General features: G+C 64.8%; 34 protein-coding genes (1 of these 34 running past the window's edge). 23 read left to right on the top strand and 11 right to left on the bottom strand.

Annotation, left to right across the window (positions count from 1 at the left end):
• Positions 1–42, top strand: partial view of an ATP-grasp domain-containing protein gene (locus tag GNK13_RS06990; RefSeq protein ID WP_164101793.1) — the end only. The gene continues 1,098 nt to the left of window position 1, outside the view; 42 of the gene's 1,140 nt are visible here — the last part of the coding sequence; its start codon lies beyond the left edge, outside the window; the stop codon is at positions 40–42.
• Positions 43–339: 297 nt separating this feature from the next.
• On the opposite strand, the gene GNK13_RS06985 is transcribed toward GNK13_RS06990, so the two are convergent.
• From GNK13_RS06985 to pilM, 3 genes are all read right to left on the bottom strand, one after another.
• Positions 340–2,556: a hypothetical protein gene (locus GNK13_RS06985; protein WP_164101792.1), complete on the bottom strand. Its 2,217-nt coding sequence runs from the start codon at positions 2,554–2,556 to the stop codon at positions 340–342.
• Positions 2,557–2,667: 111 nt separating this feature from the next.
• Positions 2,668–4,668: a hypothetical protein gene (locus GNK13_RS06980; protein WP_164101791.1), complete on the bottom strand. Its 2,001-nt coding sequence runs from the start codon at positions 4,666–4,668 to the stop codon at positions 2,668–2,670.
• Positions 4,669–4,797: 129 nt separating this feature from the next.
• Positions 4,798–7,047, bottom strand: a complete 2,250-nt coding sequence (pilM, locus tag GNK13_RS06975; RefSeq protein ID WP_164101790.1) for a type IV pilus assembly protein PilM — start codon at positions 7,045–7,047, stop codon at positions 4,798–4,800.
• Between the two features lie 334 nt (positions 7,048–7,381).
• Here pilM and GNK13_RS06970 point away from each other — a divergent pair, with 334 nt between their 5' ends.
• Positions 7,382–10,261, top strand: a complete 2,880-nt coding sequence (locus tag GNK13_RS06970) for a hypothetical protein (protein WP_164101789.1) — start codon at positions 7,382–7,384, stop codon at positions 10,259–10,261.
• Positions 10,262–10,708: 447 nt separating this feature from the next.
• Positions 10,709–12,109, top strand: coding sequence for a serine/threonine-protein kinase (locus GNK13_RS06965; RefSeq protein ID WP_164101788.1), 1,401 nt, complete (start codon positions 10,709–10,711; stop codon positions 12,107–12,109).
• On the opposite strand, the gene GNK13_RS06960 is transcribed toward GNK13_RS06965, so the two are convergent.
• Positions 12,099–13,031 carry a bile acid:sodium symporter family protein gene (locus tag GNK13_RS06960; RefSeq protein WP_164101787.1) on the bottom strand — a complete coding sequence of 311 codons (933 nt, stop codon included), beginning with the start codon at positions 13,029–13,031 and terminating at the stop codon, positions 12,099–12,101. The two genes, GNK13_RS06965 and GNK13_RS06960, sit on opposite strands and share 11 nt — an antisense overlap.
• Entirely contained in the window at positions 13,028–15,382 is a 2,355-nt protein-coding gene (locus GNK13_RS06955; protein WP_164101786.1) for an AMP-binding protein, read from the bottom strand. The genes GNK13_RS06960 and GNK13_RS06955 overlap by 4 nt, the downstream gene beginning before the upstream one ends.
• Positions 15,383–15,575: 193 nt before the next feature.
• Here GNK13_RS06955 and GNK13_RS06950 point away from each other — a divergent pair, with 193 nt between their 5' ends.
• A complete protein-coding gene (locus GNK13_RS06950) occupies positions 15,576–23,369 on the top strand; it encodes a type I polyketide synthase (RefSeq protein WP_164101785.1) in 7,794 nt (2,597 codons plus the stop codon).
• A gap of 24 nt (positions 23,370–23,393) precedes the next feature.
• Positions 23,394–25,076: a GH3 auxin-responsive promoter family protein gene (locus GNK13_RS06945; RefSeq protein ID WP_164101784.1), complete on the top strand. Its 1,683-nt coding sequence runs from the start codon at positions 23,394–23,396 to the stop codon at positions 25,074–25,076.
• Positions 25,077–25,206: 130 nt separating this feature from the next.
• Here the strand turns inward: GNK13_RS06945 and GNK13_RS06940 are convergent, their stop codons facing one another.
• Together GNK13_RS06940 and GNK13_RS06935 are read right to left on the bottom strand one after the other, a co-directional pair.
• Positions 25,207–26,052, bottom strand: coding sequence for an alpha/beta fold hydrolase (locus GNK13_RS06940; RefSeq protein ID WP_164101783.1), 846 nt, complete (start codon positions 26,050–26,052; stop codon positions 25,207–25,209).
• Positions 26,053–27,231 (bottom strand): enolase C-terminal domain-like protein, encoded by a 1,179-nt coding sequence (locus GNK13_RS06935; protein WP_164101782.1) that lies wholly within the window; start codon positions 27,229–27,231, stop codon positions 26,053–26,055.
• Positions 27,232–27,320: 89 nt separating this feature from the next.
• On the opposite strand from GNK13_RS06935, the gene GNK13_RS06930 reads away from it, so the two are divergent.
• Positions 27,321–29,645, top strand: a complete 2,325-nt coding sequence (locus GNK13_RS06930) for an efflux RND transporter permease subunit (RefSeq protein ID WP_164101781.1) — start codon at positions 27,321–27,323, stop codon at positions 29,643–29,645.
• A gap of 135 nt (positions 29,646–29,780) precedes the next feature.
• Here GNK13_RS06930 and leuB read toward each other — a convergent pair whose 3' ends face one another.
• Positions 29,781–30,854, bottom strand: coding sequence for a 3-isopropylmalate dehydrogenase (gene leuB / locus GNK13_RS06925; protein WP_164101780.1), 1,074 nt, complete (start codon positions 30,852–30,854; stop codon positions 29,781–29,783).
• Positions 30,855–31,130: 276 nt separating this feature from the next.
• Positions 31,131–32,207: a Gfo/Idh/MocA family protein gene (locus tag GNK13_RS06920; RefSeq protein WP_164101779.1), complete on the bottom strand. Its 1,077-nt coding sequence runs from the start codon at positions 32,205–32,207 to the stop codon at positions 31,131–31,133.
• 355 nt (positions 32,208–32,562) lie between these two features.
• On the opposite strand from GNK13_RS06920, the gene GNK13_RS06915 reads away from it, so the two are divergent.
• From GNK13_RS06915 to GNK13_RS06850, 14 genes are all read left to right on the top strand, one after another.
• Positions 32,563–33,555: an aldo/keto reductase gene (locus tag GNK13_RS06915; RefSeq protein WP_203328965.1), complete on the top strand. Its 993-nt coding sequence runs from the start codon at positions 32,563–32,565 to the stop codon at positions 33,553–33,555.
• A gap of 21 nt (positions 33,556–33,576) precedes the next feature.
• On the top strand, positions 33,577–34,629 hold the full coding sequence (locus GNK13_RS06910; RefSeq protein ID WP_164101778.1) for a TauD/TfdA family dioxygenase: 1,053 nt from the start codon (positions 33,577–33,579) through the stop codon (positions 34,627–34,629).
• A 2-nt stretch (positions 34,630–34,631) separates the two neighbouring features.
• Positions 34,632–35,939, top strand: coding sequence for an MFS transporter (locus GNK13_RS06905; RefSeq protein ID WP_164101777.1), 1,308 nt, complete (start codon positions 34,632–34,634; stop codon positions 35,937–35,939).
• 274 nt (positions 35,940–36,213) lie between these two features.
• Positions 36,214–37,779: an efflux RND transporter periplasmic adaptor subunit gene (locus GNK13_RS06900; RefSeq protein WP_164101776.1), complete on the top strand. Its 1,566-nt coding sequence runs from the start codon at positions 36,214–36,216 to the stop codon at positions 37,777–37,779.
• A gap of 14 nt (positions 37,780–37,793) precedes the next feature.
• Positions 37,794–39,095 carry an ABC transporter permease gene (locus GNK13_RS06895; protein WP_203328964.1) on the top strand — a complete coding sequence of 434 codons (1,302 nt, stop codon included), beginning with the start codon at positions 37,794–37,796 and terminating at the stop codon, positions 39,093–39,095.
• A 125-nt stretch (positions 39,096–39,220) separates the two neighbouring features.
• Entirely contained in the window at positions 39,221–42,205 is a 2,985-nt protein-coding gene (locus GNK13_RS06890) for a TolC family protein (RefSeq protein WP_164101775.1), read from the top strand.
• Between the two features lie 160 nt (positions 42,206–42,365).
• On the top strand, positions 42,366–43,133 hold the full coding sequence (locus GNK13_RS06885; RefSeq protein WP_164101774.1) for an alpha/beta hydrolase: 768 nt from the start codon (positions 42,366–42,368) through the stop codon (positions 43,131–43,133).
• Positions 43,130–45,883: an ATP-dependent RNA helicase gene (locus GNK13_RS06880; RefSeq protein WP_164101773.1), complete on the top strand. Its 2,754-nt coding sequence runs from the start codon at positions 43,130–43,132 to the stop codon at positions 45,881–45,883. The genes GNK13_RS06885 and GNK13_RS06880 overlap by 4 nt, the downstream gene beginning before the upstream one ends.
• Positions 45,884–45,994: 111 nt before the next feature.
• Entirely contained in the window at positions 45,995–46,729 is a 735-nt protein-coding gene (locus tag GNK13_RS06875; protein WP_164101772.1) for a zinc ribbon domain-containing protein, read from the top strand.
• A gap of 80 nt (positions 46,730–46,809) precedes the next feature.
• Complete coding sequence (coaE, locus tag GNK13_RS06870; protein ID WP_164101771.1) at positions 46,810–47,463, top strand: dephospho-CoA kinase; 654 nt, start codon at positions 46,810–46,812, stop codon at positions 47,461–47,463.
• 172 nt (positions 47,464–47,635) lie between these two features.
• Positions 47,636–49,114 (top strand): transcription termination factor Rho, encoded by a 1,479-nt coding sequence (rho, locus tag GNK13_RS06865; RefSeq protein ID WP_164101770.1) that lies wholly within the window; start codon positions 47,636–47,638, stop codon positions 49,112–49,114.
• A gap of 6 nt (positions 49,115–49,120) precedes the next feature.
• Positions 49,121–49,630 (top strand): 6,7-dimethyl-8-ribityllumazine synthase, encoded by a 510-nt coding sequence (gene ribH / locus GNK13_RS06860; protein WP_164101769.1) that lies wholly within the window; start codon positions 49,121–49,123, stop codon positions 49,628–49,630.
• 2 nt (positions 49,631–49,632) lie between these two features.
• Complete coding sequence (gene nusB, locus GNK13_RS06855) at positions 49,633–50,058, top strand: transcription antitermination factor NusB (protein ID WP_164101768.1); 426 nt, start codon at positions 49,633–49,635, stop codon at positions 50,056–50,058.
• Between the two features lie 239 nt (positions 50,059–50,297).
• A complete protein-coding gene (locus GNK13_RS06850; protein ID WP_164101767.1) occupies positions 50,298–51,698 on the top strand; it encodes an O-antigen ligase family protein in 1,401 nt (466 codons plus the stop codon).
• Here GNK13_RS06850 and GNK13_RS06845 read toward each other — a convergent pair.
• Together GNK13_RS06845 and GNK13_RS06840 are read right to left on the bottom strand one after the other, a co-directional pair.
• Positions 51,695–52,651 (bottom strand): putative 2-dehydropantoate 2-reductase, encoded by a 957-nt coding sequence (locus GNK13_RS06845; protein WP_164101766.1) that lies wholly within the window; start codon positions 52,649–52,651, stop codon positions 51,695–51,697. The genes GNK13_RS06850 and GNK13_RS06845 overlap by 4 nt on opposite strands.
• Positions 52,648–53,985: an outer membrane protein assembly factor BamB family protein gene (locus GNK13_RS06840; protein WP_164101765.1), complete on the bottom strand. Its 1,338-nt coding sequence runs from the start codon at positions 53,983–53,985 to the stop codon at positions 52,648–52,650. The genes GNK13_RS06845 and GNK13_RS06840 overlap by 4 nt, the downstream gene beginning before the upstream one ends.
• A 488-nt stretch (positions 53,986–54,473) precedes the next feature.
• Here GNK13_RS06840 and GNK13_RS06835 point away from each other — a divergent pair, with 488 nt between their 5' ends.
• The 3 genes from GNK13_RS06835 to GNK13_RS06825 all read left to right on the top strand — a co-directional run bounded on the left by GNK13_RS06835 (position 54,474) and on the right by GNK13_RS06825 (position 57,555).
• The gene (locus tag GNK13_RS06835) at positions 54,474–55,472 is read left to right on the top strand and encodes a DUF1559 domain-containing protein (protein WP_164101813.1); all 999 of its coding nucleotides are present in this window, start codon (positions 54,474–54,476) and stop codon (positions 55,470–55,472) included.
• A gap of 495 nt (positions 55,473–55,967) precedes the next feature.
• The gene (locus GNK13_RS06830) at positions 55,968–56,660 is read left to right on the top strand and encodes a leucine-rich repeat domain-containing protein (protein WP_164101764.1); all 693 of its coding nucleotides are present in this window, start codon (positions 55,968–55,970) and stop codon (positions 56,658–56,660) included.
• Between the two features lie 250 nt (positions 56,661–56,910).
• On the top strand, positions 56,911–57,555 hold the full coding sequence (locus tag GNK13_RS06825) for a DUF2293 domain-containing protein (RefSeq protein WP_203328963.1): 645 nt from the start codon (positions 56,911–56,913) through the stop codon (positions 57,553–57,555).
• The last annotated feature ends 116 nt before the right edge of the window (positions 57,556–57,671 follow it).

Genomic DNA, 57,671 nt, shown 5'->3' with positions numbered 1-57,671 from the left:
GAAGTGGAGTCCAGGCTCCATAAAAAATGCCAGCCCACGTAGTCGGGCCGGCATGGAGAGAACCTCAATGACACCCTCCCTTTAGGCGAGGGTCTCTACACAAGTCGCACGACCTGTCGTCACCCTCCCCCCGGGAGGGTCGTGAGGAACGACCGGGGAGGGCAAATGTGCGGCGGGAGAAACTCGCTGGAAGACCCTCCCCGGGCCTAAGAGCCCGACCCTCCCGGGGGGAGGGTGATGGCTGTGCCTTTTCTAGCCCTTGGATTTATGGAAAGGCCGACGCCCCGGGGGGAGGGTGTTGGGGGTCGTCGGCTTTGGACAGCCGCTCGCTGCGGTGCGTTACGGTGCGCCGCGGCCTCCTCGGCCTCGGCCCCGTCCGCCTGCCCCTGGCTCTTCCATCATCATCATGGCGGGGTCGTTCCCCATCGACTCCTGATTGGCTCTCGCATCGGCAGCCGCTTCCGCCTGCTCGCGCTCGTCGGCGAAACTGTAGAGACGGTACTCGCCGAGATGATCGAGTTCGTCGAGGACTTCTAAGGTGCCGTTCTCGTCGAACATGAGCACCACGCCCGGTTCGGTAATCGCCGGATCGCCAGCCAAGGCGAGCTCACGACCGCCGTACATATCGAGAACGACGGCCGACGTGTCGACCTGCCGCTCTTCGGTTTTGCGGATCGACAGGTCGATCGGGTCGATGACCGTTGCCACGCCCGTCTTGGTCAGCACCGATCCGGGCTGAGCCTGGAAGGGGAGGATCAGATCGGTCGCGAGCTTCATGTCCCACTTCAGCGCGACCAACTCAGCCTGCGGCGGGCTCCGCTGATACTCCACCGTCCGCGGCCGCCGCGCCTCGGCCATGTTGGCCGGTGCGACCGGCCCGGCGTAGACGCGGACCAGGTCGGGCAGCGACACCGGATCGCTCGGCTCACTCCAATCGGTCCACAGCCGCGGGTCGCGGACGCCTTTGTTGGCTTCTGCTTCACGCAGCTTCTGACTCACGCGGGCGTACGCCTCGGCCGTCAGGTAACGCAGTTCGGGCTGCATCTGAGCCATTCGCGGAAAGTTCGGGTCTTCGACCGCGACGTGCACGCGATAGACGTATTTGCGGCCCATCTTGGGCGAGTTCGCATTCTTGGGATCAGCAAAGTCGTAGAAGCGGATGAGCTTGTATTTGGGCGGGCCCATCATCGAGCGGCTGCCGTAGCCCCCCCTTCCCATGCCCATGCCCATCTCCATGCCCATGCCCATTTCCACGTCCATTCCAGGCATCATCCCCGGCATCATGCCTTGGCCGCCGAAGCCGCGCGGGCCTCCTCCGAAGCTCGGGGGCTGAACCATGCCGCCGGGGGTCTCTTCCTCGGTTTCGGCTTCCTCGACCTCTTCCTCTCCAGGCTCGGCCGGGACCGGCCCAAAGGCGCCCTGCCGGTTCATGGCCAGATCTTCCTCGAGGGGCAGATCGGGATGGACCGCGATGCGATTGATGTCGCGGAGCATCAGCGGCGGAAGGGGGAGTGTAAGCTGGCCGTCGGTGTACTTTTTCGGTGTGATGTCGGCAGCGGCCCCGGCCCACCGTTTGAATCGCTTTTCGAATTCGCTGAACGTGAAGACCGTCTTCCAGTCGGCATCGGTCAGCTGATCTGCGGGTTTATCGGTGACATCGGCCCGCTGGACTTCGAACTCCCAGTAGACGGGAACGTCTCGCATCGGGTTGCCGCCTTTGGCATTCTCGAAAGCCAGCTCATAGGCTTTGACCATCTGCTCGTGCGGAATGAGTGCGGTACCCGCGATGAAATGGGCGGTTTCCGGAGTGATCCGCGAGGAGGCTCCCATGGCCCCCATTCCGGAGAGCTTGCTGACGTCGAACCCCAAGTTGTATTTGGAGGCGAGACGACGGGCCGAGAGATTGCCTGTTCCGGGCATGCCCGGTCCTGCCATTCCAACCCCCGGATACCCTTCCATACTGGGATAGCCTCCGGCCATTGCCGGATCCATCATCGCGGCGTCTTCGGGCGTCATCGCCATTTCGCCCATCATTCCCTCGGGCCCCATCGCGTTGTTGCGACGGTTCCGCGTCCGGCGACGGGGTCTCCGCTCTTCGACCTCAATCGGATCGGCGTCTTCGAGATCGGCGAGCGGATAGCTTCGCTCGGTCGCGTGCTGGATGGCGATCGCTCCGAGCACCCCTTCCATGTGCGGCTTGCCGGGAGCCACCAAAACCGGATCGTCGCGGCGACCGATTTGGGCTTTCCCCTTCCATTCCCACGGGGTGTTCGTGGCGTAGGGAGCGGCGGGAATCGGCTGCAGCGATTTCTCGACGCGCTCCTCAAATTCGGCTTCGACGATGCGTTCTTCCCGGATCGCTTCCCAGTGATCGCCGTCGATGGAGCTCTTGACCTGAACGGCCTGACTCTCGAGATCCTCGGGTTGCTTGGTCTGCGTGTAGTCCGGCATCGAGATGCCTAGATACAACAGGAACAGCGTCACCAGGACACAGAGCCCGAGCACCATCTTTTCCACGTGCTGGGCGAAGACGCCGGAGAGTTTTTTATTCGCCATGACTCAATCCCGAGTTACCGTTCCGTAGCTGTCACGTTGGCCGTGCGTTTCTGTCCGACCCGCATCGATTCTATCGCGCCCGGATTGCCCGGGCACGAACTTCTCTCATCTTCAGGGCGCCGCCGGAGCTGCGGCTCCCGTCGGGCTCGGTGGGCCACCAGCGTTGCCGGCGGCTGGATTACCAGCGGCTGGATTGCCGGCGGCTGGATTAGCTGGGGTGGCTCCGCCCGCGGGCTGGGGACCGGTCGGAGCGGCGGTTCCTGCCGCCGGAGGCGTGGCCGGACCTGGAGCGGGCTGGCCGCCGGGGACCGGTGCAGCGCCCGGAGGCGTCGCGCCCGGCTGAGGCTGAGCGGCACCGGGCTGAGCGGCACCAGGCTGGGCGGCACCGGGCTGGGCTGCACTGGGCTGGGCTGCACTGGGCTGGGCTGCACTGGGCTGGGCTGCACTGGGCTGAGTTACCTCGGGCTGAGGAGTCGCTCCGGCTTCGGGGAGAGTCGGTTCGGCAGAGACTTCCGGCGCTTCGCCCTCGGGCGCACTGACACCGATCTGGCCATCGACTTGGGTGTTCTCGTCGACCTGCTCGATGCCCAATTTTTCCATGTCCGGTGGGTTGAAGATGTAGACGATGCCGTAGACCTCAACCGGAACGTCGTTGGGGAATTCCGCACCTTGGCCTCGCATCCCGCCGGGGCCGCCGAGCATCCCCGCTTCCATTCCTCCGGCCGCCGCGTCCATTCCGGGCATCAATCCCATGCCGCCGTAACCGGCTTCTCCGCCCATTCCCATCGCGGGGTCCATGCCCATTCCTCCCATGCCTCCCATCCCGCCCATTCCGGGCGCGCTGCGGAGGGTGGCACTGCGGGTGGGGTTCACGCGAACTTGGCGGACTTCGATCATCAGCGCCGCGTTACCGCATTCGGCGACCAGCAACGGGATCTTTCGCTGGTCCATCTTCACATTCAGCTTGACCGGGATGCGTTTGGCGACCGTCATGAAGGCGTCTTCCGGCCGCGAGCTCTCCATGGCTGACCGCAGGGTAGCCGCTTCGATCGGATCGTAGCTGAGGTCGACGTAACGTTTGTCGGCCGGGTCCGGGGTTTGTTGCTGCGTACCTCCCATCCCGCCCATGCCGGGCTCCATGCCCATCCCCGGCTCCATGCCCATTCCCATCCCCATGTCCATCGCCATCATATCCATCATGGGATCCATCATCCCGCCGCCGGGCGCGGCTCCGACGGTGGCATTTTTGCCGATCGAGATCTGCGTGATCTCGCGGATGACGGCTTGGAAGGGCTGACGTGCTTCGCCGTTGACGTTGTCGATGACGTGCATCAACTGTGTCAGCACCCACAGGTTTTCCTGCGAGTAAAGGACCTCGAGGGTCGAGGGGGTGTTGGGCCGCCAGGGGAACAGGTTGGACATCACGTCCTCCTGGCTGCTGGTCGACCACTTCACCAGCGGCGGATCTTCGAGCGGGACGTTGCCGCGGCCCATCATGCCAGGACCGCCCATCCCGGGATACAGGCCGCCGGCTTCCATACCCATCGCCGGGTCCATTTCCATCCCCGGATCCATCCCCATTCCGAAGCCGCCGCTGCTGCGGGTTTTATTGAAGTCGGCGGTCCATTTGGCGCCGGCGATTTCGGCGATATCGGGGAGCACGTTCCCGATGTAGTCGCGGTACCGGGTGAGCAACCCGACCCGGACTTGCTGTTCAGGAGTCGGCGGATAGTCGATCGTCAGTTCGATCGGTTCGAACTTGGAGAAGATTTCGACGAAGTCCTGGCCGAGTTCGTCGACCGGCCAGGTGAGGACCTGTTTCTGCCGCTCGTACTGGCGGGTCCAGGAGGTCAGCACGTCCTCGGTCAGTTCGTCGACCAGGACCTCCATCTGTTCTTTGGTTTGATCGTTCGGGTGCGTCGAGATGCTGCTGCTGATCGAGCTGATCGTCGAGACGTCGGCCTCAAGCTTTTGGGTCTGCTCCTCACGCTCGGCGATCAGCCCCGAGGCGCTCCAGTAAGCCACGCCGATCGCACCGATCACGGTGATACCGCAGAGAATCCAGAACCCGTATTTCAGGACTCCGGCGAGCTGTTCTTTGATTTGATCCATCGCTTATTTACCGTCGTGAGCGAAGCGCCACGGGGAAGAGACGCAGGTGTTCGGAGTGTCGCTGGGAGTGGAGGCGAAGGGCGAAGGGACCCGACCGCAGTTCAGGGTCCGCAGTTCAGGGTCCGCAGTTCAGGGTCCAACGTTCATTGCCATCGTGTCGCCGCTGGCGGGATCCGCCTCGCCTTCGGCTTCGGCCGCTTCCGCTTCCGCCGCTTCGCGAGCCCGCTTCTCTTCGAGCCGCACGCTGCGGGGCTTCTCCTGCCAGAAGAATTGGAATTCGAAGCTGAACTTCCTGACTTCCAGCGTCGGCGAGACCAGTTCCTCGTCGTCCTTCTTGCCATTGGCCCCGCGTCCTCCTGGGGCCCCGCCGTAGGGACCAAAACCTTCCATCCCGGGCTCTGGAGCCATGCCGAGCATGTCCATGCCTCCCATTCCAGGCATCATACCTTCCATCCCGCCGTAGCCCGCGCCGGAAGCCGGCGGCTCGTAGTCGGGGTTAGGAACTTTGGTTTTCACCGGCGAGGGGTCAGCGAGCAGGAAGGGATAGGAGATGCCGAGCTCCCGCATCGTGAAGACTTCGGTCGTCCCATCGCTGAGCGGCAATTGGACGGTCCCATCGAGCAGCTCATCCATCAACGTCCGGCGGACGTAAACGCCCCCTTCGTTGCCCCGATGTTTCGTCGGGTGGTTGTGATAGTGGTAACCGGTCAGAGTGATGATCCAGCCTTCGCCTTCGGGGCCGGGATCATCGGCAAAGTCTTCCGGGAGCGGTTTGCCGGTGACCCGCGACCAGTCCTGCAGCTCCTTCTTGTACTTTTCCTGGACCGAGGGGGTGAACCAGCTCGCTTTCACATCCTCGACGCGTTGGGTGTCGATCGAGGTGATATAGATGTCGTCCCGCTCGTCCAGCGGCAACTGCTTGACCGAGGGCATTTCGCCGTCGACCAGCTCGGTCCGCGGCAGGCTTTGGTGGATCGCTTTGAGAAGTTCGAGCCACAGCAGCCGTCGCTCAACGTTCCCCGAAACCTCTTCACCGACCTGCTTCAAGTACGTCAGCTGGGCCAGCTGTTTGCTGTCGACGTCCTTTTTGCTGTCGCTGTAGGTCTTGGTCTGCTGGACCGCTGCCTGAGCCCCAGCCCATAACTCGGGATGGACTTTGGCCCAACTCCGCTGTGCCATTCCGTAGTAGCCAGCCAAGCCGACCAGTAGCGCTGCGACGGCGGCCAGGGCCCACGGCTTTTTGGCCCGAATCATCCGCTCGGTGAGGATTTCCTGCGGGACGAGGCTGGTCGTCAGCGGTCCGCGGCCGAGGGCTTGCAGGCACAGCCCATAGCACACGCCGTAGCTGTAGATGTTGTCCTTGAAGGCCGGGGCCCCGATCACTTCGGTCCCGCCGAGCCGCTCGAAGTGGTCGAGCGTATGGACTTCGTAACCCAGGTTTTTGCCGAGATAGGCCGACAGCCCGGGGAGCTTGACCGTGTTACCGGCGAGCAGCAGCTGTTCGATCGAGGCCTTCTTGTTGATGCTTTTGAAGAAGCCCACCGAACGCTGGACTTCGGTCACCAGGTCGTTGAAGACCGGCCGCATCGTCTGGAAGACCAGTTTCGGGTCCTCGGCCTGCCGCGCGTTTCGCTTGAGATGCTCGGCCTTGGCAAACGTCAGCTTCAGGTCTTTCGTCAGCTGGCGGGTGAAGTGGTTCCCGCCGAGCGGCATGCTTCGCTGCCAGATCCGAAAGCCGTTGGTGACGATCAAGTCGGTCGAGTCGGTGCCGAGCGCCAGCATCACGCTCGACGGGGGCGGGTTTTCCGCGTCGAATCGGCCTCCGTCGAGCCGCTCGTGCATCCGGTCGTAGGCCAGCATGTTGTACATTGCTAGCGGCGCGAGCTGGATCAGATCGACCTCGAGCCCGACGTCGTCGAATGGCGAGAGCTGCCGGTAGGCCTGCTCGCGCTTCATCGCGAACAGCCCGATCTCGGTCTCCAGCGCGTAGCCGTCCTCGATCGTGCTGCCGGGCATCATCTGGTAGTCCCAGACGACGTCCTCGAGATCGAACGGGATCTGCTGGCGAGCCTCGTATTTGACGATATCGCCAATCTTCTTCGCTTCGACCGGCGGCGGCTTGAAGAACTTCGCCAACCCGGTCTGCCCGGGAACGCTCATCGCAATCCGATCGCCGCGAGTCTCGTTGCGTTCGAGAAATTTCCGAAGCGCCTCGCGAATCAGCTCCTCGGGCTCAGCCTCAGGCTGGCTGAGGATCTTCGGATACTCAATGAAATCGAATGCATCGGCGACGATCTCGTCACCCTCGAGGCGGCAACGGAGAGCTTTGAGGGCCGATTGCCCGATCTCGATGCCCCACACGGCGTTCGAATTTGCCATAGGTTTTGCAGTTCCTCAAATCGGACGCCCCCTTCGCTTGAAGCGGCGAAGAAAACGCCCTCGAGCAGCGTCCCGTGCTCTGCGATCCACAGGGGTGCGGAGGCGAGCGAAGATGAATGCGGAAAAGACTGAAAAACTCGCTGCCTCGTCGCGTCACCGACGAGCCATCCGAGGTATTTATAGCGGGAACGAAAGTTTAGACGAGGTTTCTGGCTGGCGTTCCTCGTAGTAATCTAATGAACTGGGCCCGTTGCTGTCAAATTTTCTCGCTTTTGCCCAGGGAATTCCCCGCCCGCCACGCTTCCCGCCGCAGACCCCGAACCTCTCCTTCGCGATGCCAATACCCAAGGAAATCTGCGTCTTTTTGCCCTGCCACACGCTGGAGGACTTCCCCACCCACCTCCGCGATGAAGCGGCTGCGGGATTGCTGGCGGCTTGGACATCTCCCTGGCATCCGCGGATTCTCGCCGCGGTCGAGGGAGTTCCCCTTTGGAACCGCGCCGATACGCCGCCGGTCGACATGAACCACCGCCTGATGCTGGTTCCCTCGGCTTCGGAAAGCCGCTTGCCGAGCGACTTTGAGCAGCGGCTCGGCGACGCCACCGAAGCAAAGCGGATCCACGCCACCACACGGACCGCCACGGTCCAGACGATCCTCGACTACTTGGCCCACGAGACCCAGGCGGCCCACGAGACACAGGCGGCCGACGGGGCGAACCCGGCCGATGTTGCACAGCCGCTCAAGGAGTCTGCGCCCGGTAAGGGTGGCTGCTGCGAGCGGGTGGGCGAGGTGACCGTCGGCGACTTCTTCGCCCTCGGTTTTGCGATGCTGCAGGTCCAGCTGATGACGCGGCAGCTTCGCTACAGCAGCAATCTGGACCAAGTCGTCTTCGCCGAGCACGCGGTCGCCGCCGCGACGGCTTGGGTGGCCGGGCGAGGCGACGCGGCCAAAGACTCGCTGCACGCGGCCTTCGATCTGCTGGCCGAGGAGCGCGACCACTACTTTTCAGCCGATCCGCACTTGATCGATCTGGTCCTGGTGGCCGAGTCGACCGTGGGGGAAGAGCTCGAGGAGGCGCTTCGCGGCGACCAACCGCTGAACCTGCTGCTCTCGGCTCAGGTCGCCGAACACATCCGCCAGAGAGCTCCCCAACTCGCCGAGCGGATCGCCGAGCGGCATCGGGCCGGAACGCTGAGCGTCGCTGGCGGCGCGGCCGACGACGCGACGCGGCTGGAAACCCGCTCCGGAGCGGCAGTCGCCCACTGGCTGCGGGAAGGACTCGAGCGGATCGAGCGAGCTCTCGGCATCCGCCCCCGAGTTTTCGGGCGGCTCGGCGGGGGAATTCCGGGCGACCTTCCTTCCTGGCTGGTCCCGGAAAAGTTCGTGGGGGCCATCACCTCCGACTTCACCGCCGGCGTCGGCTCGCAGGAAGAAGCGAAACTGATGTGGCAATCGGGCGGAGCGGAGATCGAGGCCCTGACGGCGCGACCGACCGACGCCGACCAGCCGCAGTCGTACCTCGGGATCGGCCCGCGGATGGGCGAAGCAGCCGACCGGGGCGAAGTGGCCACCGCGCTGCTGGTCCGCTGGCCGGGGAGCGGTTCGTGCGAGCTGGAGGACTTGCGGCGAGCGGCTCGCTGGGGATTGGCGCTCGGCCGGTTTTGGACTCTCGACAAATACTTCACCGAAGGGGAGCGTCCCTACCACACCTGCACGCTTCCCAGCGTCACGGCCGACGGCGCCGCTCTGGCCCAAGCGGTCACCCAAGGCGCCGCCGATCCGCTCAGCGGTGTCGCCCGGGAATTCGTCGCGGGACTGGAAGCCGAAGTCCGCAGTACCTTGGCAACGCTGGCCACGCTCGTCTCGGGCCATCGCGAAGCCGTCGAAGCCCCCAGCACCAGCACCAGCACGAGCGGAGGTTCGGGTTCGGGCGGCTTGCCTTCGCCCGACTTGCAGCGACACGCCCGCCGGCTGGCCGAAGCGATCGGGCTCGACCCGAGCGCCGCGGCGGCGAGCTCCGCGGCGGTCGTTCTCAATCCTCACAGCGGGCCCGCGCGGAGCACGCTGGAAATCGAGGGACCGCCCCCGGCGAGCGATGCTCCGGGGCTGTTTGGAGCCACTCGCCGCGGCCGCCGGAGCGTGCTCACGGTCGATACGCCGGGGCAAGGCTTTACGACCATCGTCGGTGATCCCCACAACACGCGGAGCGCGCCGTTTCGGCTCCGCAACCTGTTCCGCAAACCCCAACCGCTCGCCTCCGGCCAGGCGCTCTCGAACGAGTTCCTTGACGTTGCGATCGATGCCGCGTCGGGCGGGATTGCGGCGGTCCACGCCGGCGCCCAGCGCGGCAACCGGTTCTCCTGGCAGTTGGCACGGTTCGACGCCGGAGGACCGGGCGAGGGCTATTCGAGCATGCACTGCCGGTCCCTCCGCGTCCGCTTTGCCGATACGTCCGAGGGAGTGATCGAAGCGAGCGGCGAGCTGCGGGTGGAGGATCGCTCGGTGGCTGAATTCACCGTCCGCTACTCGCTCCAACGCGGTTCGCGCTGGCTGCTGGTCGACGTCGAGCTGCGCGGCTGCGAGCCGCTCGGCAGCGATCCCTGGCGGAGCTACATCGCCGGGCGAGCCGCGTGGGCCTCCGACGCCCTCTCGGTCCGTCCGCTGGTCCGCGACAAACGCCTGCGGACCAGCGGCCGGCGGATCGAAGCGCCGCTCGGGGTGTTCGTCGACGAGGGGGATCGCAAGCTGCAGGTCTGCGGGTTTGGCTTGCCGGCCCATCGGCGGGTCGGCAGGCAACGGCTCGACACGCTGCTGCGGGTCGCGGGTGAAACGAGCGAGCGATTCCGACTGGCGTACGGGTTCGACGTCCCTTCGCCGGTGCGGGCTGCTCGCCACCAGATTGTTCCGCCGCTCGTGCTTCCCTTGGCCACTCCGCCAGCCGAAGCCGCTCGCGGCTGGCTGGTCGACGTCGATGCTCGCTCGGTCGCACTGACCGATTGGGAGTGCGAGGACGAGAGCACCTTCCGGCTCCGCGCAGTCGAGACTTCGGGCAAACCGGTTCAGATGCGGCTCCGCGCGTTTCGCGATCTCGCCGCGGTCGAGCGAATCGTCGGCGGTCCGGCGGTATCGGTCGAAGGGGATACCGCAGTCCTGCGGCTCGCCGGCCACGAGTCGACCGAGCTCCGCATTCGGCTCGCCACGGTAACCCCCTGAGCCGACGGCAGAAAACGCCACTTGATCATTACCCTCCCCCCGGGAGGGTCGGGCTCTTAGGCCCGGGGAGGGCAAGCTGAACATCGCCGTCTCGAGGCTCTACGTCCCGCATCACCCTCCCCGCTCGTTCCTCGCGACCCTCCCGGGGGGAGGGTATCAGCTGGTTTTCTGACAGAGGCTAGCGCCTGCGGCTCAAAAGAGCGGGGGAGGGCATGGAGGAGGAACAACCACGAATCACACGAATTGGACGAATGGAGAGAGGTGGGAAGGAAGGCGCTTCCGATCCTGCTGCCTGTCCCTATTCGTGCAATTCGTGCGATTCGTGGTTGCCAATTCTATCCCTGCCCACCCCCAGCAGAAGCGTGGGCCAGTTTCCGTTTGGCGCGCTATACTGGTGAAGGAGTTCCGTTTTTTCATTTTGCCCGCAGGCCCGCCGGAAATTTGATTGTGGCACAGCGTTCGACCAGCTCACGCGACTCGAAATCGCCAGCCGCCAAGGCGCACTCGACCTTTCACGCAGCGGCTCTTCGCAGCGGATTGGTAACGGCCGAACAGTGGACCGAAGCGGTCGAAGAAACTCGGCACGGCTCGGACGAAGCGATCGGCCGCTGGCTGGTGCGGAGCGGGACCCTGACTCCTTACCAGTGCGCCCAGCTCCGCGGCGGCCGGACGAAACTGAACCTCGGTCCCTACCTGATCACCGACTGGATCGGGCAAGGAGGCATGGGGCAGGTCTTCAAAGCGGTGCACAACGTGATGGGGCGGCAGTGCGCGGTGAAGGTGCTGCCGCTGGAGAAAGCCACCGAGGAGGCCCGCGAAAGTTTCCTGCGAGAGATTCGTCTGCAGGCGGGACTCGATTGCCAGTATTTGGTTCGGGCGTTCGACGCCGGGCGAGACGGCAACGTCCATTTCCTGGTCACCGAGTACGTGCCGGGAACCGACCTTCGGCGGTTGGTGCGAAGCCGGGGCATGCTGCCGGTCGAGGAAGCGGCGGCGATCGTCATGCAAGCCGCTTTGGGGCTCGCCTACGCGCATGAGCAAGGGCTGATCCACCGCGACGTGAAGCCGGGCAACATTTTGGTTCGCCCCGATGGCGTGGCCAAGGTGTCCGACGTCGGACTGGCCGCTTGGGCGACGGCCCTCGGCGACGATCCGCGGGCTGGCAAGATCGTGGGCACGGCCGACTTCCTCTCTCCCGAACAGATCCGCAGCCCCCGCGAAGTGGGCCCCGCTTCGGACATCTATTCGCTCGGCTGCACCCTCTACTACACGATCTGCGGCAAAGTTCCCTACCCGGGCGGCGACGTGGCGTCGAAATGCCGCCGCCACTGCGAGGACACGCCCTGGCACCCGCGCAAATTCGCTCCCGAGACGAGCGAGGAGTTCGTCGAGCTGATCGCCGACATGATGGACAAGGATCCGGCCCGGCGGATCGGCTCGGCGGCCGAAGTGGCGGAGCGATTGGAACCTTGGGCAGCATCGCTCTCTGAGCCGATCGCCCGGCCGCTGACTCCGCGCGCCTGGACTGCACCGCCACCGCCTGCCGAAGATGCCGGCCCCCCATTGCCGCAAGGCTCTTCGGCCGCCCTCGACGGCGATTCGTCGCACGACACGGAGCGCTCGCAGTCGAGCGACCAGGGAACGATCGTCGACGGTCCGGCCCACGCGATGCCGATGTGGGATGCGGCGCCGACGGAGACTTTTTATCCGCCCAACTGGAGCAGCGCGCCGGGACTCAGCGGGCGGAGCGTGTGGACGCGGGTCGCCGTCAGTCTGTCGGTCGCGATTCCGCTGGCTTTGCTGGCCGGAGCCGTGCTTGGGTTTTTCATCCGCGACTTCATCGAGTGAGTTGTCGCCGCTCCCAGTACCGCTCGACCATCACGGCGAGGATCGCCATCCCGAGCGAAGCCCCGCCGTAAAAGAGCGCCACGTAGAGTGCACCGGCTCCCAGGTCTTCCGCTTTTTCGGCCGAAGCACCAGCCATCGCTCCGGCAAACAGCGTGCTGCTGAGCAGGATCGCCAGGTTCCCGTTTCGCAGCGCCACCTCGATCGCCAAGGTGTATGAATCGCGGGCCGAGTAGCGGAAGGCGAGCGTCAGAAGCCGCGCGGCGACGAACTGCACAAACACGAACCCGACCAAAATCACCGGCACCGTCCAACCATAGCTCCAGACGTCGATCCGTCCGCTGCCGAGCGAGCCGACGACGATCACCGCCAAGACCGCCAAACTCGAGCGAACCGTCCACCGGGCGAAGCGGAGCGAGCTTCGCGGCGAGCGGCGGCGGACCCACATCCCGCCCAGCAGCGGCAAGAGCAGAAAAAGAGCGACGTCGCGAACGATCCGCCCGGTGGGCATCTGAAAGCCCGCCGGGATCGCCGCCTCGACGATCACGCCCAACAGCAGCGGCGTGAAGACCAAACACGTCAGCGTCGAAGCCACCGTGGCGGTAATCGACAGCGGAAGGTTGCCGTTACCGAGATGGGCAAAGATGTTCGACATCGCGCCGCTCGGCATCACGGCGAGCAGAATCACGCCGAGCACGACACCTTCGGGCAACGGCAGCCACGCTCCGGCGGCAACGGCCGCCAGCGGCCCGAGCAGGAACTGGGCGACCAGTACCAAGCCGATCGCACGGTAATGGCGAGCGATCTGGCGGAAATCGTCCAGCTCGAGCGTCGCTCCCATGCCGAGCATCGCCAGCACGAGCTGCAGCGCCGCGAGGATCCCTTCGATGCGGAGAAACGCCTCGAACAAGGAGCCCGCGCTCATGCCTGCTGCGGGTGCGAAGCCTCGGCCGCCGCGGCGCCGTGGCCGATCCGCCGCAGAACCTCCCGCTCGTCGAGCTCCTCGACTTCCCGCAGCATCGCTTCGAACCGCGAACCGATTCGACCCGAGGGGCCCTGCGGGACCGCCGCCTGGAACCCCTCGTCGATTTGGCCGGCTAGATAGCGAGCCAGATGGCGGGGCGTTGGGTAATTCCAGACGATGATCGGATTGAGCGTCAGGTCGTACCGCTCCTCGATCTGCGTCGCGAGCTCCACGGCGGTCAGCGAGTCGAGCCCGAAATCGGCGAGCGGCCGGTCCGGCGCGACCTCATCGCCGCTGACCGTTCCGTGCCTTCCGAGCCACGAGAGCAGCCACTGCTCGATCTCCTCGGCCAGGTGGCTGAGTTTGATTTCGAGCGCTCCCTCGGAGGCGTTCGCCCCGGCCGGGAAGACCGCCAGATCCGGCTTCGGCTCGGGAATCGATTCGGCCGCGGGCCGCGGTGCCGCTTTCCACTCGGCAAGCACTTTGAGCTGGCCTTCGAGGTACAGCTGACGACAGAGGATCCGCTGCATTTTGCCGCTCGTCGTCCGCGGCAGACTGAACGGGCGGACGAGCAGCACGGCGGCGGGACTGACGTCGTAGGTTTGGATCAGCGCATTGCGAAGCCGCCGAATCACTTCGTCGTAATTGCTCTCCTTCTGGTTGCGATCGAGCTCCTGGGCGAGCACCAACTGTTCCGCCCCATCGATCTCCACCGAGAAGGCCGCGGCGGACGAGCTCGGGAGGGCCGGATCGGCGGCCGTGGCGGTCGCTTCGAGATCCTGGGGATAGAGATTGCGGCCGCGGATGACCAACATCTCCTTGAGCCGCCCCGTCACGTACAGCTGGCCGTCCTCGAAAAACCCCATGTCTCCAGTGCGGAGGTAGAGCCCCGCCTCGCCGCTGGCCAGCGGAGCGCGGAATGCTTTTTGAGAAAGCTCCGGTCGATTCCAGTAGCCGAGCGCGACGCTCTCGCTGCGGTACCAGATCTCGCCAACTTCATCGGCCGCCGCGGGCATCCGAGTGGCCGGATCGACGATCAACAACTCCCCGCTCAGCATCGGTCCGCCGCAGCCGACCAACCGGGCGACGCCCCGCGCCGCACCCGTTTGCGGTTCCCCGCCCCCAGCCGCTTCGCCGCGTGCCTCCCCGCCGCCAGTTTCTTCGGCCGCCGGCGCGCGGACGCGATGATTCTGCAGCGCCTCGCTGTCGACGGTTTTGATCGTCGGAGCGCGCCGCCCGATGTTGCCGCTGACCAGCAGCGTCGCTTCAGCCATGCCGTAGCAGGGATAAAACGAGTCGCGGCGGAAACCGTACGGCTCAAAGGCTTCGCAGAAGCGGTCGATCGTCGCGGCCCGGATCGGTTCGGCTCCGCAGAAAGCAATGTCCCAGCAGGAGAGATCGAGCTCCGCGGGGGGCGACTTGCGAAGCTGCTGGACGCACAGCTCGTAGGCGAAGTTCGGGGCCCCGGAGATCAAGCCTCGATACTGCGAGATCGCTTCGAGCCATTTGAGCGGCCGCTTGAGGAAGCTCGCCGGCGACATCACCACTGTCGTGCCGCCGAGGTACAGCGGAGTCAGAATGCCGCCGATCAATCCCATGTCGTGATGCGGCGGCAGCCAGAAAACGCCGAGCATCTTGGGGTCGGAGTCGAAGTTAAAGTGGCGTCCAAACCCGTGGCGGATCATCTCCAAATTGTGCAGCAAGTTGCCGTGCGAGATCGCCACTCCCTTGGGATCGCTCGTCGAGCCCGAGGTGTACTGCAGGAACGCCAGTGATGAGGGTTCGAGCGCCGGGAGCCCCTGCACGGCTTCGCTGGTGGGTAGAGCGTCCGAAGGGCTTTGGGCCGAGGCGGCCGGTTCGTCGACATGGATCCACTGGACTTCGGCCAATCGCGGGCAGACGACGGCAATCTCGATCCGCTCGAGCATCTCGCGCTTGCAGAGCACGGCTCGGGGATCGCAATCCTCAGCGACCGCCGAGAGCCGGTCGTTCGGGCGGCGCGGTTTGGGCTCGGTCGCCGGAACGGCCAACACACCGGCGTACAAGCAGCCGAGAAACGCGGTGACAAATTCCTTGCCAGGAGGGAAGATTAAGATGGCACGGTCGCCCGGCTGACACACCTCCCGCAGCTCGGCGGCCAGCGCGATCGCTTGCCGTTTCAGCTCGCCATAGGTGGTGACGCGTTCCCCCTGCTCGTCGTCCAAAAAAATCAGCGCCGGGTGTCCCGCATGCAGCTGATCCCAATAATCGATAATGTCGCCGATCGAACGGGCATCGGCGGGGCGGGGCGGGGAGAACTCAGTGGACGCCATCGACTTCAATACAACCGGTTGAAACGCGTATAGTGTTTTGGATCCGATCTTAGCCCCCGCTACTGGGGCCGGCAATCCGCGCCGCGTGGAACGTTCTGCCTGATCCGATTATACTTCCCAACTGCTAAATCTTGACGACGCATCGCGGTTCGCCCCAGGCAAATAGCTCCCCAACCGAGGATTTTGGCTCCACGTGATCGATTTGGCCCAACGCCTCGCGCGACTTTCACCGCACCGACTGCAACTGCTCCAGCGTCAACTCGAGGAAACCGCTCCGGTCGCCGAACCGGTGGCGATTATTGGTCTCGGCTGCCGTTTTCCGGGGGCGGCGGACCTCGCATCGTACTGGGAGTTGATCTCCGCCGGGCGGCGGGCGATCGGCGAGCTTCCCGCCGAGCGATGGGACGCGGAGCAGGTCGCTGCGGCCGCCGGAAGCTCCGAGCAGGCGGCCCGGTGCGGTCGTTTCGGCGGTTTTCTCGACGCGATCGACCAGTTCGACGCCCATTTCTTTGGGATCTCGCCTCGCGAAGCGGCCAAGATGGACCCCCAGCAGCGGTTGCTTTTGGAGGTCACCTGGCAAGCCTTGGAGCACGCCGGGCTGGCACCCGAGCGATTGGCCGGCTCGACCACCGGCGTGTTCGTCGGCATCGGTGCGGCCGATTACGCCAAAGTTCCCTTCCACTTCGACGACTACTACGGCCAGATCGACGTCCATTCGGGAACCGGCAACGCGCTGAGCATCGCGGCCAACCGGATGAGCTACTTTTTCGACTGGCATGGGCCGAGCATGAGCGTCGATACCGCCTGCTCGTCGGCCTTGGTGGCGCTTCACCTGGCGGTCAAAAATCTGCAGAACGGCGAAGCCAACTTGGCGGTCGCTGGCGGCGTCAATTTGATGCTATCGCCGGAAGCGACGTTGGCGTTTTCCAAGGCGGGGATGCTTTCTCCCGACGGCCACTGCCGCCCCTTCGACTCGCGAGCCAATGGGTACGTTCGTGGCGAGGGAGCCGGAGTGGTGGTGCTCAAGCGATTGAGCGATGCGGTTGCCGATGGCGACCGAATTTTGGCGACGATCCGCGGAACGGCAGTCAATCAGGACGGACGGACTTCGGGAATCTCCGCGCCGAACAGCCAGTCGCAGGTCGCGGTGATCCAAGCCGCGCTCCGGCAAGCGGGGCTCGATCCCGACGCGGTCTCGTACGTCGAAGCTCACGGCACCGGGACGCCGCTCGGTGACCCGATCGAGCTCGAGGCGCTGCGGCAAGTTTACGAAGGACCGAGCAGCAGCCAACCGTGCTACCTTTCCTCGGTCAAAGCCAACATCGGCCACCTCGAAACGGCTGCGGGCATCGCCAGCGTGATCAAAGTTGTGCTGATGATGCAGGCTGGCGAACTCGCTCCGCAGGCCGACTTCGCCGAGCTGAACCCGCACATCACGCTCGGAAAGGGGCGGTTGCGGATCGCGCAAGAGCGGATGCCTTGGCACTCGGCCGGCGGACCGCGGCGAGCTGGCATCAGCAGCTTCGGCTTCGGTGGGACCAACGCCCACATGGTGCTCGAACAGGCCACGCTGCCCGAGCCCGCTCCGCTCCCCGCGACGCCGCCCGTCAAGTTGCTCGCCGTCTCGGCCAAAACGCCTTCGGCCCTCCAGCGAATCGCCGAGCAGTACGCCGACTATCTCGAGCAGCACCCCAACGCCGACCTCGACGCCTTCTGCTTTTCAGCCAACAGCGGCCGCAACCATTTCCACTACGGAGTGACGGTCGCCGCCGCCGATCCTCCGCGGATGCTCCACAAGCTGCGGGAATTGGCCGAGTCGAGAGTAGATGAAGCGGACGAGGCTCGGCACCGCCGCGGATTTCGCGCACCGAAAGTTGCGTTCGTGTTCACCGGCCAGGGTGGGCAGTACCTGGGAATGGGGCGGGAGCTGTTCGCGACCCAGCCCTTCTTTCGCCACACGCTCGAGCGCTGCGACGCGCTGCTTCGCGAACCGCTGGGGGCATCGATCCTGGAGATCATGCACGCGGGCGAGGACGACGAGCGGATCCATCAAACGCTCTACACCCAGCCCGCGCTGTTCGCCATCGAATACTCGCTGGCTCAGCTTTGGCGGTCATGGGGAATCGAGCCGTCGGCCCTGCTCGGTCACAGCGTCGGCGAGTTTGTGGCCGCGACGCTGGCCGATGTCTACACGCTCGAAGATGGGCTGCGGTTGATCGCCGAGCGGGCTCGCCTGATGCAGGACTGCTCGGGTGATGGCGCGATGGCGGCGGTGGCCGCGTCGGGTGAGACGGTCGAGCGGATGTTGGCCGAAGCGAGAATCGCCGGAGCCGGCCCCACGCGGACCAATGGCCAAATCAACGGCGCCGCCACGGCCCCTCGGCAGCTCGAGAACGGGCGGAGCAAGAGTGGCCCGGGCGAAGCCGAGTCGATCGAGATCGCCGCCTTCAATGGGCCGGCAAACACCGTCGTCTCCGGCGACCGCGGGGCTGTCGAACGATTCGTCGAGCGATGCAACGCGGAGGGGCTCAAGGCGAAATTCCTGCCCGTCTCCCACGCCTTCCATTCGCACTTGATGGACGCGGTGCTCGACGACTTCGAGCGTTTTGCCGCAGCGATCCCCGCCCGTTCGCCGCGAGTGCCAGTGGTCTCGAACCTCACCGGCGACTGGCTGCAACAACCGCCCGACGGTCGCTACTGGCGGGAGCACCTCCGCCGCAGCGTGCGGTTCGAGCAAGGAATGCGAACGCTCCTCGAAACCGAACCGGACTTCGTGCTCGAGGCGGGACCTTCGCCGACGCTGCTGGCGATGGGCCGCCAATTCATCGACCGCCCCACGACCGGCTGGCTGCCGTCGCTGCGAGCCGGCCAGGGAGATTGGCAGGTACTCACCGGCAGCCTCGCCGAGCTCTACAGCCGCGGTGCCAACATCCGCTGGTCGCAGATCTATGGCAGTCCGGCTCCCGCCAAGCTGGTGCTCCCCGGATATCGCTTCGAACGCAAGCGGCATTGGTACGACGAAGCGGGCCAGTGCCGCGGGCTCGGTGGACTCGGCCCCAATTCCACCGCGCGCGGCGACTCGCGGTCCCGCTCCGGGCTGCATCCGCTGCTCGGCGCGGAAGTCGCCACAACCTTCAAGACCCGGCTGTTTGAAACCCTTCTTGAGGAGCACGCCCCGGGGTACCTGAGCGAGCACCGCGTCCAAGGCTCCGCCGTCACTCCCGCGGCGGCCTATCTCGAGCAAGCTCTCGCCGCTGCCGATGCCCTCTTCGGCGCCGGCACGCACACGGTCAGCGACGTCTCGATCCAGCAAGCCATGTTCTTGCCGACCGACGCCTCGCGGCACGTCCAGTTCACCACGTCGGAGGAGCCCACCGAAAGCTGCTCGTTCCGCATTCACAGCCGACCGGCCGAGTCGAACGACCGCGACGCGTGGACGATGCACGCCTACGGGAAACTGGCCCGCGGATCGTCCGGCGCCTCTCCCGCGAGCGCCGCCGCGACCGCCACTCAGAGCTTGCACACGACGGGGTTCGCGGGAACCAACGGTCACGCCTCGAGCACGCGGTACCCGATGGTGATCAGCGGCGAGCAGTTCTACGAGCGGATGCGGCAGTGCGGACTCGATTATGGCCCCCGGTTCCGCGTGATTGACGAGCTCCGCCGCGGCGACGATGGCGCGGTCGCCGAACTGCAAATGACCGAAAGCGTCCGCCAGGAGAGCTCGCAGCATCGGATCCACCCGGCGATCCTCGACGGCTGCCTGCAGGCGATGGCCGGCCTCGTTCCGCTGGCCGCCGATGGCACTCCCTCGAATCGCCTCTACCTGCCGACCGCGATCGGCCGCTTCCGCTTGCTCGGTGATCCGCTGCGGGCGGCCCGTATCGAGGTGCGGCGCAGTGACTCGGCTGACAATTCTCCGCTCGAGACGCTCCACGGCGACGTGACGTTGCTCGACGCCGACGGTCACGTGCTGGCCGAACTCGAGCAGGTCCGCGTCCAGTCGCTCGGCGCGACCGCCCCGCGAACCCGAGACGCGGCCGAGTGGCTCTACCAGCTCGATTGGCAGGAAGCCCCCCTCGAGTCGCCCGAGTCGACGCTCGCCGAGCCCCAGCCGGGCGCGGGCCAGCGGTGCGCGGGCCAACGCTGGATCGTGACGGCTCCCTCTCGCTCGAGCGTAGCGACGGAATTGGCCGCTGCGATTCGCCACCAGGGTGGCCGCTGCGTGCTGCTCCGCTCGGCGGACCGGTTTGCGCAGCTCGATGACGATACGTTCGAAATCGATCCGCTCTCGAGCGACGACTACGCACGAGCGTTCGAAACCGCAGCGGCCTCGGAAGCCTCGTCGGCGTCGTGGTCGGGGATCGTGCACCTGGCGAGCCTCGGCGATTTCCACGGCGATTCTCGCGGCGGCTCCCACGGCGACGACTTGGAGCAGGCTTCGCGGCGGGTGCTGGGGGGAGCGATGCAGCTCCTTCGGCAAACCGTCCGCGGCCCGTTCCGCTCACCGCCACCGATTTGGCTCTGCACCCAAGGTTTCCAGGCGATCTCGCCAAAACAGGTTGCAGAACAAGTCACCAATCAGGCCGCAGAGGAGACTCTCGCGACCGAGGTGGATCCGCTGCAAGCGGCCGTGTGGGGCATGGGCCGCACCGCCGCGCTCGAGTCGGTGGGGGGCGGCGTTCGGTTGATCGACCTCGATCCACAGGCCAGCGACGCCGAGGGGGCCGCGGGGCTGCTCGGCGAACTCGTTGCCGCAGCGACCAGGCAAGTTTCGGCGAAGGAGCAGGGAGAGCAAGAGGACCAGGTGGCGTTCCGGGCGACGGAAACTCAGGACGCGATCCGCTATGCCGCCCGCTTGGTGAAAGCCCGCTTCGGTGACGCCGCCAGCGGCGAAGATGCCGAGGGTGGGAAGCGACGTGAACTGCGACTGCCCGCCGCGCCGTTCCGGCTTCGCTCGCGGGAAGCGGGCAGCTTCGATGCCTTGGCCTACGCGTCGTTCGAACTTCCCAAGCTCGCTCCCGATCAAGTCGCGATTGAGGTCCACAGTGCCGGTTTGAATTTCAGCGACGTACTCAAAGCGATGGGGCTCTACCCGGGATTGACCGATCAGGAACCGCCGCTTGGGATCGAGTGCTCCGGGGTGGTCACGGCCGTCGGCTCGGAGGTCACTCGCTTTCGCGTGGGCGACGAAGTCATGGGTGTCGCGCCGTCGAGTTTTGCCAGCCATGCGGTGACCGCCGAGTACGCGCTCGCCCGCAAACCCGCATCGCTTTCGCACGACGAGGCGAGCACGATTCCGATCACGTTCCTGACGGCCCATTACGCACTTCGCTGGTTGGGCCGGCTCGGGCGAGGCGAACGCGTCTTGATCCACGCCGCGGCCGGCGGAGTGGGCCAAGCGGCGATTCAGATTGCCGAGCACGTCGGTGCCGAAGTGTTCGCGACCGCCGGCAGCGATGAGAAGCGGGAGTTCCTCGCCTCGCTCGGCGTGTCCCACGTCTTCAATTCCCGCACTCTCGAATTCGCCGATCAAATTCTCCACGCGACCGATCGCTACGGCGTCGACGTCGTCCTCAATTCGCTCCCGGGCGATGTGATTCCCAAGAGCCTCTCGATTCTGGCGGCCTACGGGCGTTTTCTGGAAATCGGTAAGACCGACATTTATCAGGACCGGATGATTGGGCTGGCGCCGTTCCAAGACAATCTTTCTTATTCGGCGATCGATCTCGACCGAATGCTGCGCCAGCGACCCGACGACATCCGCCGGCTGTTCAGCGAAGTGATGGAGTTGTTCGAGCAGGGGGTTTATCGTCCGCTGCCGCACAAGACGTTTGCGGCCCCCGAGACCGCGACCGCTTTCCGCTACATGGCCCAGCGGAAGAACATTGGCAAAGTAGTCGTCTCGCTCTCGCCGCAGGACCGCCCCGCCGCGGCGGTTTGCGAGCGGAAGCCGACGATCCATGCCGAAGCGAGCTATCTGATCACCGGCGGTCTCGGAGCCCTCGGGTTGCGGTTGGCCCAGTGGTTGGCCGAGCAGGGAGCGCGCCACCTGCTGCTCCTCTCCCGCCGCTCGCCGAGCGACGACCAGCAGCGACGGTTGGCCGAGTTGCCGCCGGGAACGCGGGTGGCGTGCCTGCAGGCGGACGTGGCGGACCGCAAATCGCTCGAAGGCGCACTGGCTCAGATTCCAGCCGACTTCCCACCGCTCGGCGGGATCCTCCACGCCGCCGGTGCGCTCGCCGACGGATTGCTGTACGACATGTCGCTCGAGCAACTCGAGCGGGCGTTGCGGCCGAAGGTGCAGGGAGCCTGGAACCTGCACGCGCTCTCGCAGACTCAGCCGCTCGACTTCTTTGTGCTGTTCTCTTCGATCGCCGCGGTGCTGGGTTCACCGGGGCAAGCGAATTACGCTGCGGGGAACGCGTTCCTGGACGGGCTGGCTGCCCTGCGGCGGTCGCGCGGCTTGCCCGCGACCGCGATCAACTGGGGTCCGTGGGCCGAAGGGGGCATGGCCGTGACCGCCGACCCCGATAGCCAATTGAGCGATCGCGGGATGCGGCTGCTCGACCCGGAGGCGTGCCTCTCGATTCTCGACCGACTGCTCAAGGAATCCGAGTCGGCTCCGGTTCAGCTGGCCGTGATGGACGTCGATTGGTCGGCTCTGGCGCGTCAGTTCCCGCGCCGCCGCCCACCGCTCTTCGAAGCCTTTGCCTCGCAGTGGGAAGACCCAGCCGCGGCGGGCGACCCGGGGAAGGTCGATCGCGAATTCCTCGGCCGGTTCGCTGCGACCGCGGCGGAGGAGCAGCAACCGCTGTTGCAGAATTATTTGACTGCCGAGCTGGCCCGGATCATGGGAATGGACCCCGCGGATCTCGATCCCGAACAGCTGCTGAATGTGGTCGGAGTCGACTCGCTGATGGCGATGGAGCTGAAGACGAACCTCGAAGCCCAGCTCGACATCGAGCTGCCGATGGCGGCGCTGATGGAGCGTCCGAGCATTGCCTCGATCACCGGCACGATGCTCGCCTCGCTGACCGGCGAAGGGCTCGGAGAGGCGTTGGACGACGACGCACCCGGATCGACGGCCTCGGTTTCCACTTCGAAGGGGGGCTCTTCGCTCGTGCCGCTGCAGACGCAAGCGGCACTTCCGGCCCTGTACTGCCTGCACCCGGTCGGCGGCGACCTCCGCTGCTACCGCGATCTGGCCCAGCACCTTGGTCGCAGCCGCTGTGTGACAACGATCCGTCCTCGCGGAGCCGACGCCGGGACGGTGCCGCACGAGAGTGTCGAGGAGATGGCCGAGGAGTACGCCGAGCTGATCCGCTCCGCGCAGCCCCAGGGGCCCTACCTCTTGAGCGGTTGGTCGACCGGCGGGATCTTCGCCTACGAGATCGCTCGTCAGCTGAAGGCCGCGGGGCACGCGGTCGAATTGTTGTTCATCGACACGCCGACGTCGGAGATCCTGCAGGGGGTCGACCTCAGCGACGATGCCCGCTTCCTGCACGATTTGGTCAACTTCTCGAACTGGTTCTCCGGGGCCAAGATGCGGATCGAGTATGCGGAGCTCAAGGCGATGCAACCCGATCAAGCCACGGACCGGATTTTGCGGGAGATGAAACAGCAGCGAGTGCTTCCGGAGGGGACGACGCGGAGCGATCTGCAGCGACGGATCGAACTCTGCCGAGCCCACCTCCGCGCGGCGCTGGCGTACCAAGTGCAGCCGCTCGGACAGCGGATTCGAATGTACCGCCCCAAGCAATCAGCCGTCTTGAGCCTGGCCACCGGCCGGCATTTGGGCGATGATCTCGGCTGGGGTCCGATCCTCGGCGAAGATTTGGAAATCGAGCGGGTCGGTGGAGACCACTTCAGCATGCTGACCGGTCGGCACGGGCAACAGCTCGCCGAGACGATTGGCCGTCACCTCGACTCGACCGTTCCGGCCGATGTGCATACGCTCGACAGCTCGCGCTCGGTTCTCCTCTAGCGTCAGCGACTGAACGACCGCCTCATGCTTAAAACCACCAGCACCGCCCTCGGTTTGCGAGCCTACGTCGGTCTCCGCCAACGCGAAGTCCGTCGCTTCTTAGCGAGCGCAAAGCGGGCGGCGGAACTGCAGCGCGAGGTGCTGTTCTCCAAGCTTCGCCGCGAGATGGACAGCGATTTTGGTCGCGACCACCGGTTTGACCAAATCCGAACGATCGCCGATTTCCGCCGCCACGTTCCGCTGACCGACTACGAGTACTTTCGGCCGTACGTGGAACGCGTGAAGCAGGGAGACGTCCGGGCCATGTTCGGTCCGGACACCAAAGTCCTGATGTTCGCAATGACTTCGGGCACGACCAGCGAGTCGAAGTACATCCCGATCACCAACCACTTTTTCCAAGAGTATCGCCGGGGCTGGAACGTGTGGGGCATGCGGACCTACCACCAACACCCGGAACTGCTGCGGACCAAGACGCTGCAGTTCAGCAGCGATTGGCAGCAGACGCGAACCGAGGGCGGTTTCTACTGTGGCAACATCAGCGGGCTAGCCGCGGAAACCCGCCCGGCCGTTTCGGATCTCATCTTTTGCTTGCCGACCGCGCTCAACAAGATTCCCGACGCCGAATCGAAGCAGTACACGGCGCTGCGTCTGGCGATGCCGGTGGAAAACGTCGGCATCCTCATCACCGCCAACCCGCTCACCCTGATCGGCCTGGCGCGGCTCGGAGACGAGCGACGCGATACGTTGATTCGCGACATCCATGACGGGACTCTCGACCGCAACGTCCAGCTCCCCGAGGAAGTCCGCAAACGGCTCCAGCGACAATTTGATCGGGCCCATCCCAAACGGGCTCGAGCGCTCGAAAAGATCGTCGAGCAAACCGGCCACCTCTGGCCGCGCGATTACTGGAAGCAACTCGCGGTGCTGGCTGTTTGGACCGGTGGATCGGTCGCCGCTTACCTCCCTCAAGTACAAGATTATTTTGGCGACGTCACGTTTCGCGACCACGGGCTCTCGGCCAGCGAGGGCCGGATGACGATCCCGCTCGAAGCGAACTCACCGGCCGGGGTTCTCGACGTCGGCAGTCAGTACTTTGAGTTCATTCCAGAGGCAGAACATGAATCGGCGAACCCCACGATCCTCGAGGCTCACGAACTGGAGCGCGACCAGAACTATTACCTCGTGATGTCCACGTCGAGCGCTCTGTGGCGTCACGATATTCACGACGTCGTCCGCTGCGTCGGCTTTGAAGGTCAGGCACCCATTCTGGAGTTTCTCAATAAGGGTGCCCACTACTCGAGCATGACCGGCGAGAAGCTCAGCGAGCACCAGGTCGTGACCGCGGTTCGCGACTCGCTCAAAGAACTCGGTCAACGCATCGAACACTTCACCCTCGCCCCCGTCTTTGGCGATCCGCCCCACTACGAGTTGTTGATCGAATCGACGATGGACACCGCATCCGAACAAAGGCTCGCCGCCGCGGTCGATCGGCGTCTGGCGGAAGTCAACTGCGAGTATGAAAACCGAGTCGCGACGCGGAGACTCGATCCCGTGGTCGTCCGCCGACTACCAGCGGGAACTTGGCGAGCCTTTCACCGGCGAGCACTCACGCGTCGCGGAGCCAGTGTCGAACAGTTCAAGCATCCCTGTTTGACCAATGATCAGGATTTCATCACCCAGCTACCCGCCCCCGCCTCGACGGCCTAGGGTGTGATCCCGTTGACTGTTGGTTTACTGTGCGGAATCAGCCGCCACGCGCTAGCGTCCGGTTCCCACGGGCTTTTCGGCAACCGGGGGCTAGCGCCCGGCGGCTGATAAAAATTCAAAGGACTCGCTGCTAACGCCGCTCGCTTGCCGCTCGGCACCAGGCTTCGAGATCGCTGAGATACTTCGACGGGTCGGGTTCAAATTCCAGCGTGTGGCTCGCCTCGGGGTACTCGAGGATCGTTTGCTGGCCCGTGGAAAACTTTTCGACGAAGGCGCGGACTTCCTCGTTCTTGATGATCGGGTCCTTGCCAGCCAGCATCAGCAGTGTCGGCACGCGGATCAACTCGGGATCGCGAACCGTGTCGAGGTACAACTCGCCCGACGCTCGGGCCAGTCGCAGCGTCACTTTGCGAAGCGTCTCGGGATCGTCGCGGATGAAGGCCTGCCAGGAGGGCGAGTCGGTGAACAACCGGGGATCGCGGAGGGGAACCGGAAACCGCCAGCTGGCCATCCCCCACCGCGCGGCGGTGCGTACGGCGTAATACTGAATCGCGCTGGTCCCTTTTCGGGCGAAGAGACCGGGACAGATCAGCCCCAGCCCTGCGATCCGCTCGGGATGCCGCCGCGCCACGGCGGTCGCCAATAATCCACCCCAGCTGATCCCCACCAACAGCACCGGAACGTTGTCCCCGAGCGCTTCGATGTACTGCTCGACATCGGCGATCCAGGTGGGATAACGGTCCACATCCCCTCGGGCCTGTCCATTCGATCCCGAGCCACGGCGATCGAGGGCATGGACGGCGAAACCGGCCTGGGCCAGATGCTCGCCGGTTTTCAGATACCATCCGCTGTGGCTGATAATTCCGTGCAGCACCACCACGTTTGCCCGCGGCGCATCGCTCTCCCAGCGGCGGCATGCGAATGCGTAGCCGTCCGTGGCGGTGAAGGATTCGATCCGCGGGGCAGGGGAGTGCACTTACAAAACCTCCACCACGGATTGTGGCTCGGCCAAGTCGCGGAGCGCTTTTGCATCGACCGATACGCCCAGTCCCGGACGAGTCAGCGCCGCAGCGCGGCCTCCGTAGCCAAACGTGATGTCTTCGTGCGTCAGTAATCGCGTCAGGAGGTGGCGATCGTAGGAGCCTTCCAGGAACCTCACATCGCGGACGGTCGTGGCCCAATGACGGCCGGCGGCCGAAAGGATCGGCGATTCGCCCGGGTGGCAGCCGAGCTGGTAGCCCAAGCCCGACTGATGAGCATAGGCGGCTAAGCGGAGCGAGTGGAGATACCCTCCGCATTTCGACAAGCGGATATTGAACAAGTCGCAGGTCTGGGTTCGCACCGCCTGCTCGGCGTCCTGCATTCCGGTCAGCGATTCATCGAGCATGATCGGCGTGGCGACTTGCTTGCGGATCTCGGCGAGTGCGTCGACCTCTTCATGCCGCACGGGCTGCTCGACGCTGGCGATTCCGTAGCGGGCGAGCGACTCGATTTGCTTTGCCGCCACGTCGGCCGACCAGCCTTCGTTGGCGTCGATCCGAATCACCATTCGCCCGCCGAGCCAACGGCGAAGACGTCGGAGCCGCGCCGCCTCGTCGCCCCCGACCGCGACCTTCACCTTGCAGTCGCGAAAGCCGTAGAGCCGCATTTTTACCGCGCTCGTCGCTTCGCGGCGCGGCGAAGCGGCGGTGACGGCCCCCGAGTACCGAACCGTGGAAAGGGTGGTGGCGATATTTGCTGCCGATGCCAGGTGGGCGGTCACGCGGCTCACGGGCTCGCCGAACCGTTGGCCAAACGCGTCCAGCACGCTGAGCTCGACGGCGCATCGCAGGGCGTTTCCATAACAGCCGCGAGGATCCTCGCGAACCGCCGCGGGCGCGAAGCGATCGCACATCGCGATCACGTCCGGCCAGGATTCGCAGTCGTCGCTCCACTGGGCGGCTAGATCGGTTGCCCGCAGCTGTTCAACAACCCCTACAGGCGTTTCGCCCGTCACGTAGGACCGCGGCACGCCCTCGCCCCAGCCGCGTGTTCCGTCGGCCAAGTCGCAAGCGATCAGCACGTTGACGCTGTCGCTGCGGGCTGCCGAGGCGTGCTTGATCTCGTGGCGAAGGGGAAGCCGGAGGAGGTAGATCGAGAACCGCACGATTCGCATGGATGGCCCTTGTACTTTCGACGAGCCAAGGTAGTTGCCACAATTCGCACTGTCCACCACCTCGATTGTGCCGCTAGCCTGGCTACGCCATGCGTCGAAAATTCCTCGCCTATCTCTCGTTCGCCACTCTGCTCGCAATGGCCGCCTCGTTGCCGCTGGTGCTGCACGGCGCCCAAAGTGCGATCGCGAGCATGTTCAACGCACCGGTGCGGTGGATTCCACCGGAGTCCGACTCGCTGCGGGCTTTCCGAGAGTACATCGAGCAGTTCGACGTGCACGAGCTGATCCTGATCAGTTGGCCCGGCTGTACGATCGACGACGAGCGACTGAAGGCACTGGCCGAGGAAGTCGAGCGGGTTCGGCAGCAGCGTTGGGCCGCGGGGGAACCCGAGCTGTTTGCGGGAACTCCCAACGGATACGAGACGCTTCGCGAGTTGACCGAGGTCGGCATCCCCCGCCGGGCGGCGGTCAGCCGTCTGGAGAACGTGCTGATCGGTCCCGACGGAGAGACCACCTGCGCGGCGTTCGAGTTGACGCCGCTCGGAGCCGAGCAGCGAGAGCAGGCCCTGCAGATCATCCTCAAGGCGGCCGACGCCACGGTGAATTTGCCCCGTGCCAAGTATCGCTTGGCGGGGCCGCCGATCGACGGAATGGCCATCGACCTGTTCAGCGTCCAGTCGATCCAGACCTTCGCGGTCCCCTCGGCGGTGCTCTCGTTCCTGCTGTGCTGGCTGTGCCTCCGCTCGCTCTGGTTCACGCTGCCGGTCGTCGCCGTCGCCGCCCTCGGGCAAGGCGTCGCCCTGGCCGCGCTCTACTATTCCGGTGCAACGATGAACGCGGTGCTGATCGTATTGCCGCCGCTGGTCTTCGTGCTGACGATCTCGGCGGGCATCCACCTCGTCAATTACTACTACGAAGCGCTCCGCGAGGGCAGAAAGCGGACGGCGACGGCGCACGCGCTGGCCAAAGGCTGGCGGCCCGGGATGCTCGCGGCGGTGACGACGGCCTTCGGCTTGGGCTCGCTGCTGGTCAGCGACGTCGAGCCGGTGCGGCAATTCGGCGTCCTCGGCGCGTTTGTCGTTCTGCTGACCATGGTCCTGCTGTTCTTGCTGTTGCCCGGGGCGATGCAGTGGTGGCCCGGGGCTCAACGCTTCCTCCGCAAGCGTCGCTTTACGCTGCGGCGATTGGAGAAAGTCGGGGGCAAGAGCGTATGGGTGCTGCTGACCGCGGTGATGCGCCGCTGGAATGGTCTGCTGACGGTGGTCGCCTTGCTCGCCCTGATCGGGTTCGGCTGGGGGCTAACGCGGGTGACGACGACGCTGGATGTCGTCTCACTGCTCTCGCCCGAGACCCGCGCGGTCGAAGACCACCACTGGTTCCAGGAGCACGTCACGCCGCTGGTCCCGGTCGAAGTCATCGTGCGGTTCGACGGCGACAATCCGCTCGACCTGGTCGAGCGAGCCGCCTTCGTCACTCGCGTGCATGCCGAGGCGCGGCAAGTCGAGTTGGTCGAAGGGGCGATCTCGGCGATCACATTCATGCCGCCGCTGCCCCGCGGAAGCGGCTTTCGAGCGACCACGCAACGAGCCGTCTACGAAAGCCGGCTCCGCGATCGGCTCGGCGATCTCGCCGCGGCGGGCTACATCCGTAGCGACGGCGAAGCGCAGCTGTGGCGGGTCAGCGGACGGGTTACCGGCCGCGGCGATATCGACTACCGCCAATTCTTGGACCGACTCCGCGAGCGGATCGATCCGCTCCTGGAAGAGCCGGAAGCCGAGTCGATCGAAATTACCTACACCGGTGTCACTTCAGCCGTCTACGAAGTGCAGCGGGCCTTGCTGGCCGACTTGTTCAACAGCTTCCTGACCGCGATCCTGCTGGTCAGCTGCGTGATGGTCTTCATCCTCCGCAGCCTCTGGGCGGCGCTCGTGGCGATGATCCCCAACATCTTTCCGCCGCTGATCTTGTTTGGCTCGATGGGCTGGATGGGTTGGTCGGTCGATATCGGATCGCTGATGACCGCCAGCGTGGCGCTGGGGATCGCCGTCGACGGGACGTTCCACTTCCTGGCGACTTACAAGCGGGAGCTGCTGCACGGGCATGGAGCGATCTACGCGATCCACGAGACCTACCGACACTGCGGTCGAGCCCTGCTGCAGACCGCGCTGATCTGTGCCGCCGGAATGCTGACGTTCACCTCCAGCAACTTCCTCCCGGCGCGGAGCTTCGCATGGATGCTCGTGCTGCTGTTGATGATCGCGACGGTCGGCGACCTGATCGTGCTCCCGGCACTGCTCGCCAGTCCGCTCGGCCGCTGGTTCTTGCCCCCGCCAAACGCCCACGACCCGCTCGTCTCGGACGACCCGCCCACGGAGGAAGAGGCCGCCGCGGAAGAAACTGCGGCGGTCGAGTGAAATCCGCCGCCGGACGGGTTGAATGCAAATAGTCGCCTTTCGCTCCGCGAAAGTTGCGTTTTTACCGCTACTTCATCGGAGCGAAAGGTGACTACGCGAGCGCTACTTTCGCGGAGCGAAAGGCGACTATGCGTCTCAGGAGGCGAGGGCCTGGAGGACACGGTCGCCCATCGCGGTGGTGGAGATCGAGGCTCCGCCGCGGGCGATGTCGGCCGTTCGCGCCCCGTCGGCCAAGACTTTCCGAACCGCTGCTTCGATCGCTGCCGCTTCGTCGTGCAACTGCAGCGAGTGCTTGAGCATCATTGCCGAGGCGAGGATCGTCGCCAGCGGGTTGGCGATCCCGCGACCAGCGATGTCGGGAGCCGAGCCGTGGATCGGCTCGAACAGCCCCGGTCCGCTCGCACCGACCGAAGCGCTCGGCAGCATCCCCAGCGAACCGGGAAGCATCGAAGCCTCGTCGGTCAGGATGTCGCCAAACAGATTGCTGGTCACGATCACGTCGAAGTCGCGGGGACGGCTGATCAAGTGCATCGCCATCGCATCGACCAGGACCACCGAGTAGTCGAGGTCGGGGAACTCTTCGCGGACGACGCGGTCGGCGACGCGCCGCCACAGCCGACTCGGCTCCAAGACGTTCGCTTTGTCGACGCTGCACAATTTCCCGCGACGTCCGCGAGCCGCTTCGGCCGCCAAGCGGACCACCCGCTCGATTTCCGGAACGGTGTAGAGCATCGTCGCGTAGGCCGACTCGTGCCCGTCGACTTCGCCCTTGCCGGACGGGCCAAAATAGATCCCGCCGGTCAATTCGCGGACGAACAGGATGTCGGTCCCTTCGACGATCTCGCGGCGAAGCGGCGAGGCGTCGACCAATTCCGGGTAGGTCTGGATGGGACGCAAGTTGGCGAACAGGCCGAGCTCCTTGCGGATTTTCAGCAGCCCCGCTTCGGGCCGCGTTTTGGCGTTCGGATCGTCCCACTTCGGTCCCCCGACGGCCCCGAGCAGCACGGCGGCCGAAGCCCGGCAGGCGTCGATCGTTGGTTGCGGCAGCGGGTCGCCCGTCTCGTCGATCGCGATCCCGCCGATCAAGTGCCGCTCGAGCTCGAATTGATGGCCGAACTTCTCAGCGACAGCGACCAATACCCGCTCGGCTTGGTCGATGATCTCGGGACCGATCCCATCACCGGGCAACAGCACTAGATTCGCTCGCACGTTCGTCTCCGTCCACGTTGACTTTGAAATAGGGATTGGGGTCCGTCGGTAAACACTCATTTCATCATCACCCTCCCCCCGGGAGGGTGTCATTTCCTGTTTTCGGCCCGAGGCTAGCGCCTTCAGCTCAATAAGCCAGGCGTCGCGGGGCTCGAGGCTAGCGCCTTCGGCTCAATCGGGCCGGGGCCCGAGGCTAGCGCCTTCGGCTCAATCGGGCTGAGGGCGAAAGCGTAGCACGATCGTTTCCGAGGGTCATCGACCGGTCGGCGGAGATTTTCAAGCAGGCCCGATCGGTTTGGGCCGCGGGATCTCGACCGGCTGTCCCATTTGGACCGAGGCCTCGGCCGCCAAGCACATCGCCGCCGACCAGCGACCGTCGACCCCCGTGCAGGCCAGCGGTCGGCGCTGGCGGACGGCCTCGGCGACCATCTCCACCTGGTCTTCCAGTTCGAATAGTTCGCCGGTCGGTTTGTCGATTGGAATCGTCTCCACCTCGCCGCCGTTGAACGCGCGGAGCGAGTAGCTCGCCTGCCGGGTGCGGTCCTGGGCTCCGCTCCAATTGGCCCACAAAGCGCCGTCGGTCCCGCTCAGCTTCACGGTCTGATGGTGCTCGAACGCGCTCAGCGTTTGCGAGACGACCGCGTAGGCGCCACCGGGAAAATGGACGATTGCGCTGAAGTTATCCTGCAGCTCGGGGTGTTCGCTCTGCCGCGAATTGGCCGCCGCGTAGACCCGCTCGGGCTCCCCGGCGCTGCCCAAATACCAGCGGGCGAGATCAAAGAAGTGGATCGGCTCCTCCAAGATCCAGTTGCCCACCCGCGCGATGTCGTACCGCCAACCATCGGCTCCGGGCCGATACGGTTTCCGCGACAGCTCGACCAACACGTACTGCGGCGTGCCGACGTACCCCGCATCGACCATTTCTTTGACTTTCCCCCACAGCGACGACAGCCGCAGCTCGTGCCCCACGGCCAACAGCCGCTGGTGCTGGTGGGCGAGGCGGATCAGATCGTCGCACTCCTCGAGCGAGATTGCCATCGGCTTTTCGAGCAGCAGATGTTTGCCCGCCGAGAGGACCGCCGCGCTGACTTCGTGGTGCAGATGGCTCGGCAGCACGACGTCCACCACGTCCACATCGGGCCGTTGAACGAGCTGGCGATAATCAGAAACGACTTCGGCATCCGGATAGGCTCGGCGAGCGGCGTTGCAACTCTCAGCCGAGCGCGCGGCGATGGCGACCAACTCGCCGCCCCGCGATTTAGCGATCGCGTCGGCGTGGCAGCGTCCCCAGGCCCCAAAACCGACCAAGCCGAAACGGACAGGGGCCCCAACGCGGGCCGAGGAATCGCTCATCGCTCTCTTTCTCCATTGGTTCTCGTAGCGCTCGACCGGATGATTTCTCTGAGTTCGTCGGACGTGCTACCCATCAGCCGCAACGCGCTAGCGTCCGGTTCTCGAAAACGCAGCAGTAACCGGACGCTAGCGCGTTGCGGCTGATGAATAATCCGGCTTAACGGCCGGCGGCTGGCGAATCATCCAGTCGGACGGTCGCGGTATTGTTCGAGATTCGTCCCCAAGGTAACCGCTGCGGTCCCACGGGAGTGCGCGGTCCGGCTAAATTGCTGCGGAAGCCAACTCGCTGCCGCGCCCTCCGGCGGATTGTCGTCGCCGGTCCGCGGGGCACCCGCCCATGGATGAAACTGCCACCATGAATCGACCTCAAGAGACCACACTCGAACTCCGTGGCGGCGCGAAGATGCCCGCGGTCGGATTGGGGCTGTGGAAGATCCCCAAGCCGCAAGTCGCGGGACTCGTCGAACAGGCCGTCAGCCAGGGGTATCGCCATCTGGACTGCGCCGCCGATTACGGAAACGAAGCCGAGGTCGGCGAGGGACTCGAGCGAGTCTTGCAGGCGGGTCGCTGTCGCCGCGAGGAGCTGTGGATTACTTCCAAGCTGTGGAATACCTACCACGCCGCCGAGCATGTCCGGCCGGCGGTCGAAAAATCGTTGCAAGATTTGCGACTCGACTACTTAGATCTGTACCTGATCCATTTCCCGATCGCGCTCCGCTACGTTCCGTTCGACGAGCGTTATCCGCCCGAATGGATCTATGACCCCGAAGCCCCCGAGCCGCGAATGGAGCTGGCCTCGGTCCCGATCGCCGAGACCTGGGGGGCGATGGAACAACTGGTACGGGACGGGCTCGTGCGGAACATCGGAGTCTGCAATTTCAACACCGCTTTGCTCCGCGATCTGATCGCTTCAGCGACGACCGCTCCGGCAATGTTGCAAGTCGAACTGCACCCCTATCTGACTCAGGAAAAACTGTTGCGGTTTTGCCAGCAGCAGGGAATCGCGGTGACCGGTTTTTCGCCGCTCGGAGCCGGTTCCTATCTTCCGCTGGGGATGGCGAGCGAGGACGAGTCGGTACTGTCGGAATCGGTCGTCGGGGAGATCGCCGCGGCTCATGGCAAGACGGCCGCCCAGGTCGTGCTCCGCTGGGGAGTCCAGCGTGGGACGGCGGTCGTTCCCAAGACCGCCCGACCGGAACGGCTGGCGGAGAACCTCGACCTGTTTGATTTCGAGCTGAGTGACAGCGAGATGCAGTCTCTGACAAACTTAAATCGCAATCGCCGCTTCAATGACCCCGGCGTGTTTTGCGAATCGGCGTTTGGCACGTTCTGTCCAATCTACGAATAATCCCTCCCAAGGAGATTCACGATGCCTGCGGAAGCTCTCGATGTGGAAGCAGTCTCGGTCCGGGGACAGCAGAAGCACGGCGGCGAGCCCTTTCCACTGGTGCTGCGTTGCGCATCGCCAGCGGCGAAACTCGACCAGACCGTGGACTGGCTGGCGGCTCACGCGTCGGACTTCGAACAGAAAGCCGACCGGCACGGAGCGATCCTATTTCGCGGTTTCCCCGTCCAAAGCCCCGAGGACTTTGATCGCTTCATCGCCGCTTTCGGCTGGGAGAATTTTCCCTACGAGCAATCGCTCTCCAACGCCGTGCGGAAGAACTACACGCCCCGCGTCTTCTCCGCCAACGAAGCGCCGGCGGATGTCACGATCTACCTGCACCACGAGATGGCGCAGACGCCGGTCTTTCCGAGCAAGCTATTTTTCTATTGCCAACAGCCAGCCGAGAGCGGCGGTGCGACGCCGCTATGCCGATCCGACGTGCTGTTCGAGCAGATGCTCGCACGCTGCCCCGATTTTGCCCGGGACTGCGAACACAAAGGGCTGCGGTACACGAACGTGATGCCCGCCGAGGACGATGCCGCCTCGGGGATGGGGCGGAGCTGGCAGAGCACGTTCCGGGCGAACCGTCGCGAGGAGGCCGAACAGCGGTTGCATGGGCTGGGCTACTCCTGGGAATGGTCCGACGACGGATGCTTGCGGGCCACCACGCCGGTGCTCCCGGCGGTCCGCGAAGTGGGGCCCGGCCGCAAAACGTTCTTCAATCAGTTGATCGCCGCTTTCCGAGGGTGGAAAGACAGCCGCAACGACCCGGGCAAAGCGATCACCTTCGGCGACGGCACGCCGCTCGACCGCGATACGGTCCTGACGGTGGCCGAGATGGCGGAGCAACTGACTTACGACCATGCGTGGCAGCAGGGTGACGTCGTGCTGGTCGACAACTACGTCGCCATGCACGGTCGGCGCACCTTCAGTGGCAGCCGCCGGATCCTCGCCTCTCTGGTCGCCGCCGAGCATCACGGGGCCGAGCTTCACGGGACCGAACATCATGGGGCCGAACATCATGGGGCCAGCTAGAGATGGCCGAGCCTGAGCCGAGTCCCCGAGCGGCGACGGAGCGGCCCTGGTATGCCGAGGTGACCGGTTACCAGTGGCTGGTGCTGGGAATCGCCTCCGCCGGCTGGGTGTTCGACGTCTACGAGGGGCAGATCTTCAACATCACCCGCGACCAGATGCTCCGCGACATCCTTGGTCGCTCGGGGGGCGATGTGAAGCAGTATGGCGATCTGTTTCTGGGGCTGTTTCTGCTCGGCGGAACGATTGGAGGGCTCGGCGCCGGTTCGCTCGCCGACCGCTTTGGGCGGCGTTCGATCATGGTCCTGACGATCCTGATCTATTCGGTCTTTTCAGGCCTGACCTTCTTTGCCAGCGAGCTGTGGCATGTCGCCGTGCTGCGGTTTTTGGTAGCCGTGGGGGTGGGCGGAGAGTGGGCGGTCGCGGCCGCGCTGGTCGCCGAAGTTTTTCCGCCCCGCGCTCGGGCGCACGCCTCGGGGATCTTCCATGCCTCGAGCGTTCTGGGAACCTGGATGGCGGCGCTGGCCGGTTTGGCGGTCGGGGCCCAGTGGCAGTACGCGTACTTGCTCGGCATCGCTCCGGCGCTGCTGATTCTGTGGGTGCGGGCGAAAGTCCGCGAGCCGGAGCAGTGGAAGGCGAAGGCGGCCGAGGCCAAAGAATCGGCCACGGCGTCGCCGCTGGGCAGCTTCCGGGAGCTGCTGCTCAATCGCCGCTGGGCCGCACGAGCGGCTCTGGGGATGTCGCTGGCCGCGGTCGGGCTGGGAACTTTCTGGGCCGTCACCGTGGCCGGCCAAGACCTGACGCGGGAGTTGGTGCTGCGGCAGGGGGGCAGTCCCGAAGCGGCGGCCCAGCGAGCCAAGTTCGCCTACGGAATCGTGCAGACGGCTGGCGGCGGACTGGGACTGCTCGCCTTCGGCCCGTTGTGCGCCCGAATTGGCCGCCGGCGGGCTTTCGTCGTCATGCATTTGCTGGCGATCGGAATCGTGCCGATCACGGCTTTCGCCCCACAAACGTACACTCAGCAGCTGGCGATTCTGCCGCTGTTCGGGTTCCTGACCCTGGCGATGCACGCCGGTTATGCGATCTACTTTCCCGAGTTGTTCCCGACGCACCTGCGGGCCACCGGGACCAGTTTTTGCTTCAACGGTGGGCGGCTGCTGGCGGTTCCGGTGCTGATTTTTTCCGGTTGGCTCAAGGCTCAGGAGGGGATGGACCTCCGCTATGCCGTCACCTCGCTGAGCCTCCTGTTCCTGCTCGGCGTCGTGATCATCCTGTTCTTGCCGGAGACGCGCGGGGAGGAGTTGCCCGATTGAGCGTGCAAAAGGGATTTCCCTTGAGCGCCCCGAGCGTCTAGAATAGACCGCCCCGCCGGTGCCGTCCTACCTCTACCTACCGACTGCGGTCACCGGGAGCGAGCCGATTACACGAGCGAATCGATTCTCTCTCGAGAACCGTCCCACCCTCAGCGACGCGCACCCCGACCCACCTTGCTGAACTCGAGGCCACCCTGAGACGCACTGTTTGCCCGGCGAGTTTGTTTGCCCGGCGAGCAGGAGGCGGTCTGGTTGTGGCGATAGGAGATCCACTGTGTCTGCAAAGGACAAACGGCAGAGCCCTCGGCGCCGCCGCTGGAGTTACGTGGCGGCTTTGATCGTCCTCGTCGCGGTACCGGCGACCGTCGCTGCGCGGTGGGGAAGCGGCGGCCCCACGGTCGACAGCGAACTGATTTGGCACGAAGTCCGCCGCGGTGACATGAAGGTCTCGGTCATCGAGCGGGGCAATCTCGAAAGCCAGCAGAACATCGAGGTCTACTGCGGGGTGGAGGACGTGCAGCGCGACAGCATCAACGGCACGCCGATCATCTGGATCATCCCCAACGGCTCGAGCGTCAAGAAGGGCGACCTGCTCGTCGAGATCGAATCGACGCCGATGCGGGAAGAGCTCGACGAACAGATTCTCGAAACCGAAGAATCGCGGAACGTCGCTTTCCAAGCCGAGTCGAATTACCAGAACCAAGTCGTTCAAAACGAAACCGCCGAAGCCGACGCGCGGCTGAAAGTCGAGTTGGCCAAGCTCGAGTTGGCGATGTTCCAAGACCCGGACAGCGGCACGCATAAGCTGGCGGTCGACGAAATCGAGCGGTCGATCGAAGACGTCAACAACGAGATCCTCTCGGCTCAGGCCGCTCTGGAATTGCAGAACGACGACTTGCGGGGAATCGAGACGCTGTTCCGGCTCGGCTACGCCAACCGCAACGAGCTCCGCCGCAGCGAATTGAGCTACATGCAAGCCGAAGGCAAATACGCCGCCTCGCTGAACAAGCTGCGGACCCACCAATCGTCGCTGGAAAAAACCCGCAACTACGTCCGCCGCATGGAACTGCTCTCGCTCGAAGGCGCTTTGCAAACCGCCGAGCGGAATCTTGAGCAGGTGATTCGCAACAACGAAGTCAAACTGGCCCAAGCGAAATCGGTGCTCAACGCCCGCACCGAATCGCTCAAGAAGGACGAGGAGCGGCTGGCCCGCTATCAGTCGCAGCTCGAAGCCTGCAAGATCTACTCTCCGGCCGACGGGATGATCGCCTATGCGAGCAGCCGCAACGACGACATCCGCGAAGGGGCGGCGGTCCGCTACCGCCAACACCTCCTCTCGCTGCCGTCGCTCAACCGGATGCAAGTCCGCACGGCGGTCCATGAATCGGTGCTCGATCAACTCAACACCGGCTTGCCGGCGAAGATCACGGTCGATGCTTTCCCGGATCGCAGCTACGACGGTGAAGTCCAATCGATCGCCGTGCTCCCCGACCAAAACTCCTGGCGGGGAAGCGATACCAAGGTCTACGAGACGGTCGTCACGATCGATACCGAGGTCAGCCAGATCAAACCCGGGATGACCGCGGTGTGTGAAATCGAGATCGAATCGATCGAAGACGCGGTGCTCGTCCCCATCCAGTCGTTGATCGAGCGCGATGGACGGACCTGGGTCATGGCCCGCAGCGGCGAAAGCATCGTTCCCCGCGAAGTCTCGGTCGGTCGCGAGAACGACTCCCAAGTCCAAATCCTCCGCGGGCTCGAGGAAGGCGATCAAGTCGCTCTGAACCCGGCGCAACTGGCCGACCTCCTGCCGACCGAGCCCTCTCCGGAAGCGGCTTAAGGAAGGGAAGAGCTGTGTGGATCGCGACCTTCAAACTGGCTGTGCGCAACCTGCTGCTGCATAAGATGCGGAGCGCGTTGACGCTGCTCGGGACGATTCTCGGCGTCGCCTCGGTCATCGCCATGCTCTCGGTCGGCGAGGGGAGCAAGCAACAAGCGCTTGACCGAATCCGTGAGTTGGGCGCATCGAACGTGATCATCCGGAGCGTCAAGCCGTCGCTCGAGGAGGGTGGCGCCGGGAATCAGAACGGCGGCTCCAACCGCTACTTCCAAATCAACGCCTACGGACTGACCTACGAGGATCTGCGGTCGCTTGAGCGGATCCCCACCGGTGAGATCGCAGTCCCGGTCGCCATGCATCGCAAGGACGTCAACCACGGCCGGCGACGGCTGCAAGAGACGCGCGTGGTTGCCACCGTCCCGGAGTTGACGCGGGTTAAAAACCTGCAGGTCGAGCGGGGTCGGTTTCTCGTCCACGACGACAACGAGAAGTTCGCCAACGTCGCCGTCCTCAGCCGCGGTGCAGCCGACGCCCTGTTCGGTTTCGAAGACCCTCTCGGCGAGCCTTTGCTGATCGGCGACGGTGCCTACCGGGTGGTTGGAATCCTCGAAGCGCAAGACAGCGGCTTGGCCCGCCCCACCGCCTCGGGCACCGACGACCAAAATCGCGACATTTTCATTCCTTTGGCCGCCGCCCGAAGTCGCTTCGGCGAACTGCAGCGGAGCGGACCGCGAGGGAGTCGCGAATACGATCGGATCGAATTGAGCGAAATTACGTTGGCCGTCAAAGAGTCGAAAGATGGTCCCGATCTGGTCCGCCCGACCGCCGCGATGGTTCGCAAGCTGCTCAACCGCTCGCATCCCAAGAAGAGCGATTTTCAGGTCGTCGTCCCGCTCGAGCTGATGGCTCAGGCCGAACACGAGAAGCGAATCTGGAATCTGGTCCTCGGCTCGATCGCCGGAATCTCGCTGCTGGTCGGCGGGATCGGGATTATGAACATCATGCTGGCGACCGTCACCGAGCGGACCCGCGAGATCGGCATTCGCCGAGCCATCGGCGCACGGCGGAAAGACATTATTCGCCAATTCCTACTCGAGACGACCGTGCTCAGTACGACCGGTGGCGTGCTCGGTATCGTGCTCGGCGTCGCGATTCCCATCGCCGTGACGCTGGCCGCTGGCGTTGAGACCTCGACCAGCTTCATCTCGATCGTGCTGGCTTTCGGCATCTCGGTCGCCACCGGGATCATTTTCGGCGTTTATCCCGCCTACAAAGCGGCGGCGATGAATCCCATCGAGGCGCTTCGGCAGCAGTAAGCGGCCGCCGACGGACTCCAGGGCCGGTAAAACCGGAAGAAGTCGCATATTCGTTCAAATCGGTGCAACCGGACGTCCGATCCCAGGAAGTGGATCCTGTCACGTTCCCGGTTTGTCTGCGCCGAATGTCCACTCCAGCACTGTCGAACGTTGAACCGCGGTCGTTGGCCGCTGCGAGCCTGGTGGTCATCCTCGGGTTGCATTTCGCTGGCTGCTCGCGGCGGCACTACCGGCTGGACGCGGATGGTGAGGTCGCGCACATCTTGGCCGAAAAGGACGCGGCCGAACCGTATCAGCTGCCCTACCAGACGAACGTCTACCCCGACGCCAGGGCCCGGTTTTTTGATCCCACCAATCCGGATTGCCCCAAGCTGCCCGGTGCGGTCCCAACGCTCAACAGCTACCCGCTGCCGCCGCTCGTCTCGGGCGACCCGTCGCAGGCTTCCAGAACCGACCGCGCCGATGATTCGCCGGATGGGCTTGGAGAGGACGGAGCGTCGGATCTTGGCGATGGAGTCCCGGTGGAGGAAGTGCTCCCCGCCCCCGCAGTCGATGCGGTCGACGATGCGGTCGACGATGCGGCCAGCACCGAGCGCGCCACCGATCCGGCAATCCAGTTAGCCACGCTCGTCCAGCCCTCGCAGCCGCCCGTCGAGGAAATCACTCCGCCAGCGGGAGAAGAGATTCCGGTCGGCGGGGCGGAGGCGGTGCAGGGGGGGACCAGCGACGACAGCGGACTGCGGATCGTGCCGATTCCGGCGGCGACCTGGGAAAACATTCCGGAGGTTTGCCTGCCGCGGATGCTGGAGTTCGAATCGATGCGGGAGGAGTACCGGCGGACCTTTGGGCGAGGCGTGCCAGAGGGGCTGACCAGCGACGCACCACGGCTGACGCTGCCGAACGTTATGGAGTTGGCGCTGATCAACAGCCGCGAGTACCAGACCCGCAAGGAGGTTCTGTACCAGACCGCGCTGCGGCTGACGCGCGAGCGCTACCAGTACATGCTCAAGCCCACTGCGACGGGCAACGGCACGGCCCTCAATTACCGCTCGCTGAACGTCCAAGGCGAGCAGGTCAACACGCTCAACATCCCGACCCGGGCGGCGGTGACCCAGACGATGGCGACCGCCGGTCAATTCCTTGCCAGCTTTGCCAACGACGTGGCGCTGACCTTCAACGGCCCACAAGGATTTGCCGCCGACGTCAACTCGACACTCCTGTTTCAATTCGAGCAGACGATCTTTCAGCGGGACGTGGTATTTGAAGCACTGACGCAGGCCGAGCGGGATGTGGTCTACGCCTCGCGCGACTTCATTCGCTTCCGTCGCCAGTTGTTCCGCGACTTGGCCAACCAGTACTACGACCTGCTGCTCTCGTATCGAGCCATCGAGATCGCCTCGCAGGACTACTTCAGCAACCTGCGGGGCTTCCTGCAGGCCCAGGCCGAGTACGTGGCGGGCCAGTTGCCCCGCGTCCAGGTCGACCAGTTCGAACAGAACGCGCTTCGCAGCCGCAGCGACTTGGTGAGCCGCTGCAACCAGTTGGAGTCGTCGCTCGACCGGCTCAAGCTGTCGATGGGACTGCAGCCGGAAATGCCGCTGAACCTGGACTTGGGAGAGCTCGAAACGCTGACCGCCAGCGATGAGTGGACGGTAGCCCGCGAGCTCGTAAGCCGCACGCGGCGGGAGTTGTTGGCCCAGCAGGAACGGACCCGCCGGGGTGCGAGCGGTCTGATCAACGCGGCCACGGTGCTGGCTGACCGGATCGCCGACATCCAGCGACTGAGCCGCCAGCTCCGGGAGGACGCAACTTCTGGAGAAGCCACTTTGGGGGAAGCCGCCGAAGGACTGCCCGAGTCGGAAGAACTCACTCGGGTCACGAACGTCCTCCATCTGCTCGAGGCCCAGGGGCGCGTCGACGCCCTTCGCGGCGAGCTCCGCGGCGATCGCGAACTCGACCTCCTGCCGCTGCAGGTCTACTTCCGCAACCTCGATCTGATCGATGCTCTGCTCGGCGTGACCGAACAATCGCTGCGGATCCGCAAGACGGAAGCCGACGCGGCTCTGGAAGCCGAAGCGATCCAGGACGTCCGGGAGCGTCGCGCGTCGATCGCCGAGCGGCGGAGCGAGCTGGAGGAGATGTTCCGCGTCCTTCCGCCGGAAGAGAAACTGGCCCAGTTGCCGGACGTTGTCGCCCGTTCCGAGATGTTGGTCCAGGAGGCCGAGCAGCTGGCCGACGAAACATCCGAAGGTTTAGTCCCGGACGATCGCGAGGCGTTTTTGGAATTTGTCGAAGCGACCGTCGCCGATTCGCTGCAGCTGGCCGACCAGGCAATTGCCGGGAGCGACGCTGGGCTGGCGGAGCTCGAAGTCGAAGAAGACCCAGCGATGCTGTCGGCGCTGGTCAATCGGCTCGATTTGATGAATCGCCGGGGCGAGCTGTCCGACGCCCGCCGGACGGTGAAGATTGCAGCCGATGATCTGCGGTCGATCCTCGACTTGCGAGCCACGCAAATCCTGCGAACCGACCCCGACTCCAATTCGCCATTCGACTTCGGCTTCGACAACAGCGAAACGCAGCTCAGTATCGCACTGGACACGCCGCTAAACCGCCGCGTGCAGCGGAACAATTACCGCGTCGCGCTGATCAACTACAACCAGGCGATCCGCCAGCTGATCGAATCGGAAGACGGGATCAAGTTCGAGATCCGCGAGGACCTCCGCAACCTGCGTCTGCGGCGGAACCAGTACGAGATCGCGATCAAGTCGGCCGCCCTGGCGTACGAGCGAGTCGTCAGCACGCGGCTGCAGCTGCAGCTGCCGGGGGGCGGCGATGTGGTCGCTCGCGACTTCCTCGAAGCCCAGCAGGCATACACGGCCGCCCTGAGCAGCGTCGCCAGCCAGCACATCGCGTTTATCCTGGACCGCGTGGAATTGTTCTTCGACTTGGAAGCGATCCGCCTCGACCCGGTCGGCTACTGGCCGGGGCTGCGGGACGAGGAGATGCAACCGATGATCGATCTGAACTTCCCCGCCAACAATCCGCACCCCTACGGTACCCTGCCGCCTCGGCTGCACTATTCCGAGGAAATTCAGCGGACCGTACGATAGGGCATGGGGACCCTCGGGATCGTTCATCAGCCGCCGGGCGCTAGCCCCCGGTTTCCGAAAACGCTTGGGAAACCGGACGCTAGCGCGTTGCGGCTGATGAAACCGTCTTGCCACCCCGACCACAACCTTAAGCCCATTTGCCACCAGAGGACTCCTGCGGATGACGATTTCGGCCTCGAGAGAGCGGTACGCGGAGCTCGACTGCGTCCAAGTCGATGGGGGGCCGAACCCGGATACGCTCGTCGTTGCGCTCCATGGCTACGGGGCTCCGGGGGGCGATCTGGTTCCGGTAGCCAATGAATGGACGCGGGCCCTGGGGCCGGCGGCGAGCCGTGCGCGGTTTGTCTTTCCGGCGGCCTTGCTGTCGCTCGACGAAGAGGGGATGCCCGGGGCTCGGGCCTGGTGGCGATTGAACATGGCCCGATTGCTGCAAATGACCGAAGCCCGGGATATCACCGAACTGCGAACGCATGAGCCACCGGGGCTGAGCGAGGCACGGCATGCGGTGGTCGAGGCGATCGAGGAGATGATGCAGGTGCTCGGCTGCGGTCCGCAGCGCGTGGCCCTCGGCGGTTTCTCGCAAGGAGCCATGCTCTCGGTCGACGTAGCGCTGCGGGGACTGGCCGAACCGCCGGGAGTGCTGTTCGCCTACTCGGGGACGCTGATCTGCGAAGCGGCCTGGACCGACGCGGCGATGCGGCTGGTCAACACCGAGACGGTTCAAAGCCACGGCTCCTTCGACCCGATCCTTCCCTTCGAAGGTGCCGAGGCGATGTACGAGATGTGGAAAGTCGCGGGCGTGCCGGTGCACTTCTTTCCCTTTGATGGTCCGCACACGTTGACGATCGAAGCGGTCGACGAGACCGCCGCTGCGATCCGCCGGATGATGGACCGCAACGACTCCGCCGCCGCTTCCGAGTCGGCATGAGCGGCGCTTTGCGGCTGCCGGCGGAGCTGGCTTCGCTGCCGATCAGCGAGGTCGCCGGCGAATTGATCGAGGCGCTGCGGCGGGAGAATCGTGCCGTGCTGGCCGCTCCCCCGGGAGCCGGCAAGACGACGGGCGTTCCGCTGGCGCTGCTCGAAGCATTTTCGGGCTCCGAGCGCGTGCTGCTGCTTCAGCCGCGGCGGATGGCGGCCCGCGCGGTTGCCGCTCGCTTGGCCTCGCTCTTGGGGACAAATGTCGGCGAGCGGGTCGGCTACCAAGTCCGGATGGACCGGCGATGGGGAGCGGCGACCAAAATCGTCGTGATGACCTACGGCGTGCTGCTGCGGCGACTGCAAAGCGACCCGCTGCTCGAGTCGTTTTCGACGGTTCTGCTCGACGAGTTCCACGAGCGCTCGCTCGAAGCCGACCTGACGCTCGGGATGCTGACGCGGATCCGCGGTTCGTTGCGGCCCGAGCTACGGCTGGTGGTCATGTCGGCGACCCTCGATGCCGCACCGATCGCCGCCTTCCTCGACCAAGCTCCGCTCGTCGAAAGCCGCGGGCGGATGCACCCGGTCGACATTCGCTACGCCAAGCGGTCGTCGAACGATCGGCTCGAAGCGCAAGTCGCCGAAGTGCTGCCTCGGGCGATGGCCGCGAGCGACGGGCATGTGCTGGTGTTCCTGCCCGGTGTGGGGGAGATTCGCCGCACGGCGCGTCAGATCAGCGATTTGGCCTGCGTCGCCGGCGCCGACATCCTGGAGCTTTACGGCGACCTCTCGCCCGAGCGGCAGGACCGCGTGCTGCGGCCCTCCTCACGCCGCAAGATCGTGCTCTCGACGAACGTGGCGGAAACGTCGGTGACGATCGACGGCGTCACCTCGGTCATCGACAGCGGACTGGCGCGGGTGATGCGGATGAACCCGGCGGTCGGACTGCCACGGCTGGACGTCGAGCCGATCTCGCGAGCCGCCGCCGAGCAGCGTGCCGGGCGCGCCGGAAGAACTGCCCCAGGAACCTGTTTTCGGCTGTGGCTGCAGCCTGCCCATCGAGCCCGGCCCGAGTTCGACACGCCTGAGATCCACCGCGGCGATCTGGCCGGTGCGGTCCTGCAATTGTTCGGCTGGGGCGAAACCGATTTGCAGCAGTTCCCCTGGCTGACGCCGCCTCGCGAGGAAGGCCTCGCCGCTGCCCGCAACCTGCTCGAACAGCTGGGAGCGATCGCTGGCGGGCGGATCACGGGCCAACGGATCACGGGCCTCGGCCGCGACATGCTCCGCATCCCGGCTCATCCGCGGCTGGCTCGGCTGGTCCTCTCGGGGCACCGCCGCGGAATTTTGCGGCGGGCATCGATCGCCGCGGCGATGCTGGCCGAGCGAGATCCATTTGAAGATCGTCGCGGAGGACGACTGGCGGCGAACGATGCGGCGCTGCTGGGGCTGCCCAGCGGCAATCTGGCGGACCGCGCCGAGCGGATCGAGCGGTGGATCGACGGCGCCGCCGACCGAACCATTCTGCGGCCGGCCGGCCAAGCGGTGCGGCGGACAGCCGAGCAGCTCGCTTCGGCGGTCGAGCGCTCTTGGGCCGTCGAGGAAAATCCCGAGAGTGAAGCCGCAACGGAAGCAGTGTCCACGGGCGCGAGCGAAGCGGGCGCGGGGGAAATCGGCGCGGGGTCAATCGGCGCGGGGGACGGGCCGCCGGGCAGTCCGTCGCTCGACCCGGACGAGATCGACGCGGCGCTCTGCCGCTCGCTGCTCGACGCTTTTCCCGACCGGCTCGCTCGCCAGCGAGAGCGGGGCGGAGGCGATCGGGGTGGCCCGCGGGGCATCATGGTCGGTGGGCATGGCGTGCGACTCAGCGATCCGCAGGCGGCGGCCGGGAGCCCGCTCTTTCTGTGCCTCGACCTGCTGCAGAAGGGACGCGACGCCGACGTCCGCTTGGCCGCTCCGGTCCGTGAAGAGTGGCTCGAGGCGAGCGAAGAGGTGACAAGCGAAGAGGGGCAGGAACTGGGGACTGGCCCGGGGCTGCGGGAAGTCGACGAGTACTTTTTCAACCCGACGCAGCGGCGGATCGTCGGTCGGCGGCGGCGCTACTGGTACGATCTGCTGCTCGCTGAAACGCCCACCGAAATCGTCGATCGCGAGCAGGCCGCCGAGCTCCTGATCCGCGAAGTCCGTCTGCAGTGGGAGCGGGCTTTCCCGGTTGACGATGCGGAGCTGATGCAACTGGTAACGCGATCGCGGCGAGTCCGGGAGTGGCTGCCCGAACAACCGCTCCCGGTCCTCGATGAGGCGGCCTTGGACGAGATCGCTCAGCAGATCTGTGGCAACGCGCTGGGGATCGACGAAGTGCGACGGGGACCGTGGTTGGACTTGGCCAAAGCGCATCTGGGCTACGAATCGCTGCGGCAGCTCGACCAGTGGGCTCCGCCCCGGCTGCAAGTCCCGAGCGGCAACGCGATCGCGGTGGAGTATCCGCTGGAGGGCCCTCCCGCGATGTCGGTCCGGCTGCAGGAATTGTTTGGCTGGACCGAGACGCCGCGGATTGCCGCCGGCCGCGTGCCGGTGCTGCTGCGATTGCTCGCTCCGAATCATCGCGAGGTCCAGGTGACGTCGGATCTGGCCAGCTTTTGGCGTTCGACCTACGCCGAAGTCCGCAAGGAGCTCCGACGGCGGTATCCCAAACACCATTGGCCCGAGCGGCCACTGGAGGCGACCGCCACGCGGAGCGGGCTGGGACGCGACGCTCGCTGAGCTCGACACGGCGGCCCCTGACTTGACGGGCCCCTGACTTGACGGGAACCGGGCCTCGCCGGATGTTGAAGGGTAGCCCGCTCATCTCCGCACTTCCCCTGATGCCGCCCCATGTCGTCCGACACATCGATCAAAGTCTCCGCCGAACTCCTCCGGACGTTGCACCGCATTCAGCGTCAGCGAACGGATCTGAAAAGTCAGTTGGAGCGGGGCCCGCGGCAGATTCAGGCAAGCGCCGCGATGGTCGCCGAGCTCGAGGCGACGGTGGGCGAATCGCAGGAGAAGCTCCGCAAGGCGAAGATGGCTGCGGATGAGAAGCAGCTGCAGCTGAAATCGCGTGAGGATCGCGTCCAGCAGCTACGGATCAAATTGAACTCAGCCGCCAGCAACCGCGAGTACACGGCGCTGAAGGAGCAGATCGCGGCCGACGAGCAAGCGAATGAAGTCCTCTCGGACGAAATTCTCGAGGCCTACGAGCGGATCGATGGTTTGGAAGCCGAGCGCACCGAGCTCCAGGAACAGCTCAAGCGTCGCCAGGAAGAGCACGCGGAGTTCGTCTCGACGGTCGACGAGACGATGAAGCAAAAGAGCGAGAGCCTCGCCCGCGTGGAAGCCGAATTGGCCGAGGCCGAGGACCAGTTGCCTCCGCCGATCCGGCTGGAGTACGACCGCATCGTCGGCACCCGCGGCGAGGAGGCGCTCGCTCCGGTCGAAGGCGAAACCTGCGGCGGCTGTTACCAGATGCTCACTTCGCAAATGATGAACCGCTTGTATCTCGGCCAAGCCGTCCGCTGTCCGGCGTGCGGGGCGATGATGTATCTTCCCGAAGACCGGACGGTCCGCTGAGCGAGCGGTCCGCTGAACGAGCGGTCGGCGGAGCTTGGGGTCGGCGGAGCTTGGGGTCGGCGGAGCGTGGGGAGAGTTCCTTGGTCGTCATTGGGATTGTCGGATCTCCGGCAGGCGGAAAGTCGACCGTTGCCCAGCACTTAAGGGAGCTCGGAGCAACCTGGATCGATGCCGACCGGATCGCCCGTCGCTGTCTGCGGCTCAGCGAAGTCCGTCGGCGGCTTGCGGCTCAGTTCGGCCGAGACGTTCTGGACGCGCGGGGGCAGATTGACCGCCCGGTTTTGGCCGACCGCGTTTTCGGGGATGACGCTGCGAGTCGGCAAGGATTAGACTATCTGGAGTCGGTGGTTCATCCCCCGGCCCGAGAACTGGCAGTGCGGCGGATGCGGCGAGCGGCCCGGCAGAGGAGCCTCGCTGCGGTGCTCGACGCCCCGATGCTGCTGGAAGCGGATTGGGGCGTGATGTGTGACGCGATCTGGTGCGTGGAGGCACCCCAGCACCTCCGTCTCGACTGGATCGCCGAGCGTGGTTGGTCGGTCCAGGAACTGCAGAGACGTGAACGCAGACAAATGGACATCCAACAGAAACGGCGGCTTTCAACGCATCTGCTGATGAACGACGGTGATCGCGGCGAGTTGAGGCGCCAAACGCAAATGCACTGGTCCGCACTGATGCAGGCCCTGGAAGTTCGCTCAATGCACCCTCTTCTTCTCGCTCCTGGCCACTGCATTTGAGACCGGATCCTTCCATTCCGACTCGACCGAGAGTGAGCCGAACGACGAACCGCCCGGGATTCCTCAAGCACCACTGTTCGTCGCGCTACGATCTCCCTCCCTCCTCCGACCGCGGATCGCTGCGGTCGCCCTCCCGACTTATCGCCTTCGACTCCGTCGCATCCCCTTTACCATGCCACATCAACGTCCACTCCGGTCGCATAACGACCGCTCTCGCCGCTCCTCCGATTCGCCTGCGGACCGCCCCCGCCACCCCGACGCGGAAGTCGACCAACGGATTCGCGAACTGGACGCCGAGCGGGATCCGCTCTCCCTACCAGAGGAAATCGTCGACGAAGCGAATCGCTCCGGCCGCGTCGTCGGAATCCCGGCGGCCGGCGATGGCGAGCCGAGCACGAATCTGGCGGCGCTGCAGCGGATGCCCCATTCGGAGCTGCTCGAGATGGCCGCGGCCGACGGGCTCGAGGGGATTGCCGGACTGAACAAGCAGGACCTGATCTTCCGGATCCTCAAGGAGCGGATGAAGGCCAATGGGTTGATGTACGGCGAGGGGACGCTGGAGATCTTGCCCGACGGGTTTGGGTTCCTCCGCAGCCCCGATTACCACTACCTCAGTTGCCCCGACGACATCTACGTTTCGCCGAGCCAGATCCGCCGCTTTGGGCTGCAGACCGGCAGCACCGTGGCCGGCCAGATCCGCCCGCCGAAGGAGAACGAGCGGTACTTTGCGCTGCTGCGGGTCGAGGCGATCAATCGCCAGGATCCAGCCCAGCGGGGTCGCCGCACGCCGTTCGAGAACCTGACTCCGCTGCACCCCGACACGCGGATCATCATGGAGCATGACCCGCACGACATGAGCACGCGGGTAATCGACTTGATCGCCCCGATCGGCTTCGGCCAGCGGGGTTTGATCGTCAGCCCGCCGCGGGCCGGCAAGACGGTCATCATGCAGAAGATGGCTCGGGCGGTCCTGAAGAACTACCCCGACGCCTACGTGATCATGTTGCTCGTCGACGAGCGGCCCGAAGAGGTCACCGACATGGAGCGGGAGGTCAAAGGACCGAACTGCGAAGTGATCAGCAGCACCTTCGATGAGCCGCCGGCGCGGCACATTCAGGTCGCCCACATGGTGATCGAAAAAGCCAAGCGGATGGTCGAGTACGGGATCGACGTCGTGATCTTCCTCGACTCGATCACGCGGCTCGGCCGGGCCCACAACAGCGAAGGGTCCGGGACCGGCAAACTCCTCTCCGGTGGACTCGACGCCGGGGCGCTGCAAAAACCCAAAGCCCTCTTCGGGTCAGCTCGGAAAATCGAAGAGGGAGGCTCGCTGACGATTTTGGCAACCGCCCTAGTCGATACCGGCAGCCGGATGGACGATGTGATCTTTGAAGAGTTCAAAGGGACTGGAAACCTGGAGTTGGTTCTTGACCGGGGGATCGTCGAGCGACGCGTCTGGCCGGCGATCGACATTCACCGCAGCGGGACGCGGCGGGAAGAGATGCTGATGGACCCCGAAGAGTATCGCCGCGTGGCGATCGTCCGCCGCAGCTTGGCCGATGCGTCTCCGGCCGACGCGATGGAACAACTCACCGCCCGGCTCCGCAAGACCCAAAACAACGCCGAATTTTTGCTAAGTATCAAGGAATAACACACCGTGGCCATTGAACTCTCCGGCGCCGATGGCGATTTGCCCGAAGGCTATGTCGCCATCATCGTCTCGCGCTACAACGACTCGATCACTTCCAAGCTGCTCAGCGGGGCGCTGGAAACGCTTCAAAACGGCGGCTTCGACGAAGAGCGGATCGTCGTCGTCGAAGTCCCCGGGGCCTGGGAACTGGTGCTGCCGTCGCTGAACATGGCGATCAGCGAAGCGATCTGCGGCGTGATCGCCCTGGGGGCGGTGATCCGCGGGGAAACCACCCACGACCAGCACATCAACCGGGCCGTGACCACCGCGCTGATCAATGCCTCGGTCGATGCCGACACCCCGATCGCCCTCGGACTGCTGACCTGCGAGAACGTCGAGCAGGCCATCCAGCGCAGCGGCGGCAACATGGGCAACAAGGGAATCGAAGCGGCCGAAGCGCTGCTCGAGATGCTCCGCCTGGGAGTCAAGATGCAGGCGCTGCTCGGCGATGGTTCCGAAGAGGAAGCGGAGGACTGAGGATGGCCACACGTCGACGGGCACGCGAAGTCGTGCTGCAGATGCTGTATGAGGCCGACATCAATCCCGGCCGCGAACCGGAATCGTCACTGGACTTCATCACCCGCCGCATGCGGGGCCGCAAGGCGCTCGCCGAGTTCGCCCAATCGCTGCTCCGCGGAACGTTGCTTCACCGCGACAAGATCGATCAGGAGCTCGCCCGCTACGCGACCCACTGGTCGCTCTCGCGGATGGCCGTGACCGACCGCAACATCCTCCGTCTGGGAGCCTATGAAATCCTGGTCGGAGGCACCCCGGGCCGCGTGGCGATCAACGAAGCGGTCGATCTCGCGCGGCGCTACGGGGATCGCAACAGCGCCCGCTTCGTCAACGGAGTGCTCGACAAGCTGCTCCACAGCCAACCGGTCGCAGAAAAAGCGAAAGGGTGAGAATAATTCCTTCGTACTCGTACTCGTACTCGCTTCGGGCGGGACACCGAGTTTGAGAGGCAGGCTTGCTCCGAAAGATCGATTACCGCTGCGCTGAGTACGAGTACCGCTACGCTGAGTACGAGTACGAGATCCTCAGTACTCCGTACTCCGTCCCCAATCGTGAGCTAGGCTTTCTCGGCTGATTTGCCGCGCGGCGGTTGCGTGGCGCCGCCGTTTGCCTCCGCTCGCACCGCCCGATGTCGCCCCTGGTCCCCCTGTTTTCACTGGCCGCCGCCGTCTGGCTCGTCCATCTGCTCCGCCACGGCACGGTGCCGCTGTTTGGGCTGGTCGTGCTGGTTGCAGGAACGGTGTTTGGACCTTCGTTTTTCGCGATCGATGGTCCCTTTCAGATCAGCCTCGACCGCGTCCTGTGGGTCTGCTTGATCGCGTTTTTCATCGTCCAGAGACGGCTCGGTGAGACCGACCCCAAGCGGTTCTCGCGAGCCGACTGGTTGCTGCTGGCGCTGGTCGCGGTCACTGCCGTTTCGTCGCAGCGCAGTGGCACGGTTCCCGACGGCAGCAGCCCGCTGGCGCGGTGGATTTTTTACATCTTTCTGCCGGCCGGGATGTACGCGATCGCCCGCAGCGCGACGCTGCGGAGCTCGGACCTGCGGCTCGTCTCTTCGGGCCTGATCGGCCTCGGCGTCTACCTTGGGATCGTCGCGGTGCTGGAAACTTCCGGCGCCCACGCGCTGGTTTTCCCGCGGTACATCGTCGACCCTGAGATCTGGGAATTTCTCGGCCGGGCACGCGGTCCCCTGCTCAACCCGACCGGCAACGGGATCGTGCTGACCGTTGCGCTCGGGGCCGCCGTGATGCGGTGGCTCGAGCCGGGACGAATCGGAAAGTTGGGCTATGGAGCGGCGGTGCTCGTGATCCTCGCCGGCTGCGGGGCCACGCTCACGCGCTGCGTCTGGCTGGGAGCCATCCTGCTGCTCGGCCTGATCGCTCTGCACTACGCCCCGCGGTGGTTGCGCGTCTGGTCGCTCGCCGCCACCGTCCTGGTCGCCGGCGGCATGGGGATGCTCTACAAGGACCAATTGCTGCGGATCAAACGCGACGAGCACCTTTCGGCCTCAGCGGCCGAGGAGTCGATTCAGCTGCGTCCGCTGCTGGCCGTAATCGCCTGGGAGATGTTCCAAGACCGCCCGCTGCTAGGGCACGGCTACGGCCACTACTTTGCGCACAACCAGGCGTACACCCAGATCCGCGACTGGGAACTGCCGCTGCAGACCGCTGGGCCTTACATGCAGCACAATATCTTCCTCTCGCTGCTGGTCGATTGCGGACTGATCGGCCTCGCCTTGCTGGTCGGATTGCTCGCTTGGTGGACGGCCTGTGGGTGGTCGTTGTATCGCAACACCACGATCGATCCCGAGGCCCGACGGCTGGGGATGGTGATGGTAGCGATGACCGTCGGCTACTTGGCCAGCGGGATGTTCCAAGACGTGACCGTGATCCCCATGGTCCACATGTACTTGATGTTCATCGCCGGATTGACGATGGGCGTCCACAGCCGAGGCGGCGTCGTGGCCAAGAGCGCGTCCGCTGCCGAATTGCCGGAACGGAGAACGCAGTCTCTGGCACTCAGTACCTAGTACTCAGACTCAGTACTCGTATTCAGACTTCCGAGGAACTTGAGCTGCCAGTAGAGCATCCGGACCTGCTTGGGATCGAATCCGGCTCGTTCGGCGGCTCGCACCGGTTCGCCGAAGATGGCTTCGACTTCCATTGGGCGGCGGGCGAGGTAATCGAGTCGCATGCTGCTGTCGTAGGGGACCATGTCGCGGGTGTGTTCCATGATCTCGTCGACCGCTTCGCGTTCGATGCTCCGGCCGCACGCTTCGGCCGCCGCCCGCACTTCCTCCGAGAGCGAGGCGGCGAGCGCCGCGGAGGGTTCGATCTGGATCAGCGTATCGGTCGAGGCGCTGAGCACGACCGAGAGACCATTGAAGGGAATGTTCCACATCAGCTTCTTCCACCGCGCCCGCCACTGGTCTTCGCTGCCATGGGCGTCAATCCCGGCCGAGCGGAGATCCTCGACCAGCTGAGCGACGCGCGGCGTAATCCCGGCCGGCGGTGCCTCGGCCACTCGGTGTTCGCCGAGCACGATGCGGCCGTAATCGAGATGCCGGATGTGGCCCGGTCCCACTTTATTGCTGCACAAAAAACAGACGCCGCCGAGCACCCGGTCGGGTCCCACAATCGCTGCCGAATCGGCTTCGGGACAGAGCCCGTTCTGCAATACGAGGACGATCCCGCGGCGTCCGGTCACCGGGGGGAGCAGCTCGTCGAGCAGATGGTTCTGCGTTGTCTTGAGGGCCAGAATCGTGACGTCGCACTCGGGCATCTCCGCCGCTGAGCCGTACGCCTGGACGTGGGGCAAGTGGAAATCGCCGAGCTTGCTTTCGACTTGCAGCCCATGCTCGCGGACGTGCTCCAAATCGCTGCGGAGCAAGAAGTGGACGTCGAACCCGGCTCGGGCGAGTAAGCCGCCATAGAAACCACCGAGGGCTCCGGTCCCAATTATCGCGAAACTCCGCCGCGTCATTCCTGCTTCCCCTTCACTGGTGAATCTGAATTGCCGAGCAAGTACAGCGCCGACCGCGTCCGCACCAGCAAGTGCGTTCCTAGCGGGACTGGCGAAGCCATGCAACCGTCGTCGAGCTGGTTTTCGGCTACCCGGCGAAAGCTCCGTCCGGGGCGGAGCACGTGGGCTTTACCGTCGTGATCGAACAGGTAGAGGTACCCGCCGGCGAGGATCGGCGAAGCGCTGAATTTGCCGTCGAGCCGCTCGCGCCAGAGCGTCTCGCCGGTGGCCGCGTCGATACAGGTCGCCACCCCCGCGTCGTGGACGTTGTAAATCAGCCCTTCGTGAACCAGCTGAGAGCTCTTCGAGCCGATCCCCTGGCGGTTCGTCCACACGATCGGCTTGCCCGCTGCATCCGCCACGCCCCGCGGATCGACCGCGTGCAGCTTGGCGCTGGGAAACCCCGTGTTCACGTAGATCCGCTCGCCGTCCCAGAGCGGCCGCATGGCGGGACTGAATTCGCCGTACGTCGCCCGCCAAAGTTCCTCGCCAGTTTCCGGGTCGTAGGCGAGGACGGCTTTGGAGGTGGGACTGATCAGCTGCGTTTGCCCGTCGACTTCGATCACCAGCGGCGTCGCAAACGCTTTGTGCACGTCTCCGTTGTCCGTGCCATAGTCGACGTCGCGATCGATCTTCCACAGCGTCTCACCGCTGGCGGCATCCAAGGCGACCACATATTGCAAATCGAACCCGTCGAAATGAATGATCAGCTTGTCCCGCCAGAGGATCGGCGAACTTCCCGGACCGCGGTGGTGGTAACAGGGAAAATCGCGGCGCTTCCACAACACGCGGCCGGATCGCGCATCGAGACAAGCGGTTCCGTAACTGCCGAAATGCACCCACACCCGCTCGCCATCGGTGACCGGCGTCGGCGACGCGAAGGAATTCAGAAAGTGGGTCTCTTGGAGTTCCTCATTCTCAAACAAATCGGTCCGCCACAATTGCCGGCCGTCGCTGAGATCGATCGCCACCGCCCACATCGAGTGCCCCTGGTCGGTGGCCGCGGTCATCCAGGCCGTCCCCTCCCAGACGACCGGCGAGGACCATCCACGCCCTTCGGTCGGCCGCTTCCAGAGCACATGCTTGCTCTCGGACCACTCGAGGGGAGGTTGGGCTTGGTCCACCGCGTGACCGTTACCCAGTGGCCCGCGGAATTCTGGCCAGCGGTAGCGATCGAGATCCGCTGGTGAGGACAACGTGGGAGGAGGGCTGGCCAGCGAGGGAGCCCAGGGCGTGGCGATGAGCAGCGAACCACAGCCGATGAGAATCGCGAGATGTAGTGCGGGGCGGACCATGGGTGACGGCAATGCGGCGCGGAAGGAGAAGAAAATCAACCGACGCCATCTTATCGCCTCAATACCCTCCTGCCGAACTCGAGACCCCTGGCGAACCCTGAGCCGACGGCGCTAGCCGCGGGTGCTGCAGCGGAAATCCCGGGGCTGCGTGGCCCGAGGCTAGCGCCTACGGCTCAAAAGCCGAAAACCCCTGGGTTTTCTGATAGAGCCCAGACCTGATGAGCCGTCGGCGCCCTCTTGCCGCGCTTCAGAAAAAGTTTGACACGCGGCGAGCCCGCCGCTTACCTTACTTCTCTGTGGGGGTTCTCACCGCCGCAAGCCGGCGGCTGGGAGGCTCTGGGCCCCACTAGCTGGGCCCCGCTAGCTGGGCTCCCTTAGCTGGGCTCCCTTAGCTGGGCTCCCTTAGCTGGGCAACGAGCTCAACCCGCCACACGCTTTCTCTCATACTCAGTGATTTACCATTTCGTGTTCTTATAGAGGGTGTGGCGATGCGACTTTTCCATCGCAGACGGTCGGGTTTTACCCTGGTCGAACTGCTCGTTGTGATTGCGATCATCGGAGTCCTGGTTGGGCTCCTGTTGCCAGCCGTTCAAGCGGCTCGCGAAGCGGCTCGCCGAATGAGCTGCAGCAACAACTTGAAGCAGGTTGGATTGGCTCTGCACAACTACCAGAGCACTCACAGCCGTTTCCCGCCGCTCGGCTATTACGGCAACAAGACGGGGACGCCTGAAGGTCCCTACCATCACACGTGGGTGACCTCGATTCTGCCGTTCATCGAGCAAGGCCCGCTGCACGACTCGATCAATTTTGCTTTGCCCGCGTGGGAGCAGCCGCACGTCGCCCAGCTCATACCCACCCTGATGTGCCCGTCGAGTCCGCAGTTCAACGACACCGCGGAAACCCATGGAATCGCCTGGACGAACTACGCGGGGGCCGAGGGCTACGAGCTGAACCGGATTAACCATCCTTGGTATGACGATCCGATCGAGGACGCCCTGCCGAACAAGGATTACAGCGGCATCTTTACCGTTCTCGAATCCAACTCCTTCCGCGACATCACCGACGGTACGTCGAATACGATCATTGTGGCCGAGCATTCGACCTACGGCCACAAATGGGGCGCTCGCCACACCGGAGGCAAGGGAGTTCCCCGCAGCGGCCCCGGCGAAGCGGTCTTTACCGCAGCGTTCATCGCTCCGATGCAGTGGGGTGAAGCCGCCGATCCCGCCCGTTACTGCGCGGTCGACGGAGCGGCTGGCGCTTACGGGACTTGGTTCCGGGCCGCCCCCTACTCGCAGGAACCGGGCTATATCACTCACATCGGACCCAACAACGAGCACTGGGGTAGCGATTCGCTCCATCCGGGAATCGTGGGGGCTTCCTATGCCGATGGCTCGGTGCGGACCGTTTCCGAGACGATCGACTACGCGACCTGGGTGATCATCAACGGCAAACGTGACGGCGTGCAGCCGCCCCAACAGCCGTAGCCTCTGTCAGCGATTTTTCATCTTGCCGCTGAAACGGGCGGAGTGACGCTTCCACAGAGTCACTCCGCCCGTCTTCGACCGTGACCACAACTTAAGGCTTCCTGGATGCGCATCACTACCGTCTTTCTTTTACTCTCGATCGCATCGCTGTCGCTCTGCGGCTGCGGAGAATCGAAACCCGATCCTCGAGACCGACCGGACTTTATCGACACCTCCGATCCGAGTTCTACGAGCATGTATTCGCCCGAGGATTTCCAACGGGGCAGGCCGCCGTCCCGTCCCTAAGACCGCGAGCCTGAGGTGGGCCCACCAAAGGGCGGCTATAAGAAAACTGCCTTTTGCCGTCACCGCCCCGGGGAGGGTCGGGTTCTTAGGCCCGGGGAGGGCCAGCGGAATCCGTTCGCCTTGAGGTCTCTACGTCGCAGATCACCCTCCCCGCTCGTTCCTCGCGACCCTCCCGGGGGGAGGGTGTCTTCTACTTAGCAAAGGATTCTAGTGAAACGCTGCCCAACGCTTGCCTCGATCGTGCTTCTTCTCGTCCTCTCGCTAGGCTGCAGCCCGTTTCATTCCGAAGAGCGAGCGGCCATCGAACACCTCGAGTCGCTTGGGGCCGCCGTCGTGCTGACTCCCGAAGGAAAAGCTCGAGAGGTAGTTTTAGAATCGAGGCCCGTGGTCGATGACGACATGGTGCATCTCGCGCAACTCAGTGAGTTGGAGGAACTCGATCTCGGGGGCACCGATATAACCGACGCCGGACTCGTGCACCTCGCCGGTTTGACCAATCTCAAGAAATTGGACATCGGCGGCGGATACATGAAGCCTTCCAAGGTTTCCGATGCGGGTCTCGTCCACCTCCAAAATCTGCACAACCTCGAACAGCTCGTCCTCAGCGACGCCCAGATCACCGACGCCGGGTTGGTGCATTTGAAGGATCTCAAAAACTTGAGGAGTCTGTATCTGTTTCAGACGCAGGTCAGCGACGCGGGGCTCACGCACCTCGAAGGACTCACCGAGCTGCAAACCTTGCGGGCGGGTCGGACGAGGATCACGCCCGAAGGAGCCCAGGCCTTCCAAGCCAAGATGCCGAACTTGACCAAGTTCATGGAAGCGGAGCCTGAGGCGGCCGGAGTGCCTGCAGAGCCAATGGAAGGGGAAGCCGATTCGGAAGGGGAGCCGCAAAGCGACTAACGGACGTCCGCCTTTCCAGGCGGACTCAGGCTGATATGTCAGGCTGGAAAGCCTGGCGTACGGGTACCCTATTGCGGCGATCGGGCTCGCGGGAACAATTGGCGACTCATCCGGCGCCTCCGCCGCGCCGCTTCGCCCACGGCTGTCATGGAAGTCGCTGCACGTGCCTGAATCCTCCCGATCCCCGGTTCGCCCTTCTCAGCCATCCTCGGAGCCGAGCCGGGTTGTTCGCCCCGGTGGCAGCAATCCCGTGACCGTGATCACCGAGGACGGCCAGACGCTCCGCCCGCCCGCCGGCTGGACGCTGCTTCCGCCCGGCGACGCGGCGCTCACGCGGCGGGTCAAAGCCTCGGGCCCGACCTGGACCGTGCAGGAAAAGAAGGGCCGCAAGACGTTCTCACGCGGCGTCTGGGCCGATGCCGGGCGGATCGCATCGATCCGTGAGAGCTTGCTCGCCGAGCGTTCAACCGAGACTTACGCGAAACGATTGGAAGCGGACCGAGGTCGTCGCGAACGCAAGCAGCAGGAATACGTCGGCTCGTTTGAATCGGCCGTGCTCCAGTTCCTGAATTTTTCTCCGCAGCACGCGGAGCTCGCGGAGAAACTGGCTGCGGCTGTCACCCGCCACGCAACGCCCGTCGGCAGCGGAACGGTGGCTCGAACGACGCGGATCCCCATCGAGCGGCGTGCCGAATCGGCGGTGATCGCGTGGATGCGGCACCAAACCACCGCTTACGATTCGCTCAAGATCGCTCGCATCAAAGGCAAGCGACGCGAAGTCCGCCAAACCCTGGCCGCCGAATCGCGACGTCTGCTCGACGCCTATCGCAAGAACCGCGGAGTCGACCCCGAGCAGTGCCCCCTGCAACGAGCGCTGCGCCAGCCGCCGGAGTGAGAGTGAAGCGACTGCTCACCAACGCGACCCTCCCGGGGAGGTCGTGCAGTTTTCCGGTCCCCTCTCCCCCGCGGCTTGGCTGCGAACGAAAGTTCCGCAGCCGAGCCGCGGGGGAG

This window comes from Candidatus Laterigemmans baculatus, from assembly GCF_010367455.1.
Taxonomy (GTDB): Bacteria; Planctomycetota; Planctomycetia; order Pirellulales; family Pirellulaceae; genus Laterigemmans; species Laterigemmans baculatus.
This window is presented reverse-complemented; position numbering and strand designations above follow the sequence as displayed.

Bases quoted from the DNA above. Each gene is read 5' to 3' on its own strand.
- GNK13_RS06985 (WP_164101792.1), bottom strand. From the start codon at position 2,556: ATGGCGAATAAAAAACTCTCCGGCGTCTTCGCCCAGCACGTGGAAAAG.
- GNK13_RS06980 (WP_164101791.1), bottom strand. From the start codon at position 4,668: ATGGATCAAATCAAAGAACAGCTCGCCGGAGTCCTGAAATACGGGTTC.
- pilM (WP_164101790.1), bottom strand. From the start codon at position 7,047: ATGGCAAATTCGAACGCCGTGTGGGGCATCGAGATCGGGCAATCGGCC.
- GNK13_RS06970 (WP_164101789.1), top strand. From the start codon at position 7,382: ATGCCAATACCCAAGGAAATCTGCGTCTTTTTGCCCTGCCACACGCTG.
- GNK13_RS06960 (WP_164101787.1), bottom strand. From the start codon at position 13,031: ATGAGCGCGGGCTCCTTGTTCGAGGCGTTTCTCCGCATCGAAGGGATC.
- GNK13_RS06955 (WP_164101786.1), bottom strand. From the start codon at position 15,382: ATGGCGTCCACTGAGTTCTCCCCGCCCCGCCCCGCCGATGCCCGTTCG.
- GNK13_RS06945 (WP_164101784.1), top strand. From the start codon at position 23,394: ATGCTTAAAACCACCAGCACCGCCCTCGGTTTGCGAGCCTACGTCGGT.
- GNK13_RS06935 (WP_164101782.1), bottom strand. From the start codon at position 27,231: ATGCGAATCGTGCGGTTCTCGATCTACCTCCTCCGGCTTCCCCTTCGC.
- GNK13_RS06930 (WP_164101781.1), top strand. From the start codon at position 27,321: ATGCGTCGAAAATTCCTCGCCTATCTCTCGTTCGCCACTCTGCTCGCA.
- GNK13_RS06920 (WP_164101779.1), bottom strand. From the start codon at position 32,207: ATGAGCGATTCCTCGGCCCGCGTTGGGGCCCCTGTCCGTTTCGGCTTG.
- GNK13_RS06915 (WP_203328965.1), top strand. From the start codon at position 32,563: ATGAATCGACCTCAAGAGACCACACTCGAACTCCGTGGCGGCGCGAAG.
- GNK13_RS06910 (WP_164101778.1), top strand. From the start codon at position 33,577: ATGCCTGCGGAAGCTCTCGATGTGGAAGCAGTCTCGGTCCGGGGACAG.
- GNK13_RS06905 (WP_164101777.1), top strand. From the start codon at position 34,632: ATGGCCGAGCCTGAGCCGAGTCCCCGAGCGGCGACGGAGCGGCCCTGG.
- GNK13_RS06890 (WP_164101775.1), top strand. From the start codon at position 39,221: ATGTCCACTCCAGCACTGTCGAACGTTGAACCGCGGTCGTTGGCCGCT.
- GNK13_RS06885 (WP_164101774.1), top strand. From the start codon at position 42,366: ATGACGATTTCGGCCTCGAGAGAGCGGTACGCGGAGCTCGACTGCGTC.
- GNK13_RS06880 (WP_164101773.1), top strand. From the start codon at position 43,130: ATGAGCGGCGCTTTGCGGCTGCCGGCGGAGCTGGCTTCGCTGCCGATC.
- GNK13_RS06875 (WP_164101772.1), top strand. From the start codon at position 45,995: ATGTCGTCCGACACATCGATCAAAGTCTCCGCCGAACTCCTCCGGACG.
- rho (WP_164101770.1), top strand. From the start codon at position 47,636: ATGCCACATCAACGTCCACTCCGGTCGCATAACGACCGCTCTCGCCGC.
- nusB (WP_164101768.1), top strand. From the start codon at position 49,633: ATGGCCACACGTCGACGGGCACGCGAAGTCGTGCTGCAGATGCTGTAT.
- GNK13_RS06850 (WP_164101767.1), top strand. From the start codon at position 50,298: ATGTCGCCCCTGGTCCCCCTGTTTTCACTGGCCGCCGCCGTCTGGCTC.
- GNK13_RS06845 (WP_164101766.1), bottom strand. From the start codon at position 52,651: ATGACGCGGCGGAGTTTCGCGATAATTGGGACCGGAGCCCTCGGTGGT.
- GNK13_RS06840 (WP_164101765.1), bottom strand. From the start codon at position 53,985: ATGGTCCGCCCCGCACTACATCTCGCGATTCTCATCGGCTGTGGTTCG.
- GNK13_RS06835 (WP_164101813.1), top strand. From the start codon at position 54,474: ATGCGACTTTTCCATCGCAGACGGTCGGGTTTTACCCTGGTCGAACTG.